Below are 57,671 nucleotides of genomic sequence, written 5' to 3'. Positions count from 1 at the left end.
GAATTTAGATGTATATGCGCCAAATAATGCAAAGGATTTGCCAGTGCTTGTATACATTCACGGTGGAAATAATCAGACCGGAAGTTCATCAGAAATTGAGGGATCACAGATTGTTGTAGATGAGAACTGCATTTATGTATCTTTAAATTACAGACTTGGAATATTAGGATTTAACGCACTTCCAGCATTCCAGACTGATGCAGATTCAACAGGAAATTACGCAATGCTTGATATTGCAAAAGCTCTAGATTGGGTTCGTGCAAACATCGAACAGTTTGGAGGAGACCCAAACAATATTACTGTTTCAGGATTTTCAGCTGGTGGACGTGATGTTATGGCAATGCTCATCAGTCCTGTCTTTGAAGGCAAATTTGATAAAGCAGTAGTATATTCAGGTGGTATGACAGTTGCGGACGAAGATGCAAGTGCTGATAGAATAGCAGAAGCAGTTGCTCCACTTGTTGTAGAAGATGGCTTAGCATCAAATGAGGAGCTGGCAAAGGCGTGGTTACTATCTAGTGACCCAGCGGTAGTTACATATATGAAGTCTGTTGATGCAGATCGTTTATGTCAGCTTATGTCAAATGCAGGAATAAGAATGAGTGTGTTCCCTCATCTTTATACGGATGATGTGGTAATTCCTTCAGAAGGCTTTGATACTACTAATTACAATAGTGTACCAATTCTAATGCTCACAGGCGAGACAGAGTTTAGTTTGTTCTCGGCATTTGATGGATATTTCTATAGTCCAGACATGATGGCATTAGATTCTCAAACACAGGATTTAGCAAAGTCATTTGCAATTGAATATGGCTCTGAGATGTACAGAATATTTAATGCACAGTGTTCAGCACAAAAGATGTATGCAAGTTATGATGACAATATTTATATTTGTCAGGTTAGATATGGTAGTGATGACAGTGCAACCCAAATCCCAATGATGGGATCATTCCATGGAATCTTTGTCCCAATGCTTACCGATAATCATTCATATGGAAGCTTTGCAAACTTTGAAAATCCAGGATATCAGAATATGGCAACAGTATTTGACAGCTATCTGAGCAACTTCCTGGTATCAGGAAATCCAAATGGTGATTCACTTGCTACATGGAATAATTGGACACCAGCAAATCCTGTATCATTAGTACTAGATGCTGATGATTCGAATGCTATTGTCACTGTAGAAAACACAACTTCATCTTACAAGCAGATAATTGGTCAGATGGAAGCAGACAACAGTATTTCAGATGATGTTAAGAATCTTATGATTGACCATGTAATGAATGGAAGATGGTTCTCAGATGTATTAGATGAGACATATAAAGATTAAGTAGAAAAAAGGAACTCTCCAATGAGAGTTCCTTTTTTAATCCAATTCCTGTTCAAAGTATGATATTAACGTATTTACGTTAGTGTCGGAGTGTTCAACTTCTCTAGAATATAGATATATGTTTTGGGCTAAGTCCATATTAAGATGTGCAGCTTGAATCATCATAATCCAATGAGTGCTCATTATGGCAATCATAGCTCTGGCATAAATCTGTCCATCATATACAGCGCCGCAGAAGTAATTAAATAGAAGAGAAATAAGTATCTTTTCAAAAACAAAGGTTGCATCCTCTGAAAATTGTTTTGCTGGATTGTTATTCCAATAGGATATTGTTTCTCTAATAGTTTCATGCCATGATTCTTCTAACACTTCTAATTCAAGAAGGGTGTCGAGTCCACTCATGGCATATTCTAATGAAATGGTGGACTTATCTTCATAGGAGATGTTATCCATCTCAAAGATTTCACCTTCATCGTAGAGATTCTGCAAGGCAAATGCAGAACTTCTAATGCGTTCCAACCGTTCTGAAAAAGGAAGAGAGCTATCTTTTGCAAGCTCAATCATTTTATCTCTAGCATATTCCAACTTGTCAAAGAGCAGAAAGTCAAAGTCTTCAAATTCTTCTGGGTCGTCGAAAATATCATCCTCAGTTTCCTCAAATGAAAAAGAATAGTCAGGGGCCATAAGCATTCTAACTGCCTCAGGACATGAAAGAGATAGTGAATATTCGCGGATGTCCTGAAATTCTTCTACATGACGAGGATACTTGCCACAGGTGTTACAAAGATAGCTTTCCCCTAAAGTAGATTGCAAATCACAAAGACCTGTTTCATTAAGCATGCTACAGCGTGTATTGTTTTGAAGAAAAGAGCCTTCTTCATAATTAATAGAAGATTTTAATCTATGTCCAAAGTCTCCAGATGTGGTAGCGTATTTATCAAGACTATCCTCATCAATCATGATTTGCCAACCGATACAGCAGCTTTTGGGACATTTATCGGCAATGCATTTGAAGTTATCAAAATCTTTTTGTTTTCTGTAAATCATAAAAATACCTCTAAAATAAATCTTTACCATGGTATCACGTATAGGAATGAGTTGCTAGTCATTGCATCAATCTGTAACATGGACTATTATGTCATGAGAATAAAATAGCAGATAAAAGAGGACAATATTTTGAGAATACTATTAGTACGACATGGACAGACAGATTTAAATGCACAAAAAAGATTGCAGGGAAGTTCTGAAATCCCCCTTAATGAAAGAGGGCGTCAGCAGGCGAGAGAGACACATGAGCTAGTGAAAAGTCTTGGCCTTATTCCAACAAAACTAATAACCAGTCCACTGGGAAGAGCAATTGAGACAGGCTGTGTAGTAGCTGGAATTGATATTAGTGACTATCAGGAAAATGAAATAACTAAGGACAATAAGCCTGATGATGTGGTAATTGAGCCAGATTTAATAGAAATGTCTTTTGGAATATATGAACAGAAAAATATGGAACAGGAAAATCCGGAATTTCTTGTTGAATGTTTCGATAAACCTGAAACTTATAATCCTCCTGAGGGTGGTGAAAGCTATGACGAGGTTATAGCAAGAGCAGGACGTGTGATAGAAAAAATCAGAAGTGCTATAAAAACAGGTCAGTTTAATGATGATGACATTGTTATGCTGGTAAGCCATGGGGCACTTAGTCATGCTATTTTTGAGACTATTAAAAATACTCCACGAAGCCAGTATTGGGATGTGGATTTCAACAACTGCGCCATAGCAGAATTGTTTATAAGTGAAGATGGCACAGAAGACAATTACCAGTTTATCTCAGATGGATTTGAGAAAAACTGGTAATTGATAATAGTATTACTCAGAGTAGACAACCTTGTTGCGGCCAGTTTCTTTGGCTTCATACAAGGCTTTGTCGACTTTGGCAAAGGATTCAATTTTATCCATATCCTTGCTTATTAGGCAAACACCGATACTTATAGTTACCTGATCAACAGGCGTAAAATCAGTTACAGATACTCTTATGCGGATACGTTCTGCCACATTAATAGCAGTTTCTTTATCGCAATTTGGAAGAAGACACATAAATTCTTCTCCACCCCAACGTGCAAAAATTGCATTGTCTGGAAGTCTTTCCTTTATTGTATTTACAACTCCTGTAATTACTTGATCTCCTACGTCATGACCATAGGTATCATTAACTCGCTTGAAGTGATCAATATCAAACATAATCATAGCGATGGTATCAAAGGCAGAAATATTGTGGACTAGCTCATCATAATAATAGTCAAGAGCTGCCCGATTATAGATTTTTGTAAGCTGATCATGACTAGCCATATTTGCAAGAAGGTTTATATTCTCATTTAAATCTTCTGTTGTTGATTCCAGGAATGAAATAAGTCGATCTCTTAAATCTATAACCTCAGGCTCAGCTTGTAATCGTGGGTCTGTAATAGGAGAGGTATCTGCGACTGGTTTGTTACCTTCCTTTATACCTACAGCAACAAGAGAACCATTTAATAGGCCATCGCCATGCTCGTCGTAAAGAAGCTCTCCGTATCCACATGACCAGGTTACATTAGGATTAACCTGTTTAAAGTATGAAAATTCTCTTTCAGCTAGTTCATCCCCCATAAGAGTTCTACGGCTCATGCATGCATAAATTAATATTGCATCAGGATTAAACTCCTTCATCTTATTAGCACAGGTCAGCGATTCATCCAAAAGATAATTTGCTTTAGCGTAAGCTAAACTGAATTTTGTACCTTCTGGTATTTCAATTCCAAACTGAAGAGAGGTTACTGTGTGCTTTAATGCAACACGGGCAACCAGCTTATTATTGTGCTTAAAAATAAAAGGAAATGCTGCTGTATTCTCGAAAAAGTATTCATTAATAGGAACCCCTAGATACTTATTATATACAGTGACAGCAGGCTTATCATTTATTTTGTAAACTTTTCCATCAGATGAGCTTTCTGTAACAGTAAAGGAGTTTCCTAAAGGTTTCCAGCCAAAACTATAGTGGGTGGTTATCTCCAGAGTAGGTCCGTGAAATACCACAATTACCATACCTCTTTCATATACGTTGTTGTTATGGAAAACCAAAGACTCGTCTGATTTTAAAGTTGAAGTGCCAGCCAAGGCTCCGAACAAAGGAATATTAGGATACTTCGCTGTTACTACATCTATAAAATCCTGAGGAGTCAGCGTAATATCGGAGCCCATTATTAGAATGCCTTTTACATCTTTGATGTTTTCAAGTTCTTTACATAATTCAAGACCTACATCCTTAGGTGTAAACATATTACAGTCATAAGAGAAGGCTGTATAATCGTTTTCTTCAAATAAAAGAACGGACACAACCGGAAATTTTGCGGCATGAGTATCATGGGTCATTGCGCAGTGAGAAGTCATACCGATGATTGTTATTTCTGGAAGTGCAATATGAGCATACTCCAATCCTTTTTTTATATAATCAATATCGCCACTAGGTTCCACAGCTTGAAAAAGCACTTTTTTATGTGGAGTTTCTTCAATAAAATTTAGAAGCTGAAGGGCAACAGTGTTCATTTCGTCAGCTTTGTCAAATACGATAGTTTTTTGCTTCATCTTGCCTCCTAAAACGATATGTCAATATTGTCACTATGGTACATAACGTGACACTATTAGTATATTGAAAAAAAAACAACATTTCATGGAAATTGTGTGAACTTGCTCGAAAACAGAAAATATTTGTGATACAGTTAGGTTGCTGGGGAATATATTGTCAGAAAGGGGTAATTATGCAAATATCAATTGGTACATCAATGAAGGCTGATGTCAATTCAGCCGTAGCCGAAGTTATTGGGAAGGCTAATAATCCTAAATTATTAATTTTATTATGCGCATATGAACACTTGAAAGACGCTTCGGAACAAATTGCTAATAAGTTCCCTGGTGTTGATTTAATCGGCACAAGTACAACGTCTTATTATGAATCAGAAGCATCAGATAAGCGAATGGTTTTGATTTCGTTTGGTGCAGATGCAGAGGTTGAAGTAGGAATCTTGCGAAATCTATCGAAGGCACCTCTTCAGGATATTGCATCAATGGAACAGAAGGTTTCTAAGATTGGGGCAGGAGATGGCAACACAGTTTGCATTGAGTTCTGTACTAATGATGAGGAACGTTTGGTTTCATCTATGAATGTGGCTTTAGAGAAAGCTAACATTCCTATTGTTGGTGGTACAATTTTTGGATACCCAGCAGATGCAACAGGATATGCAATGCTTAATGGTGTTCTTTATCCAGATGCATGTTGTTATGCTTTAATTAAAAATAAAACAGGAAAGATTAGAACATATTCTGAGCTGATTTTTAGACCTATAGAAGGGGCAAATACACATATTGCAACAAAGGTTAACCTGGCGAAGAAGGAACTTATTTCTTTGGATGGTAGACCGGCAGCTGATGTGTATTGTGAGGATGCTGGCGTTAGTAGAAGCGAGTTAGTAGACAATGTTTTGGTTAGTCCGCTTGGTCGTGTAATCGGTGATGAAATCTTCATCAGTAGCCCTTATGCGATTGGTGAGAACGGTTCATTGATTAATTACAAAAAAATCAATGAAAATGATACCATTCAGATAATGGAACTGATGGATTACGACGAGATTGGTGCAGAAACAAGACGTCAAATTAAAGAAGAGAATAAGAAGATATCATTTGTATTCTCTGTAAATTGTATCTATCGTCATCTACTCTACACTCAGAGGAATTATCTAACCGAATATTTGACAGCCATGAAGGGAGTTGGCCCACATGTTGGAATCATCGGCGGTGGTGAGCAGTACAAGAAACAACATGTTAATCAGACAATGGTATGTGCAGTATTTGAGTAGGGCAGATAGGAGGACGATATGGGACTTTTTGGTAAGAAGAAAGTAGTTGAGCAGGAAGTTGCAACAACTACGCCAGCAAGTGAGAAAGCTGTTAATTTAAAAGATAAAATGATTGCCTTAAAAGAGGTTGGTAGGTTCTCGATTGAGCAAAAGAATATGCTTCAGAGAGAAGAGGCAAATACTATTCAGGGTATTGAGACAATCAGAGATTCTTTCTCAGTTGTTGAGGAAAAGTATGGTAACATTTCAGATTCAGTTGCCAGATTCCAGGATCAATTCAAAACAATTGAGGAGATTACACAAGCCTTTGATGAAATCGTAAAGAAGCTTGAAATTACAGCTGACGATTCCCATGAAGGTATGGAAAATGTAGATAGAAGCTCTAGTGCAGTTTCAGATACAATCGCAGAGGTTGAGGAAGTGTTTGAAGCATTCCAGAAGAGCTTTGATGACATTCGTGAAAAGGTTGAACAGATTGGTGGCTTTGCAAAGCAGACAAACCTTTTGGCCCTTAACGCTTCAATCGAAGCTGCACGTGCAGGTGAGGCAGGCCGAGGATTTGCCGTTGTTGCTGATGAAGTAACAAATCTTTCTACTGAAATCCAAAGCGTTGTAACATCTATCTTTGATAGTATGAAAGAACTTGATGAGAATAATAACCGCTTGGTTGAATCAGTTGATCATACAAAGGATGCTATTAGTGCTTCTCATGAGAGAGTAGTTGAAACGCAGGAAGTTGTTGGAAAGATTAAGGACGTTGCAGATGAGGTAACAGGCCAGAGTGCTCAGATGGCAGATGTATTTAAGAACTGCGAATCATCAATCAATGAAATCTCTGACAACATTGACGACTCTCAGAGATACTTCGATACAGTTTCAGATGACATCGAAGATATCAAAGTTAAAATTACTAAGAAGGGTTTCATGTTTGAGGATATGAATAATGTTCTTGAGCAGATTGCTCCTCTTACTGAACTTTAATTGAAAAGATTTATCACGAGTGGGACCGGCTTTTTGCTGGTCCCTATTTAATGTGGTAGAATACTACAGAATAACAGTTTAGAGGAGACGCAAAATGAATTTTCCAAAAGATCCAGTGATGCTTCTTTCTGTAGTAAATACTGCATTAAGAGATTATTATTCAAGCTTTGATGCATTGGTGGAGGATAATGAAATTGATGGTGATGAAATAATTGCAAAGCTTGCAATGATTGATTATCACTACGACGCTGAAAAGAACAAATTCAGATAATAGAGAGAATAAGCTTATGAAAAAATTTTTTGCAGGATTAATTAAAACAGTACTAGTACTGGTAATAATCGGTGCTGGTATGTGGTATGCATTCGGTGAAAATGGGCCATTTAATGAGCAGGCAAAAGCCTTTGCCAAAGAGCAGGGAATGGAAGATGAGCTTCAGTGGCTAATAGGTGAGACGGAAACCACTGAGGATGAGCCTATTGCCACGGAGGCAGAAGATACTGAGGATACATCAGAGGCTGAACCTACAACAGAGGATTTAACAACATCAATTGTCTTTACTGGAGATGTTGAGCTTAGCGAATATGTTCAGTCAAATTATGATAGTCAGGGAATAGATGGTGTTGCATCAGCTGAGATACAGTCACTTTTAAATGACGCCACATTTACCATGATTAACAATGAATTTTGCTATTCGGAGCGAGGACAGCAGGCGCCAGATAAGCAATACACCTTTAGAGTAAATCCTACTTACGTGACAATTCTTAATGACTTAGGTGTAGATATAGCAGGGCTTGCAAATAATCATGTACTTGATTATGGTCAGGATGCATTGACAGACACCTTTACAACACTTTCGGATGCCGGTATTGAATATACAGGTGCTGGAAACAGTCTTGAAGAGGCTAGTAAACTTATTGTTAAAACAGATGCGAAGGGCAGAACTTACGGCTTTTTAGCAGCCAGCCATGTGATACCAGTAGGAAGCTGGAATGTTCTAAACTCACAGCCAGGGGAATTCTGCTTCTATGATGAGACAGATTTATTGAATGCTATTTCAGAGGCAGACAGTCAGGTGGATTATCTATTCGTAATGGTTCACTGGGGCGTGGAGCACACAACTGAGCTTGAGGATTACCAGACTAATGATGGCTACAAAATGATTGATGCTGGCGCAGATGCTGTAATAGGCATGCACAGCCACTGCTTGCAGCCAGTTGAATACTACAATGGCAAGCCTATTTTCTACAGCTTGGGCAACTTCATTTTTAACCAGACAATCAAGTCAGGTGGAGGTGGTGCAGTTCAATTTACAATTGATGAGAATGATGCTATTAGCTACAGAATAGTACCAATCAGCGCCTCAAATGCAGTGACTTCAATAGATGAATCAGGCTATTCATATGTTGAAAGTATTTCTAGCAATGTAGCCGTTGATGAGAATGGATTTATATCAGAAAAAATACAATAAAGTACAAAATCGAGAACAATAAAAAAAGCCATCCATTTTTCACAAAAAAGGTGTACACTAGCTATGGTTTGTAGTAACTAATTAAATTTTAAATAAATAGTTAAAGAAAGAAGAGGAATTAAAAATGGCAGGATTTGGAGCATTAATTGACATCCTTAAAAAGGATCCTAAGAAAATCGTATTTACAGAAGGTACAGACCCACGTATTATTGAGGCTTCTAGCCGTCTTCTTGGTTCAGATTTCCTTCAGCCAATTCTTATTGGTAAGGAAGCAGAGGTTGCAGCAGCTGCAGAAGATGCTGGTTTCAACATCCGTGGAGCAGTTATCATTGATCCAGATAACTATGACAGATTTGATGAGATGTGCGAGCTTTTCTGTGAGCTTAGAAAGAGCAAGGGCGTTACAATGGAGCAGGCAGCTGCTACATGTAAGCAGGCAAACTACTTCGGTACTATGCTTGTAAAGATGGGCGTTGCAGATGCACTTCTTGGTGGCGCTACATACTCAACAGCTGATACAGTACGTCCAGCACTTCAGGTTATTAAGACAAAGCCAGGTAACAGCATCGTATCATCATGCTTCATCATGGTACGTAACTCTGCTACAGGCGATAGAGAAGTTCTTGCTATGGGTGATTGCGCAATCAACATCAAGCCAAACGCTGATGAGCTTGCAGAAATCGCTGGCGAGACAGCAGCATGTGCAAAAATCTTCGGTATCGATCCAAAGATTGCTATGCTTTCATACTCAACACTTGGTTCTGGAAAGGGCGAGGATGTTGATAAGATGCGTGAAGCTACAGCAAAGGCTAAGGAGAAGTATCCTGAGCTTGACATCGAAGGCGAGCTTCAGTTTGATGCAGCAGTTTCACCACGTGTTGCAAAGACAAAGTGCCCAGGCTCTACAGTAGCTGGTCACGCAAACACATTTATCTTCCCAGATATCAATGCTGGTAACATCGGATACAAGATTGCACAGCGTCTTGGTGGTTTCGATGCTTATGGCCCAATCCTTCTTGGACTTAACGCACCAATCAACGACTTATCTCGTGGATGCAATGCTCAGGAAGTATATTCAATGGCTATTATTACTGCCGCTCTTGCTTAATATTTATAGAACGACTAAATTCCGCGACGGAAGTCGCGGAATTTTTTTAACGGAGAGAAATTGTTATGAGTAGATGGATTCTACAAAGAAAAGCTGCAGACTATGCAGGCTTAAGTTCGAAATTAAATGTGGACCCTGTTATTGTGCGCCTTATGGTAAATCGCGGTCTTAAAACATATGAGGAGATGAATGAGTATCTTCATCCTACTTTAAATAATTTTCCTGACCCTCATCTTTTGGCTGATATGGATAATGCTTGTGAACTACTTCTGGAAGCTATTGATGAAGGAGTAAAGATTCGCGTTGTAGGTGATTATGATGTAGATGGCATCATGTCTACATACATTCTTACCAGGGCTATCCAGGAGGCAGGGGGAGATGTAGACTATGCAGTACCTGACCGAATGATTGATGGATATGGCATAAATCCAGATATGGTTCAAAAAGCATATGATGAAGGTGTTAGATTCATTATTACTTGTGATAATGGTATTGCAGCAGCTCCAGCAGTCAATTTGGCGAAAGAACTAGGTATGACAGTTGTTGTAACGGATCATCATGAGGTGCCATTCGAATTGGCAGATGATGGAGTTACTAGAAAGCAAATTCTTCCTAATGCAGATGCTGTGGTCGATCCTAAGCGAGAGGATTGCCAATATCCATTTAAAGGAATCTGTGGAGCACAGGTAGCATGGAAGCTTGTGGAAGTTCTTTACGAGTTCATTGGAATTGAAAAAGAAGAATCTGATAAGTTCCTTCAGTTTGCCAGCATTGCTACGGTTTGCGATGTTATGGAATTAAAGGGTGAAAATCGCTCCACTGTATATCACGGAATCAAGGCAATTGAAACTACTGACAACATCGGCTTAAGCGCTCTTATTGCTAGAACGGAGCTTTCAGGAAAACCATTGAGCTGCTATCATCTTGGTTTTGTAATTGGACCATGCCTTAACGCCAGCGGCCGTTTGGATACTGCAGCTAAAGCAATAGAGCTTTTGATGGAAGAAAATCAGGCAAAAGCGCTTGCAATGGCAAATGAGTTGGTGGAACTTAATGCGGAACGAAAGGCAATGACACAAACCGGTATTGATAAAGCTAGAGAGCTTATCGAAACTACCGACATTGTAAATGATAGAGTTCTAGTAGTGTACATTCCTGAACTTCACGAAAGCTTGGCTGGTATCGTGGCAGGACGTATTAGAGAAAGCTACAGCAAGCCTGTACTTGTGATTACAGATGCTGAGGATGGAGCAAAGGGAAGTGGCCGTTCAATTCCGGCTTACAATATGTTTGAGGAGCTTACAGCAGTTAAGGATGTGTTTACAAAGTTCGGTGGACATCCAATGGCAGCAGGTGTCAGCCTTCCAACAGAAAAAATAGATGAGCTTCGCCAAAGACTTAATGCAAACTGTAAATTGACAGATGATGACATGCAGGAAATTATTAATATTGATTGCGATATGCCTCTAGGGTACATCACTGAGGAGCTTGTAGATTCAATAGACTTACTTGCTCCATTTGGTACAGGTAATACAAAGCCATTGTTTGCTTTGAAAAATATACCTATAACCAGGGCGGCTTATATTGGTAAGGAAGGTCAGTATTTACGCTTATCATTACTTACAGAAAAAGGCCAAAATATAACAGCTCTTATGTTTAGAAATGTTCCTGAATTCGAAAACGCTGTTATCCAAAAATATGGAGATTCCAGTTGGCAAGGACTCTTTTCAGGAAGAAATACAGGCGTTAAAATGGATATTGTATACGAGCCATCTATTAATGAATTTAGAGGCCAGCGCAGTGTACAAATTATGATTGAACAGTTTCAATAGATTGCGTGTGATTTATTGAATCTCGCTGTTAAATCATTTAGAATCAATATAAATGCAAATATAAGGGGGATATATTTATGGGAAACCAGGAGACTTACACATTTGTTTCAAAGGATGGACATTCTGTAATACATTGTAGAAAGTGGCTTCCAGACAGAGAGCCAGTAGCTGTTTTACAGCTTGTTCACGGCATGGTTGAATATATTGAAAGATATGACGAATTCGCTACATTCCTTGCATCAAAGGGATACGTCGTTGTAGGTCATGATCACATTGGTCATGGTCAGTCTGTTACAAAGGATGAAGAGCTTGGTATCATGACAGGCAAGCATCCTGCTGACGATATGGTAGAGGATATCTATACACACTATGCAAAGACTAAAAAGGAATATCCTAATCTTCCTTATTTCATTTTAGGACATTCTATGGGTTCATATATGCTTCGTAAGTTCTTATCTGATAAAACTGCTTATTTGGAAGAGCTTACTGGTGCTGTTATTATGGGTACAGGTCAGGAATCTGCAGGCACATGTAATGGCGGTCTTGCTGTTATTGCTGTTCTTTCACTTTTAAAAGGCAAAAATTACCGAAGCACATTTGTAAGAGATATGACATATTCTGCACCTTACAAGCAGTATGATTGCTACGGAAATGATTATGCTAATTCATGGCTTTCTAAAAACATTCAGAGCGTTGAAAAGTACTACCATGACAAATACTGTACATTCACATTCTCTTTGAATGCATATAAGGGCTTAGTAGAAGCTACAAAATATGTTGGAACAAAGGCTTGTGTAGAAAAAATGCGCAAGACTTTACCACTTTTAGTTGTATCCGGAGATGAGGATCCAGTTGGAAATATGGGCAAAGGTACAACAGCTGCAGCAGATGCTTTTAAAGCTGCAGGCATAAAGGATGTTACTCTGAAATTATACAGGGGTGACAGACACGAAATATTAAACGAGCTTGATAGAGAGCAGGTTTACGAAGATATCTATCAGTGGCTTGAAGCACACAAATAAAGGTAAAATGGAGTAGTTATGGATTCTTTGGAGCATTTAATAACAAGGTCAATAAAGACATATTATAAAAGTAAGCTATATGCTCCTATTGTCTTTTTGGTGATTCTTATTGCGGTAACATTTATTTTCCCAATAGGACATTTGCTTTTTCCTAAGACATACACTGAGGATTCAATCAGCTTATACGAAATGTATAACGATGGTGAAAACTACGCCAAATTTGATTTAAAGAACTTATATTTTACAGGATATACCAGCAAATGGCTGGATAGAACCAGAGGCTACTATTATTACACTATGATTAATTCTGAGTGTGTTATAGTGCTTCTGGATCCTGATACTTGTGAGCAGGGCTCACCTACTATTGAAGAACTTACCATAAAAGGTGAAATCCTTTATGATTCTGAGGCAGCCAGAAACCTTTTAGCAAATTTGGCCAGTGATTTGAATTGGAGCGAGGAGGGCATTCTTTCTACAGTTTCTACATACACTATTTCAGAGCCAGATGCTACAGGACCTTCGGCAGAGGCCTTCCAGTTTTTCTACACGATTTTTGGTCTATACAGTGTTGCATCAATCATAGTATACAGTTTGTATATTGCATTTCCGGTGTTGTCTTTGCCAGTTCAGAAAACAAGAGCTTACGGCAAGCCAGCAGAAATACTTGAGGAAGCTGAGGAAGAGCTTGCTACATTACCACAGCTTGCAACAGAGGATATGTTTATTACAGAGCATTATTTTATTGAAACAAGTAGCTATGGTGTTGCCATTGTTCCAATTGATGCTATAATTTGGATTTACAAGTATTCAACAATGCACAAGTTTTTATGGCATCATTTCTCTATTACTTATACATTGCACATTACTGCAGGAAAGAGACACTATATCAAGTGTCCAAAGAATATCAAAAGTGATATTGACGGTATTATGGACTATTTGGCAGAGGCCAACCATGATATACTTGTGGGATTTTCAGAGGAGAATCGTCTCAAGGTTGAAGAAATTCAAAATGATTTTGATGTTATCAGAAAGATAACAAGCTTTTTATCTAAGAGGGTATAGCAGGATGGAAGCTTATACTGGCTTTGCCACAGTCTACGATAGATATATGGACAATATTCCATATGATGATTGGGCACAAAATATAAAAGTACTATTTGAAAAATATAATATGCCAATGGAAATCGTATGCGATTTGGGTTGCGGTACAGGACAGATGACCAGACGCCTTAAGGAAATGGGCTACGATATGATTGGTATCGACGTCTCCTACGATATGCTTATGGAGGCTATGAGTCAGGAGGATTCCGATGGAATCCTTTATCTATGTCAGGATATGCGTTCCTTTGAATTATACGGAACGGTAGGAGCGGTAATCAGCCTTTGTGATAGCATGAATTATCTTGCGGACACAGATGAGCTGCTTCAGGTTTGCAAACTGGCAAATAATTATCTTGATCCTAAAGGTCTTTTCATATTTGATATGAAAACAGACAGCTACTATAAAAAGCTAGGAACTGGTACGATTGCGGAAAACCGCGAAGAAGGAAGCTTCATTTGGGAAAATGAATACAATCCTGACACCAGAGACAATTATTATTACCTGACCATTTATGAAGAAAATGAAGAGGGCACTTTTGACAGATTCGAGGAAGAACATATGCAGCATGCGTTTACCATCGATGAAGTGAAGGCTGCCATTAAAGAAAGTGGCTTAGAACTTCTTCAGGTGCTTGATGTTTCCACGATGGAAGCACCTACAGAAGATAGTGATAGATTGTATTTTATAGCAAGAGAGGTTACAAAATGAAAGACTATATAGTTAGAGCAACAGCAGCAAATGACGCAGTTAGAGCATTTGCAATTACAAGTAAGGATTTAGTTGAAGAGGCCAGAACTCGTCACAATACATCACCAATCGTTACGGCAGCCCTTGGAAGAATGCTTTCAGCAGGCTCTATGATGGGCGTTATGCTTAAAGGCGAGGATGATTTGGTTACACTTCAGATTCAAGGAAGTGGTCCAATGAAGGGAATCACAGTTACATCCAACAGCAAGGGTGAGGTTAAGGGATTTCCTAATGTATCAGTAGTTGATTTGCCACCAAAGAATGGAAAGCTTGATGTAGGCGGAGCAATTGACCTTGGTATTATGAGGGTTATCAAGGATATGGGCCTCAAGGAGCCATATGTTGGTACTGTTGAGCTTCAGACTGGTGAAATTGCAGAGGACCTTACATACTATTATGCAGTTTCAGAGCAGATTCCATCATCAGTAGGACTTGGCGTTCTTATGAATAAGGACAATACAGTAAATTGTGCAGGTGGATTTATTGTTCAGCTTATGCCTTTTACTCCAGAGGAAGTTATTACTCAGCTTGAGGAGAATTTAAAGACTCTTCCTTCAGTTACAGATATGCTTTCAAGTGGTAAGACACCAGAGGAAATGCTCCAGATTGTTCTTGCAGGATTAGATGTTGAGATTAAGGAAACATATCCAGCAGCATACAAGTGTGATTGCTCAAGAGATAGAGTTGTAAAAAGTCTAGCATCACTTGGCAAGGAGGATATGGACGAAATCATTGCAGATGGCAAGCCAGTAGAGGTTAAGTGTCAGTTCTGTAATGAGGCATATGAGTTTACAATTGACGAGCTCAAGAGCTTTAGGAGGAATTAGTCAAATAATTGCGCCCTATTAGATAAAAGTTTAGTTGTTTTTATTTGCTGATTTCCTGTAAACTAACACACGGAGATTTATTATCATTTTTAGAGGATTATGCACAATGAAAGCAAAAGGTCGCAAAAAGATTTATCCACCAAGTTATTACAGAGCAAAAAGAATCAGACTTGGAATAATTCTTGGTATTATTTTAATAATATATTTGGCAGGAAGCTTGTTCTTTAGAAATCACTTCTATATCAGGAGTAAGGTTAATGGCGTTGGTGCTTCATTTAGAACAGCTCAAAGCACATACGACAAAATCATCAACAGCGCTGATAAATACACTATTTCATTTATTGATGCTGATGGAAATGTTATCAACGAAGTCAGCTCAAGTGAATTAGGTGTAGGAGTTAACTACGACGAATCAGAGGTTCAGACACTTCTTGATTCTCAGTCAGGTTTCAACTGGGTACTTCGTTTGTTTGTTCCAGCTGAGTACTACACAGCTACAGGCAACTCATATGATGCTGCAAAGGTCACAGCAGTAGCCAGCAGCCTTGACTTCAGCAATCAATCATCTACAACAGAATCACAGGATGCCACTATCCAGTTCGATGGAGAAAAGTTTGTTATTGTAGATGAAGTATACGGAGATAAAATCACAGAAGAAGGCGTAGAGGAAGCAATCATCTATGCAGTTGAGAATCTTCAAACTGAGATTAATCTTGCAGATGGCACATGCTATGAAAAGCCAAGTGTTCTAGCATCTGATGCTAATATTCAAAAGGCAGTTGATGTTTTAAACAATTACATGGATACAGATATCCATTATGATTTAGGCGAGGGCATTACAGAAGAAATCCCTGTTGATACAAAGGCTACATGGTTCACATGGGATGACAGCTTTAATGTTTCCTTCGACAGAGATGCTATTGGTGAGTACGTTAACTCAATGGGAGATAAGTACAATACTTATGGCAAGAAAAAGGAATTCACAACCACTTCAGGTGAGACAATAGAAGTTCCAGCAGGTTCATTCGGTTGGAGAATAGCATATGATGGCGAAATCGATGCAATCATTGCTGATCTTGAAGGTGGCGAGGATGTTACTCGTGACTTCACTTATCTTTACTACGGAACAAGCCATGGCGAACACGATTATGGCAATTCCTATGTAGAAGTTAACCTTACAGAACAGCATGTGTATGTTTATAAGGATGGTGAAATGGTATTTGATACAGATTGTGTATCAGGTAAGATTTCAGCAAACCACGGTACACACACAGGTGTATACCCAATTGCTTACAAGCAGACAGATGCCACACTTAAAGGTGACAATTACGAATCACATGTAAATTACTGGATGCCATTCAACATGGGCGAGGGCCTTCACGACGCAACATGGCGCTCAAGCTTTGGTGGCACAATTTATAAAACTGGCGGAAGCCATGGATGTGTTAACCTTCCACTTTCCGCTGCAGAGCAAATCTACAATATAGTAGAAGCTGGTTGGCCTGTTATTGTTTTCTATACTGGTGATACAGAGGAAGAAAACTACCTTATCCAGAATCCACAGGTTAAGGTATCAGAGCTTATCGCAGAAATTGAGACAGTTACACTTGAGTCTGAACCTCAGATTGCTGAAGCTAGAGCACAGTACGAAGCTTTAACAGAAGAGCAGAAGGCACAGGTTTCAAATTATCAGGATCTTGTTAACGCAGAGCTTACACTTCAGACATTGAAGTTACAGGCTGCCGCAGAAGCGGCTGCAGCAGCTCAGGCTGGCGGTACAGATACAGGCGTTGTTCAATAGTGCACGATAGCGAGGCAAAATATGGCTAATTGGAAGAGTAATGTTAGAGAGGTAGTACCTTACACTCCAGGCGAGCAGCCTAAAACTAAGGTAATTAAGCTAAACACAAATGAAAATCCATACCCACCAAGTCCTTTGGTGGGTAAAGCTATTTCTAAAATAGAATTGGATTCTCTTAGAAAATACCCGGATCCAGGATGTCAGTCACTGATTTCGGCGTTGGCTAAATATCATGGGTTTGATGCGGAAAATGTTTTTGTCGGAGTTGGCTCAGACGATGTTCTTGCAATGAGCTTTCTTACATTTTTCAATTCAGATAAACCAATCTTTTTCCCAGACATTACCTATTCGTTTTATGATGTTTGGGCATCACTTTTTAGAATTCCATTTGAGACTAAAGCACTTGATGAGGATTTTAAAATTATAAAAACCGATTATGACATGCCATGTGGAGGAATAGTTATTCCTAATCCTAATGCACCTACAGGAATAGCAGAGCCTGTTTCATTTTTCGAGGACATTGTTAAGGCACATCCTGAGTGTGTAGTGATTATAGATGAGGCCTATGTGGATTTTGGTTCTGAGTCTGCTATAGATTTAGTTCGTAAATACGATAATGTTTTGGTAGTTCGTACATTTTCTAAATCAAGAGCTATGGCAGGAAACCGTATTGGTTACGCTATTGGTTCAAAGGAGCTTATTAAGTATCTATCTGATTGTAAGTTTTCGTTTAACTCATACACAATGGATACAATCACGCTACAAGCAGGTGTTGCTTCAATCGAGGATGACAGTTATTTCAAGGAAAAGCTTGATGCTGTTATTACCACCAGAGAATGGACAAAGGCTCAGCTAAAGAACCTTGGATTTACGTTCCCAGATTCAAAAAGCAATTTCATTTTTGCAAAGCATGAATCTATGGAGGCTTCATTCATTTTTGAAGAGCTGAAAAAGCGTGGCATTTATGTACGCTATTTTTCAAAACCACAGCGTATATCAAATTACTTGCGTATTTCTATTGGAACAGATGAGGAGATGCAAGTATTTATAGATGAATTAGAAAAGATATTAAAAGGAGTTTAGATTTAATGATCAAGTATTTAACAGTATTTTTTATTTCGATGGTTCCACTTATTGAGCTTAGAGGGGCTATTCCATTTGCCTATGGATTTAAGGCTGCAGATCCAAGCTTCAATTTACTTTTAGCTTATATTCTTATTGCCATTGGAAACATGATTCCGGTACCAATCATTTATTTCTTCGCAAGAAAGGTACTTGAGTGGGGCAAGGATAAGCCAGTTATCGGTGGTTTCTTTACATTCTGCCTTGAAAAAGGTGAAAAGGGTGGCAAGAAGCTTCAGGAAAAGGCTGGTAGAGGTCTTTTCGTAGCATTGTTATTGTTTGTTGGTATCCCACTTCCAGGAACAGGTGCATGGACAGGTACACTTGCAGCATCAATCCTTGATATGGACTTTAAGTCTTCAATCCTTGCAGTAATCTGCGGTGTGGCTTTAGCCGGAATCATTATCGGTGTTTTATGTACACTTGGTCTTGGTGCATTTATAGGAGTGACAGCTTAATGGAAACAGTTAATATGTTGATAAATGTTGTAGCTATTCTTGTTGGCCTTGGGCTTTATATGGCTGTTATGAATTCTGCCTGGGGCAAGAAACATCAGGAATACATGTATGCAATAATGCTAGGGACAATACTTGTAGCTGTTCTAGTAGGAGGTTTTATTAGATGGCTAGTAATAGTAAGGTAAAAAAATCTGGTAGTACTGCCTGCGAATATTGTAACAATTTCGTATGGGACGAAGAGGATGAGCAATATTATTGCGAAATGGATATGGACGAGGATGATTATGTTAGGTTGGTAACAGGTCATTACAGTGAATGCCCATATTTTGTTAATGGAGATGAGTACAAGGTAGTACGCCATCAGATGTAAAATATTTGTATTTATCAGTTAAATAATACAAATTATTATGATATTATATTTCTAGTTTTATTTAGGAGGTCAATGAAGTGAGAAAATTTAAAGCTTCAAAAGTGTTTAAGTCACTTGCAGCGTTGATGCTTGCTGTAGTGATGACAGTATCCACACCAATCACTGCAAATGCAGCTGGTGCACAGGGTATCGATGTATCAAAGTATCAGGGGGCAATTAACTGGGCAGCAGTAGCTCAGTCAGGAGTTACATATACATTTATTAAGGTAGGTAGCACAAAGAGTGGTGTTGATCCTTATTTTGCAGCTAATGTAGCAGGAGCACAGGCTGTAGGTATTCGTACAGGTGTATATATTTATTCATACGCAACAACAGTTGAGGCTGCTATCCAGGAAGCAAATCTTGTTCTTCAGTGGATTGAGCCATACAACATCAACTTCCCAGTAGCATTCGATTTCGAAGATGCAACTCAGAAGGGTATTGATGCTAATACATGTACAGCAATGGCAAATGCATTCTGTAGTGTAATCGCTCAGGCTGGTTACACACCAATGCTTTACACATACACAAACTTCTACAAGGCACACTTTACATCAGCACTTGCTTATGATAAGTGGATTGCTCAGTATTCAGATCACAATGATATTGCTGGCTGGGCTATTTGGCAGTATTCATCAAGCGGAGCAGTTGCAGGTATCAGCGGCCGTGTAGATATGAACGTAGCACAGAAGGACTACACAGCATTCATTCCAGCAGCAGGTCTTCTTGATTTAGGCGCAGGAAATGTTTACTTCTTCAACAACTACCGTAAGCAGTTTGGTTGGGTAGATATTGCAGGAGTTAAGTATCATACAGATGAGACAACAGGTATTGTTACAACAGGTTGGTATGTAGATCCAGCAGGTACAGGTACATACTACTTCACACCTGGTACAGCTAATGCAGCAGTTGGTCTTACAACAATTGACAAGGCAATTTATTACTTCAATGAGGCTTCACAGCTTCAGACAGGTTGGTTAGAGCTTGGTGGAAGCACATTCTTCTTTGATCCACTTGCAAACGGTGCACTTTACACAGGATGGTGGACAGATCCTACAGTTGGTACACGTTACTTAGATACAACAGACGGACACATGCTTGTTGGTCTTGCTGTAATCGGTAAGGATATGTACTACTTTAACGAGCAGGGCTTACAGCAGGTAGGCTGGGTAACAGTTAATGGTCTTACATACATGTTCAATCCTAACGACAACGGAAAGATGTACAAGGGATGGTGGACAGATGCAACAGGCACATACTACTGCGATCCTTCAGATGCTCACAGAGTATCAGGTCTTGTAGCAGTTGATGGTTCTATGTACTACTTCAACGAAGCAGGACAGATGCAGGTAGGTCTCATCACAATCGGTGGTGCAACATACTACTTCGGAGCAGACGGAAAGATGCTTACAGGCTTACAGACAATCGGAACAGCAGCTTACTACTTTGGAGCTGATGGAAAGATGGCAACAGGCCTTATAAACGCAGCCGATGGTAGTGTTTACTATGCAGGTTCAGATGGAATGCTTATCGCTGGTCAGACAGTAAAGATTGGTGGAAGTGATTACCTCTTTGGACTTGATGGAAAGCTTGTAATCAATCAGACAATCCAGATTGGAACAACTTTGTATCAGACAGATGCAAATGGTGTAGTAGTAGCTTCAGCTCCAGCTGCAGCTGCTGCACCTACTAAATAACGGTAAAGAGAAATTTAGGCTAGCCTAAACAGTAAGAAAGCCCATAGTAGGCATCAAGCTCTGATAATTCTAAAGCGAGGCATGTCGCCGAGCGTAGAATTCATCAGGCTTGTAGCCGTAACTATGGGCTTTCGTAAATTTTACACAGCGTATATTATTTTAATCCTACATATTTCTCTTCGCAGTATTTGCAGCGATAGATTTCACGTTCCTCATCAGTGAGGATGAAGATTTGGTCTAGCTCTTGCTCAACGGTGCTGATGCAACGAGGGTTTTTGCAAGAGATTACATTTTTTATTTCGTGAGGTAGCTTAAGCTGTCTCTTTTCTACAATAACGTCATCTTTAATAATGTTGCAGGTGATGTTGTGATCAATGAATCCAAGAATGTCTAAATCGACACGTTCGATTGGACATTCTATTTTTATAATGTCTTTGCGGCCCATTTTGTTGGACTTAGCATTCATAATCATGGCGATAGTGCAATCGCTGCCAAGGTTATCCAAATGAAGGTCGCGGTAAATTGTCATGGATTCGCCGGCCTTGATATGATCAAGCACGAATCCCTGGTGAATTCCACTTATATTTAGCATATTATCCTCCTATACTAATTCCAAAAGAGTAAGTATCAAAGCCATTCGGATGAATACTCCGTATTTAGCTTGAGTGAAATACATAGCTCGTGGATCATCGTCAACGTCTACAGAGATTTCATTAACTCGTGGAAGTGGATGAAGAACCATCATATTTTCTTTTGCAAGCTTCATCTTTTCTGGTGTAAGGATGAAGAAATCCTTCAAGCGGATGTAGTCTTCTTCGTTGAAGAAACGTTCTTTCTGTACACGTGTCATGTAGAGAATATCCAGCTCTCCCATAACATCGTCTAAAGAATCAACTTCTTTGTACTCATATCCATTTTTTTCTAAAACATCTTCGCGAATATACTCAGGAACTTTGAGTTCTTCAGGTGAAATTAGTACGAATTTGATTCCAGGATAACGTACTAACGCATTGATAAGAGAATGAACAGTACGGCCGAATTTTAAATCACCGCAAAGTCCGATAGTAAGATCTTTGATTTCTCCACGTAAAGAGCGGATAGTAAATAAATCTGTAAGTGTTTGAGTGGGATGCTGATGACCGCCGTCTCCTGCGTTAATAACTGGAATAAGTGATCGCTGAGAAGCAACGAGTGGAGCGCCTTCTTTAGGATGACGCATAGCGCAGATATCTGCGTAAGAAGAAATGACGCGAATGGTGTCGGAAACACTTTCGCCTTTGGCTGCTGAAGAAGAATCAGCTGAAGAGAAACCAAGGACTGAACCACCAAGATTAAGCATGGCAGCCTCAAAAGATAGTCGTGTACGTGTGCTTGGTTCGTAGAAACATGTAGCAAGCTTTTTGCCGTGGCATTTCTCGGAATACGAGTCTGGATGATTTTTAATATCCTCCGCCAGGTCCATTAGCTGCTCTAGTTCCTCTCTAGAAAAATCTAGAGGGCTCATTAGATGACGCATTGGAAATCCTCCCTATTTAAATTAATTTCCTGATAACTAAATCGTCTAATTATATCACACTCGTTTCAAAAATAAACTAGTTATGTTAAAATTGTTTCCATGAAATATGCGGATATAATTATTGATATCTCTCACGAGAGATTGGATAAGACATTTGAATATATTGTGCCTACAGAGCTTGAAAATCAAGTAACTGAGGGTGTTCAGGTAGTAATTCCATTTGGACAGGGCAATCGCGCCATCACAGGATATGTGGTGGGATTGCACAACAAGCCGGAGTTTGATGTTACAAAGCTGAAGCCTATTGCAAGAGTGCTAAAAGATAGCATTGCCATAGAGTCTCAGCTTATTTCTTTGGCTGCATTTCTTAAAAAGAATTATGGTTCTACTATGAATCAGGCGTTAAAGACAGTTATTCCTATTAAGAAAAAGGAAAACGAAAAGCTAAAGAAAGAAATTAGCCTGAATATTTCACTTGAACAGGCCCAGATTGAGTTGACACAGATTCTTACTAAAAAGAATCATGCAGTGGGAAAAGAACGCCTTTTGAGAGAGCTTCTTGAGGTGGATGTTCTTGACTGGGAGCTTGCTACAAAAAAGCTTCAGATTCCATCGTCAAATATCAGGGATTTAGAATCTAAGGGAATTGTTAAGGTTGAGTCCGTTAGAACATTCAGAAACCCTCATATCAACAAGGACGCAAATCAAAAGCACATCGTTTTAAATGAGGAGCAGGAAGCCGCTGCAGAAACAATCAAAGCAGATATAGATACAGGTCGAAGAAAGACATATCTTATCCATGGTGTTACAGGCTCAGGCAAAACAGAAGTATACATGGATGTTATGGAGCATGTGATTTCCATGGGACAGCAGGTAATTGTCCTCATTCCGGAAATCGCCCTTACATACCAGACGGTTATGCGATTTTATACCAGGTTTGGTGATAAAGTAAGTATCCTAAATAGTAGGATGTCTCCTGGAGAGCGTTTCGATCAGTTCGAGAGAGCTAAATCAGGGGAAATCAGCATTATGGTAGGACCTCGTTCTGCACTGTTCACACCATTTGCAAATCTTGGATTGATTATAATTGACGAGGAGCACGAGCCAAGCTACAAATCCGAAGTCATCCCTAGATATCACGCTAGAGAAACTGCAGTGTACCGTGCAAAGCTTGCAGGTGCTACTGTAATCCTAGGCTCGGCTACCCCTAGTCTTGAGGCATACAGTCGCACACAGACTGGAGAATATCAGCTTATTACTCTTCATTCCAGAGCGATGGGGCAGGATATGGCCTCTTGCGAGATAGTAGACCTTAGGGCAGAGCTTCAGTCTGGCAATCGTTCTATGCTTAGTCGCAGATTGCAGGAATTGATGGCAGATAGATTAAACAAGCATCAGCAGATTATGCTGTTCTTAAATAGACGTGGGCTTATGGGCTTTGTTTCTTGTAGGGCCTGCGGCCATGTGTTAAAATGTCCACATTGCGATGTTGCTCTTCATTTACATGCAGGTGGCAAGATGAAATGTCATTATTGCGGTTACACAACAGTGGCAGCAAAGACATGTCCAAGCTGCGGTAGCAAGTATATCGGCAGCTTCAAGGCCGGTACTCAGCGCCTGGAGGAAATAGTAAAGGAACTATTTCCAACAGCAAGGGTCCTTAGAATGGACGCTGATACCACAAAGGGCAAGGATGGTCACGAGGAAATCCTATCAGCATTTGCAGCACACGAGGCAGATGTTTTGATAGGTACTCAGATGATTGTCAAAGGTCACGATTTTGCAAACGTCACTTTAGTTGGTATAATAGCAGCAGATATATCACTAAACGAAAGCGATTATCATAGTGGGGAGCGTACATTCCAGCTTCTTACTCAGGCAGTAGGACGAGCTGGTAGAGGCTCGGAGCCAGGCATTGCAGTTATTCAGACATATCAGCCTGATAACTATTCAGTAGTTGCCTCTGCAAACCAGGATTATGACAGCTTCTATAGTCAGGAGTATGCATACAGACGCTTGCTTTCATACCCACCATGCTCACATATTTTGGGCATACAAGTTAGCTGCGACAAGCAGCAGGATGCTATCAAACAGGCAGATATTCTAGCAGATATCATCAGACAGGCGGATTCAAACATCATTATCATGGGTCCGGAGGACGCCTATATTGGAAAGCTAAAGGACGTTTACCGTAGGGTAATCTACGTAAAGGCCGACGAATACGATAGGCTTGTTAATGTAAAAGATACTATCGAGGCATTCTTATTGCAGCAAAAGCAATACAGAAATACCTCTACATGGTTTGATTTTGATCCGATATCTACAATATAACAGGATTTTAGAAAGGAATTATTATGGCACTTTTAGAAATTAGAGAATATGGTAAAGACGATGTTTTACTTAAGAAGTGTAAGCCAGTAAAGGAGCTTACACCACGTCTTAAGACACTTATCGAGGACATGCTTGATACAATGTATGATGCAGACGGTGTAGGTCTTGCTGCACCACAGGTTGGCGTTCTTCGTCGTATCTGCGTTATCGATATAGGTGAGGGCCCAGTTGTTCTTATCAACCCAGAGGTTATTGAAACATCTGGCGAGCAGACAGGCAGCGAGGGATGCCTTTCAGTACCAGGAAAGACAGGTATCGTAACTCGCCCAAATTATGCAAAGGTAAAGGCATTAAACGAAGATATGGAAGAGATTATCGTGGAAGGTGAGGAGCTTATGGCAAGAGCACTTCTTCATGAAATCGATCACTTAGACGGTAATATCTACGTAGATAAGGTAGAGGGAGAGCTCTACAATGTAGAAGATTTCCTTGAGGAAATTGAAGACGAAAATTAATAGTATCCTTTTTGATAAAGGCCATCAACTGTATGTTGATGGCCTTTGTTGCATTTAATGGTTAAAATATAGACATAGATGATAAATATTTAACAATGTGCCGGCAAATTAATTGTTAAATGTAAAAGGAGGAAATAAATTGAAGTATCAAGGACTTTTCGAGCCTATTAAAATTGGCAAGCTCGAAATTAAGAACCGTTACGCAATGGCTCCAATGGGACCACTTGGTCTTGGAGATTGCGAAGGTGGATGGAATGACAGAGGTATTGATTACTACACAAGACGTGCTCAGGGTGGCATTGGTCTTATCATTACAGGTGTTACTTTCTCTGATACAGAGGTAGAGAAGCCTTCATTCCCTAACACACCAAACTCAACATACAACCCAGTTCAGTTCGTAAGAACTAGCCGCGAGATGACCGAGCGTGTACATGCTTATGGCTCAAAGATTTTCTTACAGATGTCAGGTGGATTCGGACGTGTTACTATCCCAACAAACTTAGGTGAGTTCCCACCTGTTTCTGCATCAGCAGTACCTCACAGATGGTTAGACAAAACATGTCGTCCACTTACTGTAGAGGAGATTCATGGTATTGTAGAAAGCTTTGGTAAAGGCGCATACAATGCAAAGCGCGCTGGTTTCGATGGTGTTGAAATCCATGCTGTTCACGAAGGATACCTTATTGACCAGTTTGCTATTTCATTCTTCAACCAGAGAAATGATGAGTACGGCGGAAGCTTAGAGAACAGACTTCGTTTTGCTAAGGAAATCCGTGAGGAAATCGCAAAGACATGTGGATGGGACTTCCCAGTTGCAATGAGATTCTCACTTAAGTCTATGATTAAGGACTTCAGAGAAGGTGCTCTTCCAGGCGAGGAATTCGAAGAGAAGGGACGCGACATCGAGGAAGGTATCGAGGCTGCAAAGCTTCTTGAGAAGTATGGTTATGATGCCCTTGATGTAGATGCAGGAACATACGATGCATGGTGGTGGAATCACCCACCAATGTATATGGAGAAGGCTCCTTACAAGGAATTTGCAAAGATTACAAAGGAGCATGTAAACATCCCTGTTATTATGGCAGGCCGTGTTGACAATCCAGATACAGCACTTGATTGCTTAAACAATGATATCTGCGACATGATTTCACTTGGTCGTCCAACACTTGCAGATCCAGATATCGTAAACAAGATTCGTACAAACAAGCTTAGCCAGATTCGTCCATGTATCAGCTGTCAGGAAGGCTGTATGGGACGTATCCAGACATACTCACTTATCAACTGTGCTGTTAACCCACAGGCTGGTAAGGAAAGACTTAACACATACAACCCAATCGTAAAGAAGAAGAGAGTTCTTGTTGTAGGTGGTGGTGTAGCAGGTTGCGAGGCTGCACGTGTACTTGCAGAAAGAGGACATGAGCCAGTTCTTTACGAGGCAGCAGGACGCCTTGGTGGAAACCTTATCCCTGGTGGTGCTCCAGCATTCAAGGAGGACGATATCGCCCTTGCAAAATGGTACGAGGATGAAATGACTCGTCTTGGTGTGGAGGTTCACCTTAACACAAAGGCTACAGAGAAGGAAATTCTCGATAAGAGCTTTGATGCAGTTATCATGGCTACAGGTTCTCGTCCAAAGATGTTCTCACTTGGCGATGATGAGAAGGTTTACTCAGCAGAGCAGGTACTTCTTGGACAGAAGGAAGCTGGCAACAATGTTATCGTTGTTGGTGGTGGACTTGTAGGTTGCGAGCTTGCACTTGATCTTGCTCAGAAGGGCAAGAAGGTAACTATCGTTGAGGCACTTGATAAGCTTATGGCAGTGAACGGACCACTTTGTTCAGCAAACAAAGAAATGCTTGAAAAGCTTATTCCTTTCAACGGCATCGATGTTGTTACAGGTGCTCGCGTTACAGGCTTCAACAATGGCGTTCTTTCAGCTACTGTTGGAGAAGAGACAAAGGAACTTAATGCTGATAGCGTAGTTCTTTGTGTTGGTTATGCTAGCGAGAACACTCTTTACAACCAGTACAAGAACGAGCTTGATGAGGTTTATCTCCTTGGTGATGCTAGACAGGTTTCAAATATCATGTATGGTATTTGGGATGCCTTTGAAGTAGCAAACCACATTTAATATAAATTAGTTTAATAACCACTTTTTTCGTATAATTTTTTTACTCCCCCGTGAATGGCCTTGATGGACATATTGTCTATCAAGGTCATTTATTCTATAATTAATTTTATGAATACAAGAAATTTTAAATGTTTTCAAGCTGTATATGAGGAAAGAAATCTACAGGCGGCAGCCAACAAACTGTTTCTATCACCACAGGGCCTTAGTAAAATTATTAAGAGCATTGAGGATGAATTTGGAACCAGTTTGTTCATTAGGTCCAAGGAAGGTTTCATTCCAACTGAAAGTGGAAGATTATTCTACGAAAGATCTAAAACAATAAGTCGAGATTTAAATGATTTGTTTTCATCAATTGAGGCGTTAAATGATAAAGAAAAACGTTTCAAGGTGGGATTTGCAGCAGGAACAATTAGAGCAATCGACGTTCCTAGTGTTGCATCTTTTATGGCGGATAATCCTGAGATTCTCGCCAGCTGGTATGAGTATGAAAATGAAAATGTAATCCAGCAGGTGGTAAATGATGAAATAAGCTTTGGATTTGTAGTAGGAAAGCAATCTTTAACAGGCGTAGTCTGCGAACACGTAAAAGCGGTTGATTTGGTGGTTTATGTCTATAAAGGACATAGATTTTGGAATGAAAGTCAAATTGAGTTAAAAGATCTGAGGGATGAGAAAATCATTTCCATGAATGAGAAATATCGTGTATATCATGATATTGTGAATGCATGCCATCTCAATGGTTTTGCACCAAATATTATTGCTAAGGTAGATGAAGGTGAATCATTATATCTTTTGGTAAAGAATAGGGCAGGCCTTGGTATTTCACCAAGATTCTTTCCAGAAACAGATGAAATAAAACCACTAGTCATTAAAGACTCATATACATGGAATGTGTATGGAATCTACAGAGAAGACTCTGCGGACAAAGATTTAGCCAAGAAGTTTTTAGCGGCTATTAAATAATTGGGAGAATAAAAATGAATAACGGACATCGTGGAAGTAGCAGACGTCGCAGAAGATTGAGACGTAGAAGGCAGTTGATGATGGCTGCTTGCTGTCTAGGACTTGTAGTATTGGTATTGGGTACAGTTCTCATCGTCAAAAAGGTAAAAGGTACGGATGATGAGCCTGTTGAGGTTGCGGCAGAAGTAGATGTTGCAAATGAAGAGCCTGAGGATGGAACTACAGTTGAAGTGGTAGAGCCTGAGGAGACAGAAGAGACAACAGATGAGACTGATGCGGAAGACCCAGGGGCTTCAACTCAGTCAGAGCAGGGAGCTTCGGTAAATGTGGAGGATATTGTTAATGCCAGCAATGTTGGAGAAAACAGCACCACCACATACGGAATCGACGTATCAAAATTCCAGGGCACTATTGATTGGGCTCAGGTTGCCAGCTCAGGGATTAATTTTGCAATGATTCGTGTCGGCTATAGAGACTCCACAACAGGAGAAATTAAGCCAGATACAAATGCAAAATACAACATGCAGGAAGCAGAGAAAAATGGCATAAAAATCGGAGCCTATTTCTTCTCTACTGCAGTTACAAAGGATGAAGCCATAGAAGAGGCTGATTGGGTTGCAAGCTATGTAGCTCAGTATCCAATTACATATCCAGTAGGATACAACTGCGAGGGCTTCGAAAACAGCACTAGCCGCCAGTACAATCTTACAAAGGATGACAGAAGCAATATTGCTATAGCATTTCTTGGAGAAGTTTATAACAAAGGATATACTCCAATCTTTTATGCTTCTAAGAATGAAATGGCATCAGATGCAAAATGGAACACATCCACAATTGGTGCCAAGTACAAAATCTGGATGGCCTGGTACAATCAGGATTCTTCAAATCTTGCTACAGGACCATCGGCTGGATTCAAATACGATATGTGGCAGTACACCAATCAGGGAACAATCCCTGGTATTACTAAAAAGGTGGATGTGGATGTAGCATACTTTGGGTACAACGGCACAGAAACTGCCAAGGATACTTCAGAACGAGCTACAGCATCAGCTGATGTGGAAGCATTGATGAAGTTTACAGAGGTTAATGAGACTGTCACAGCAAAGAGCAAGACAAACCTCCGTGATAAGCCTAGCCAGGGCTCAGATAGTAAGGTAATGGTTACCCTTGAAAATGGCCAGACAGCTACAAGAACTGGCACAAGCACAAGCGGTTGGTCTAGAGTTGTTTATAACGGCGCCACATACTACGCTGTATCAAGTTATTTGACCACAGATTTAAGTGCACCTGCACAATCTGCAGCGCCAGCTGAGCAAGCTCCGGCAGCAGAGGAAGCACCAGCTCAGGCACCTGGCTTTAAAACTAAGTTTACAGATGTAAATGAAACAGTTACTGCAAAGGAAGTTGTAAACCTTCGTTCAAAGCCAAGTGTTACAGATGCTGATTCTCAAGTAGTAGCCACACTTAGCGCAGGTCAGACAGCCATTCGAACAGGTATCAACAACGAATATGGCTGGTCACGTGTAGAATACAATGGACAAGTTCTTTACTGTGTAAGCAGTTATATAAAGGTTGTGGAATAAGAAAAAGCTGGCATTGCTGCCAGCTTTTTTATTCATGCTTCAAGTAGAATATAGCAAGTTGAGTACGATCTCTCAGATTTAACTTTTCTAGGATGGTGGACAGATAGTTTCTAACTGTACCCTCTGAAAGGAAAAGCTTCTGGGAGATTTCTTTGTTTGAAAAGCCTTCAGCAACAAGCTGGATGACTTCAAATTCTTTTTCTGATATATCGTATTTACGATAATCAAAGCCCTCATCATCGGTGTTGGCCTGATTCATGAGAGTAGGAAGTTTGTCGATGACAGCTCCTCCAAATACGCTTTGACCGTTGATTGCAGCGTGAAGCGCAGCAGGAAGAGATTTGTAATCTTGCTTAAGTAAGTAGCCTTTTACCCCTAGCTTTAACGCTTTTACGATATATTCATCATCTGAAAATGTAGTTAGGAAGAGAATAGTGGCATCACGATGCTTTTCGAGAATCTCTTCAGCCGCCTCAAGTCCATTCATATCAGCCATACGGATGTCCATAAGAAGCAAATCTGGCTCAAGCTCATCATAGAGAGCTACAGCTTCACGACCGCTTCCACCTTTTCCAACTATTTCAAAATCAGCCTCAGCAGAGATAATCATCTCTAGCGACATTGTGATAAGTTCATCATCATCTACAAGTAAAATTCTTTTCTTTTCCATAATCTATCCTCGCTTGTTTTCAAAAGGTAATCTGGCAAACACTGTAAAGCCATCGTTTAAATAAAAGTAAGCTTCTCCACCAAGGGAGCTGGCTCTGTTTTTAATGTTGGTAAGTCCAATTCCATCATAGCCTTCTGTGGAAATCCGAGCTTTCTGCTCTGGAGTTAGGGTTCCGTTGTCAGTAATGGAAATAGTGCAGAAGCTGTTGTTTTGATGAAGGATGACAGCTACCGAATCGCCATTGGAATGCTTAAGGATGTTTGTAATAGATTCCTTGAGAATACCAATAATTGAAAGCTTAACCTCTGTTGGAAGTGCTTCGTCTAAATCCAATTCCGTATTTACGGTAAAGCTTTTTAGTTCTCCAAGTATTTCATCTATATTTTTCTTTAAGTCGATTGAATCATCATGTAAATCATGTACGGAGCTTCGCATCTTTTCCATCGACTCATCCAGGGTGTCCGAAAGCATCTTTAACTGAGGAGCGATAGTTTCATCTTTGTTTACTGTGATGATGGCACCAAGCAATAGGATTCCACGAGAGAGAAGATGGCCAACATTATCGTGAATCTCCCTGGCAATACGGTTACGTTCCGCAAGGGTAGCAAGATGTACCTGCTGATCCTGCTCCATAAGCAAAGCTTTATTTTTGCTTTTTAGCATTTCTTCCAGCTCGATACTGTCATCTCTGGTGCGATGCAAATCATGCTTATAAAAAGTCATTTTGTTGTAAAGCAGGATAGATATGACGGTGAAGCTTGCCAATATTAGAATCAGTGCGAAGTTGATTAAAAGATTGTCAGCACCGACGGACACTAGATAGCCTCCAGTCAAAATAAATGGAATAGCTGTAAGGATTGAATATATAATCTTCGTATTTACGATAACGCTAATTTCCATTAATAAAAAAACACAAACAGACATTACCACTGAAATAGTGGTAATGCCATTTGTGTTTATTAGTAATGTTAAACCAATGGCTCCTAAAAGCCTGATGATTATATCATACAGCATATTGCTCCTTTTTCTTAGAGATGATTAGGCCGGCTGCAAAGAAGAGACAAGCGAAAAGCACCTCTATAAGCAAGTATTCAAAGAATGTTTTTCCTAAAATTTTATCTATAGGAGTGTCATTAATGAGTCTTATTGTAGCAGTGTACCAATAAAGTGGCAGGAAGTGCGCAAACTTTACAATGGATGGTGATAAAAACTGTAGGTCGATAAATACACCGCATAAGAAACTCATTGAAAGTACAAACATGTTTGTAATCATGTTAATGATGTTTTCATTTGTAGTGATTGCGCTAATCATGTAGGCCATGCCCATTCCAATCAACATCAATGCTAAGACATTTATGCAGTAGAATAAAAGCTTTTCGTTTGTATCAGCCATACCCATTAGTGCAACAAATAAAACTACGGCTGCTGTGATGATAAAGCCTATGCAGAACACTGCAGCGATGGTTGCAAAATTTCTTGATTTGAAATGCATTCCACTAACGCTTATACGGTTTTTAACATCCTTATCCTTTGTAAAACCAAGCACTGAGCTAATAGAGATACAAAGAATCATAAGTAACGTATATCCGTTAAATGTAAACATTCCAGTGTAGAACGAGCGGTGATTTTCATCAGAGGTATCCATGACAGTGGCCTTTGTATCAGAAAGCTTAATCATGTTTTCTTTGGTGAGGGCAATAGCCTCTTCCTCTGAATATCCACTATTTAAATATACCATAACATCCTGCATATAGGTACGAATTTTCTCGGTTAACAAAAACTGTGGAGCTGTAGCGCCAGGTGCAACGAATTCAAGTAAATCTTCTGTCTCTCCAGCTTTTGCACGCTCTGAGAAATCCTGTGGGATAATCAGTGCATAGTCGTAGATAAGGAATCGAACATTATCATTCATCTCAACCAAGGATGTGGTCTGTGGGTCAACTACGTTCTGAGTTTCCTTAAGGTAGTCTACTAAACCTTGGCTCAATGCAGAATTATCATTATCTGTAATAGCAACCTTTACCACTGAATCCTCAAACAAGGTGTCTTTTGTGGTGGCAGTTGCCTTTGCAGAAATGTTTCCAAATAATGCGAAGACCGAAAAATATACGATTATGGTAACAAGGCAAGCCTTGGTTGATTTTAGTATTGCATTAAAGACTGACATATTTTCTCCTCCTTAGGAATATGGATGCGACGATGATACAACCTACAATCATTCCGCACATGATAAGGACATCCTGGTGGAATTCGGCTGTGGCGCCGTAGGTTGAGCGAACGTACATAGCGTTTGTAAGTAGTGCAGCAGGATTGATTTTGTTGATGATAGGACAGTTATACTGGATAATCTGTTTAATCTGTCCCCACATTAATCCACTGAAGAATGAACATATCATTGTGAAAAACAGTGGGACGGTCACAAGTAATCGTGGATTTCTGATAACAGAGCCCATCAGTGTTCCTGTTGAAATACCAAGAGCACTGCCGATAGTGCAAAGGAGAATCATAGTTCCCATTGGCACGCCCAGGTTGATTCCTAAAATATATTGGATATAAATCACAACTATGATATTTGAAATAATTTGTAAAAGAACTCCAGCAAGTAAGCTTGCAGTAATGCTCATAAACTTTGATGTAGGTGCACATTCAACTCGCTTGCCCATCTCAGACATATTTGCACACATTCCTTCTAGGATTGCTGTGCTAATCCAAGAGCTGAAAAGTGATGTCATTGCAAGCAAAGCGTAGAAGTACTGGATGTACTGACTGGTTTCATTTCCAAAGTTGTATTCACTGATGATGCTGTTTTCAGAAGTGATTGCCTCAATGGCATCAGCTACTTTTTCAGGATGGTCCTTAGCAATCTGCGTGATTACATCAGTGTAATTATCGTATTCACGAACTATCTCGTTCATGATTGTGGAATCATAGCCATTTGAAATAATGATAGTTTCGACACCATCTTCTGATTCCAGATAGAAGCCTTTGATATCTCCATTATTCATAGCTTTTACAGCATCATCCTTTGAAGAGTATGTGTGAAGATTAAGCACTGTAGTTCCTTCATCATTTTCCTCGGAAAGCTCTTCTAGAACCTGGTCAAAGCCAGCTGACTCATCAAGTTCATTTACATATCCTACTTCCAAAGTCTTGAAGGTATCAGGATCTTCCTTTATGAGATTTCCAAATCCAAGAAAGAAAGCGGTGGCAAGAACCAGCGGGAAAAGAAAGTTCCAGCCTACCAGCCAGTATTTTCTGGATAAATTTTTTAATGAGTATGTAAAGATTCTAATAAACATTAGTCTCTAAGCTCCTTTCCTGTAATCTCCAAGAACACATCGTTAAGAGTAGGAAGTTCGGTAGTTACGCGGCCAAATGGAACATTGTTGTCTGTAAGGTAACTGAGTACGTGAACCAGATTGTGCTCACCGCCATCGCATTTGATTACTACATCATCTCCATCTTCCTTAACCTTGTACACGTGGTTGATTTCCTTGAGTCCTGCAAGAATCTCAGGTGATTTGTCAGGCAGGCCGATGCGGATTTTTTCACGGCTGATAAGAGAAGATTTAAGCTCGTTTGTAGTTCCATTAGCAATGTTTTTACCGTGATCCATAATTACAACTCTTGAACAAAGCTCCTCAACTTCCTCCATATAGTGTGAAGTGTAGATGACCGTTGCACCGGCCTTGTTCATTTTTTTGATACCCTCGAGAATTGCATTTCTACTTTGTGGATCAACAGCAACTGTTGGCTCATCAAAGATGACTAGCTTTGGCTTGTGAGCAATTCCGCAGGCTATGTTAAGTCTTCGAAGAAGTCCCCCTGAAAGCTTTTTAGGCTTCTGCTTTTTGAATTCTGTAAGGCCTGTAAACTCAAGTGCTTCTTCAACGTACTGTTTTCTTGTTGCCTTATCCTTTATATAAAGTCCACAGAAGAAATCTACGTTTTCGTACACATTCAAGGTATCGATAACTGCCACATTCTGCATTACCACACCAATCTGTGATTTAATATCGTAGGCATCTGGACTCATTTCTTTGCCCCAGATTTTGATATCCCCTTTATCAAAAGTAAGAAGAGAAAGGAGACAGTTGATTGTGGTAGTCTTTCCTGAACCATTTGGACCAAGTAGTCCAAGGATTTCCCCTTCTTCAATGCTTAATGAGAAGTGATCTACAGCTACATTCTCACCATATCGTTTTACTAAATTGTCGATTGATACTACTGTGTTACTCATTTCATTTCTCCTTTTTATTTGTGTTACAGCCGTTGGCTGTGTTTCTTTTGTTTTGTTCTGAGATTATAATACCGAAACTTTTGTCACATCTGTAGTGAACTGCGTCATAAAGGCACATGACAATTGTCATGTTGTTGAAGTGAGTGGGATATGCTATATTCAACGTAATGTTGAATATGTGGGGGATATATGATGTATGATAAAGCTTTAGTATATATACATGGAAAAGGGGGAACAGCTGACTCTGCTAACGAGTTTAAATCATTATTTACGGAATATGATATATATGGTTTTGACTATAAATCGGAAAATCCATGGGAAGCAGAAATAGAGTTTAAAGAGTATTTTACTGACTTAGCCAAGAAATATTCAATTATTACTGTTATTGCTACAAGTCTAGGTGCTTACTTTTTAATGATATCAGGTGTTCAAGCACATATTCATAGAGCATATTTTGTTTCTCCAATTGTAAACATGGAAAGATTAATTCAAGACATGATGAAACGGGGACATGTGTCCAATGAGGAGCTGGAGAATAAAAAGATAATCCAATTATCTACATATGAAAATTTATCATGGGAATATTATACTTGGGTAAAACAACATCCAATTGTTTGGAGCGTACCTACTTTCATTTTATATGGTGAAAATGATAACTTCCAAACAATAGATACAATTAATGGATTTGCGGAATTGGTAGGTGCAGAAGTTACAGTCATGCTTAATGGGGAGCATTGGTTTCACACACCTGAGCAGAATGAATTTAGAAGAAATTGGCTGAGAAGGATAATTGAAGAAGATAATAATGGCAATAAATCATTATGTGGGGAGCGATTTACCACTGGGATATAAATATGCATAGATTTAGTGGTAAAAATAGGGCCTGATTACCACTGTATAGCGATAAATATGACTCCATGGGGTAAATCTAAAGAATGATTACCACTTTTGATTTGGATTTTTGTTATGCAGAGGTAAATAATTGAAATGATTACCACTTTTGATGATGGTTATGTAGAATTCAGGGGTAAACTTGCAAAATATTTACCACTGGGATGGAAAGAATAATTACTAGAGAGGTAGAGAAAAAACAATGTGTATTATTTGCGACAGAATACAGCTGATGCTAGTGGTAAAAGTCTAATATCTAAGCATATAGGGAGGTTTTACAATGAACAACATCGAACGAAGAGACAAGGAACTAGTATATATTTCCGATGATGAGGTATTTGAGGAACAAAAGATAGCCAGAAGGCTTACACAGGAGCTGAATACTGTAGATAGGGCTGATTTCGATGCTATCAAGAAGATAGTTAATAAGCTTCTAGGAAAATCAGATAGTGATACATTTATAAATCCTCCTTTTTATTGCGACTATGGCAGTCATATAGAGGTGGGAAAGAATTTTTTTGCAAACTATAATTGCACCATGCTAGATGTAGGGCGTATTAGAATAGGTGATAATGTGCAGATAGCTCCTAATGTAGCTATATATACAGCGGGGCATCCAGTTCATCCTGCAACAAGAAACACTTTATATGAATACGGAATAGACGTCACCATAGGCAACAATGTGTGGATTGGAGGAAATGTGGTAATTTGCCCTGGTGTAAGAATAGGAGATAACACAGTAATTGGTGCTGGTTCTGTAGTGACTAAGGATATCCCGGCCTGGTCTATTGCAGCAGGAAATCCTTGTCGCGTAATAAGAAAAATAACAGAAGATGACCGCAACAAGCATTTTGCTGGTAGGGAAATTGATGAAGAAGCATGGCAGGATATTTTGCGAATCCAAAGTGAAGCAAATGATGAGCGGAAATATCCGAAGGCATAAACTATATCATTCTATAGTAGAGATATTCTATGAAATATGGTAATATACTTTAGATTTAGACTTATTTTTTAATACGCAAGAATATTTATATATAGAAGGAGATAAATTACCATGAAATTGGGAATCGTAGGTTTACCAAACGTTGGCAAATCAACTTTATTTAATTCACTTACAAAGGCAGGAGCACTTGCAGCAAACTATCCATTCGCTACAATCGACCCTAATGTTGGTGTCGTATCAGTTCCTGATAAGCGTCTTGACGAGCTTACAAAGATGTACAACTCTAAGAAAACAGTTCCAGCTACAATCGAATTCGTTGATATCGCTGGTCTTGTAAAGGGTGCATCAAAGGGTGAGGGACTTGGAAACCAGTTCCTTGCAAACATCCGTGAGGTAGATGCAATCGTTCACGTTGTTCGTTGCTTCGAGGATGCAAATGTTGTTCACGTTGATGGCAGCATCGATTCTCTTCGTGATATCGAGACAATCAACCTTGAGCTTCTTTTCTCAGATATGGAAGTTATGGAGCGTCGTTATTCAAAGACTGAGCGCAGCGCTCGTATGGACAAGACACTTCAGAAGGAAGCGGCTATGCAGAAGCGTCTTCTAGATCATATGGAAGCTGGCAACATGGCAAAGACATTCGAGCTTAATGATGAGGACGAGGAAGCTTACTTCAAGGAGTACAACCTTCTTACAGCAAAGCCAGTTATTTACGCTGCAAACGTAGAGGATGAGGATCTTGCGGATGACGGTGCAAACAATAAAAACGTTCAGGCTGTTCGTGAGTACGCTTCGAAAGAAGGTTCAGAGGTATTCGTTATCTCAGCTCAGATTGAGCAGGAGATTTCTGAGCTTGAGTCAGAGGAAGAAAAGCAGGAGTTCCTTGAGGCTATGGGACTTGAAGAGTCAGGTCTTGATAAGCTTATCACTGCTTCTTACAGACTTCTTGGTCTTATCTCTTACCTTACATCAGGTGAGGACGAGACACGTGCTTGGACAATCAAGAAGGGCACAAAGGCTCCACAGGCTGCTGGAAAGATTCACACAGATTTCGAGCGTGGATTCATCAAGGCAGAGGTTGTTAGCTATGACGATCTTATGGCAAACGGCTCTATGACAGCTGCAAAGGAAAAGGGCCTTGTACGTATGGAAGGTAAGGAATACGTAGTTGCCGATGGTGATGTAATCACATTTAGATTTAATGTATAACAAATTGTGAATTATGTGGGAAAAATCCCTGATTTATCGGTATATCTGTTGATAAATAGATTTTGTTTGATATTATATTGATAAAGATAGTTAACAGTTTGTTTTTACCCATAAGGAGGTATTTATGAAACTTACTAATATTAAGGACACAGAAGCATTTTTTAAGGTTATCGATAGCTGCCAGGGAAAGGTAGAGCTTGTTACAGGTGAAGGTGACAGACTTAATCTTAAGTCAAAGCTTTCTCAGTTTGTTTCACTTGCAAATATCTTCCAGGCTGATGAGAGCATTCCTGAGCTTGAGCTTATTGCATACGAGCCAGACGATGCAAAGAAATTATTGGAGTTTATGATTAACCAATAATCACATTGAAAAGAGGAATAATCATTCCGAATTAGAAAGAAAAAGGTTCTCAGTGTACGCTGAGAACCTTTCTTAAAGTTTATAAATAATATTGGAGATTAGTTATGCGAGCTTATGAAAGACTACTAAATTATGTAAAGGTTTACACAACCAGTGATGAAGAGAGCACTACAGTTCCTTCAACTGCCAGACAGTTTGATTTGGCAAAGATTCTTGTTGAGGAATTGAAGGGCCTTGGCATCGAGGATGCAAAGGTAGACGACAAGTGCTATGTTTATGCAAGCATCCCAGCAACAAAGGGATACGAGGACAAAAAAGCAATTGGCTTTATTGCACACATGGATACTGCGCCAGATTTCTGTGGTGAAAACGTAAATCCGATAATCGAGGAAAACTACAACGGTGAAGATATCGTTCTTGGCACATCTGGTAGAACAATTAAAGTATCAGATTTCCCACACCTTAAGGAATTAAAGGGACGTACTTTGATTCACACAGATGGAACAACACTTTTAGGCGCTGATGATAAATCAGGTATTGCTGAAATCATGACATTTGCAGAGGAGCTTCTTGCAAGCGATGAGCCACACGGCAAGATTTGCATCGCTTTCACACCTGATGAGGAGATTGGTGCTGGTGCAGATCATTTTGATGTTGAATACTTTGGAGCTGACTTCGCATATACGGTAGACGGTGGCGAAGAAAACGCAGTAGAGTACGAGAACTTTAATGCAGCTGAAGCAAAGATTAAATTCAACGGTGTAAACATTCACCCAGGTGATGCAAAGGATATTATGGTTAATGCAGCACTTGTTGCTATGGAGTTTAATTCTATGCTTCCACCAACGCAGACACCTAGTCAGACAGAAGGATACGAAGGATTCTTCCATCTTCTTGATATGTCTGGAGATGTTGCAGAGGCAAAGCTTTGGTACATTATTCGTGACCACGATGCAGATAAATTCGAAGAGAAGAAAAAGGTTATGGAGCATGCTGCTAACATCATCAATCAGAAATATGGTGAGGGCACATGCGAGCTTAACATCAGAGACCAGTATCAGAACATGCTCGAGATGATCAAGCCTCACATGTTCCTTATCGACTACGCTTTCGAGGCATTAAAGGATGCTGGCGAGAATCCAAAGGCTGTTGCTATCCGTGGAGGTACAGATGGTGCTCGTCTTTCATTTATGGGATTACCTTGTCCAAACCTTGGAACAGGTGGCTACAACTTCCACGGTCCAATGGAGCATATTACAGCGGAGGGCATGGATACAGTAGTCAAGGTACTACACGGTATTACAAGCAAATTTGCTACAGAATAAGTTAGCCGATGAGCTGGTGAGAGCGTAACCAGCGGACTGGGGGAATTATGTCATCAGAAAAGAGAAAAGAATTACTTGTAGATATTTTGATGGATGCCTTGTCAGGCTTGTGTATTGGTATCGCAATTTATAACTTTGCTGCAGATGCCAAGTTTCCATTGACCGGGCTTACCGGTATTGCAATGATTTTCTATCAGTACTGGGGATGGAAAATCGGTCTTATGACAATCATAATGAACATTCCACTGATAGTGGTTTCATACAAGGTTTTGGGACGAAAGTTTCTTCTTAAAACTTTCAAGACTATGGCTATAGGCACGGTTATGATGGATTTTGTGGCACCCCTTGTACCTAAGATAGAGATTTCAAATATCCTTTTGAATGCTCTAGTGGTAGGTGTGTTTACGGGATTGGGTTATGCTCTTGTTTATATGCGTAACTCATCTACGGGCGGTGCTGATTTTATCATGATGCTTATCAAGGCAAAGAATCCACACATGTCACTTGGTCGAATCTTTTTCATAGTCGATGTGGTTATTATTGTGATAGATACTATTGCATATGCTCATTCATTTGAAGCATTGTGCTATGGTTTTGTAATCAGCTATGTAGGTTCACTTGTTGTTGATAAGGTAATGATTAATGCTGATTCAGGTATGATGTGTATGATTGTTACCAACAAAGCAGAAGCAATTGCAGATGCTATTGATAAAGCAGTTGAAAGAGGTACAACAATCTTCACTGCAAAGGGCGGATACAAAGGCGATGAGCGCCAGGTTTTGATGTGCGCCTGCTCAGACAAGCAGATGTACCAGGTCAATCGTGTTGCAAAAAAGATTGACGTGGACGCATTTATTGTCATAATGGAATCAAAGGCAGTATATGGTGAGGGGTTCAAGAGATTTAAACCTTAAGGAGTATAGAAATGTCAGAAAAGATTTGCGTTCTTGGCGTAGCAGGAGGATCTGCTTCAGGCAAGACTACAATTATTAAAAAGCTTCAGGATTATTTTGGAGAGGACATTGCGGTTATCAGCCATGATGCATACTACAAGGCACATCCTGATATGTCATTTGAGGAGCGTAGCAAATTAAACTACGACCATCCAGATTCATTTGAATCAGATAGAATGGCAGAGGATGTTAGAAAGCTCATCAAAGGATATGCTATCGATATGCCAGTTTACGATTACGTAAATCACAATCGTTCAGAGGAGACTATCCGAATTGAGCCAAAGACAGTTATTGTCATGGAAGGTATCCTTATTCTTGAGAACAAAGAGCTTAGAGATTTGATGGACATCAAAATCTTTGTTGATACAGATGCTGATGAGCGTCTCATGCGTCGTATCCAGCGTGATATGATTGAGCGTGGTCGTAGTATCGAATCAATTATTGGCCAGTACAGCGATACTGTAAAGCCAATGCATGAAGAGTTTGTTGAACCTTCAAAGAAGCATGCAGACATCATCATTCCACGTGGTGGAGAGAATGCTGCAGGTCTTGATATGCTCATCACATACATGAACAAAAAGCTTCATGAAGAAGAAAACTAAATAGACATTTATGCAATGTGCGACTTGTGCCACAGTGGTTTTTGTTGATAAGGACGAAAATCGCTGTGGCTCTTTTAATTCCTTTAATTTGGAATACCCCTATGCTAAAATTGACTTGTAATTGATAAAAAATTATCAATAATGGAGTGTTAAAAGGGAGAAATAATTAATAATGGGAAACAAACCAATCGTGTTGGCTGTTGCCGGTAAGGGCGGAGTGGGCAAAACTTCGTTAGCTTCGGTGATGGTCAAGTTGTTAGTGGAAGCTTATCCAGACAAACGCATTCTAGCAATCGACGCTGACCCAGCGGTGGGACTTTCGACAGCACTTGGTGTTGAACCAACTCTTACTCTTGATGATATCAGAAAAGAGGCAGTGGAAGCTGCGGAAAATGGTGATACCAAGGCCACTGTAGAAGTGCTTGGGGAGGCGAGGTATCGTATTTTCGATGCTATGGTAGAACTGGAGGGCTTTTCTTTTATTGCAATAGGAAGACCGGAGGCTGCTGGTTGCTATTGCAAGATCAATACTTATCTCAAGGAAGTAATCGCTTCAGTTTCAGACAATTTTGATTACATAGTAATAGACGGAGAGGCCGGAATCGAGCAGATTAACCGTCGCGTTATGGAGAAGGTCACACATCTCATCCTTATTACAGATTCAAGTAAGAAGGGCTGCGATGTAGTTAAGACTATCAAAAATGTAGCAGATGATTTAGTCATGTATGAAAAGGTGGGCGTTGTAGTAAACCGCGTTCCATCTGAGGAGGTTCTGCAGTTTATGGATTTGGGAGACATCCCTATTCTTGGCTGGATACCTGCAGACGCCAACCTCACCGAATGCGACCTTAAGGGTAAATCGGTGCTAGGCATCCCAAACGACACCGCTATTGTAACCGGACTAAGCACAGCGTTGAATAAGCTAGGAATATTATAAAAAGTAAATATTTTAAGTGAGTCTGTAGCTCTCAAGCTCTTAGAATTCTCAAGCGAATCATGTTAGATGAGCGGAGAATTACTAAGGCTTGAGAGCGTAACAGACGGACTAAAGGGAGAAAATATATGAAGGATTTAAAGCATCTTATATATTTTGAGAATCTCTTAATGGATGCTGATAATGACCTGGTGAGAGCGGCTCAGGCTGAGGGCCGCATTTGCGTAGGCAGTGTATGTTATCAGATTCCAGAGGTTCTCATGAATTTAGGCAATTGCTTTACCGTAAGACTTCGCGCACCAAGAACCGGCTCCATGGAGATGGGAACATATTATTTGACCAGTTTCTTGTGTGAGTATTCACGAGCATTGCTTGAACGTGCAATTGAAGGGGGATATCAGTTTTTAGATTGTCTTATTGCACCAGATGGTTGCACCATGATCAACAGATGTGTTGAGAATATGGAGCTTCTTAAAATGAACGACAAGGAGCACTTTTTCTACAAGTATTTAGAGGTTCCAATGAAGGCTGATGATAATGGATTAAACCTCTATGTAGGTCAGTGCCGTTCAAAGATTTTGGAGCCACTTCATGAAAAGTTTGGAGTGGATATCAGTGATGAGGCACTTCGTAAATCTGTTGAGAATCACAATAAAATTTGTCGAATCATCACTGAACTTGGAAACTTTAGAAAAGAGGAAAAGCCACGTATCACAGGATACGAATTCCATATCATCACAATGTGCACCTATGTGTGCCCACAGGATTTACTTCTTGAAAAGCTTGAAGAGACACTTGAAGAAGTAAAGAATCGTGTGCCAGATGAAAAGTGGCCATATCGAGCTAGAGTTGCTGTTGTCGGCTCAGAGGTAGACGATATCGATATGATAAAGCTTATTGAAGAATCAGGAGCTTATGTATGTGCCGATAGATTCTGCTTTGGCTCGTTGCCTGGTCGTGAGGAAATAATTCTCAATGATGAGGAGGATGTGCTTACTCAGATTTGTCGTCACTACATGATGAGCTGCATGTGCCCTCGCCACATGGATACTCCAAAGATGAATCGACGTCGTGAATATGTTGATGAAATTGCAAAGGAGTACAAGGCTGACGGAATCATCTACGAGCAGATGAAGTTCTGTGATCCATGGGCTTATGAAAGAATGGTAGGAAGCCATGTTCTTCGTGATGAATATGGTTATCCAGTGCTTACAATCGATAGACCATATGCGGTGGGTTCATCGGGACAGATTCGTACCCGTGTCCAGGCCTTCGTGGAAAGTATCGAAATCAAAAAGATACAAGGAGGTAAACGCTAATGGGAAAAGCAGTAGGCAGCTCAAAATTAGGTGAGCTTTATAGCGGTGATAAAAAGGTTTTTAAGCACCGCGAGTGGAGAGGCATCAGAGACACCTGGTACGACTACACCAGATGGCTTGGAATAATAGCAATGCTTGGAAAGTTCATGCTCCACCCAAAGAATGTAAAGGGATTTTTCAGATATCGTTGGATGCTTAACTATTTGGCAGTTCCAATGATGATTGATAAACATTCCATGGGACTTCGTGGAACTCAGCTTCGTATTTGCCGTGAGGAATACGATTTAGTTGCATCGGACGTTGCAAAGCTTTTGACAAAGATTTTTTCAATGGATAGAAACCTTGGGGCAAGCCCAGAAAAGTCAAAGCATGTAGTTCTCATGGATGAAAACGAAATGACCAACATCATGTGTGGTTTCCCAAATCTTGAGGGACTTAGCTGGGAGACAGCAAGCTGTTATGTATGCGTTCTTCTACAGGGAGATGCCATGACACATTATTTGGATGTTGTTCAGGAATGCGGTATGCCAGGTGATGTTTGTCCTATGCCTGCATCTGAGGCTGGTATTTGCATCGATGGAGATATGCCTGTTTTTGGTAAGTGTGCAGTTCAGTGCAACACCACCTGTGATGGTTCACTTATGGGAAATGGTGTTATTTCAAGAGCACTGGAGCGAAATGGCATTCCAGTTCATCAGCTTGCTACACCACTTCGTCACACAGAGCCTGGTGTTCAGGAGTATGCAGCTCAGGAGGTTAGAAATGCCATCGCCTTCATCGAAGAGCAGACAGGTGAAAAGTTCGATTGGGGTTATTACTTTGAATGCGCTAAGCGAATCAACATAGGTGCCCGCGAATGTACTGAGTGGCTTGAAATCACAAAGACAGATTATCCGCAGGTTATCGGAAACAACATCCTGCTTTATCGCGAGACAGAATATATGGCCATCGCAGGAAAGGTTCCAGCTTTTGCCAAGCTTGATAAGAAGATTACCAAGATGGCAACAGAGGCTTATCAGAAAAAGACAATGCTTGCAAAAGAGTATCGTCATCGTGCTGTTATATGGGGCGTTCAGTCTCAGTTCTATACAGACTTTGTTGCATGGCTTTTGAATTGTTGGGGAATTCTTCCAATGTTCGACATGCTCACCATGGTATCCCTTGATCCTATTTCAGAGGATGACAAGGAGCAAGCCATCTATGATATGGCTCACCAGTACGAAAACATGATTATGAGAAATCGTACTCATGGTGGATACGAAGTTCTTCTTGATGATCTTTGGAGATACTGTGAGGAATTCCGTGCAGACATGGTTATTCTTTGGGAGCACATCGCCTGCAAGGCACTTGATGGTATGCATGGCATGTTCGAAGAACAGGCGCGAGAACACGGCATCAAATTGGTTTGGGTAAATCATGACCTTTATGATCCACGTGTAATCCCTCGCAAGAATCTTCGCCAGGACGTAAACCGCTACATGCGCTCAGTCCTTCGCGAAGAGCCCCTGGACCCATCGTTGGAGGACTATGACGACACAAATTTGTGGTAAAACTTTTGTTTATTAATTTGAGGAGCACTAATTCAGACTATGTGTCTTGTAAATGAACCCTTGATGAGCCATCCCTACTTAGATGGTGCGTAAGCAGCATCTTATGTAGGGCAATGAGCGAATAAGAGCGAAAGCGTGGTGAATTGCAAGATATATAGGCTGAATTGAAGTGCGGACTAGGAGAATAGAAAGATGAAATATTTTGGTGGATGTGATTCTGGTTCTACATACACAAAGTGTGTGATTATAGATGAGAATGGAAAGATGGTGGCGGACGTCACTCTTAAGAGTCGTATAAATGCAGTGCTATCTTGTCAGGATGCCCTTAATCAGGCAGTGGCACAGGTGCCAGATTTAAATAGTGCAGAGGATTTGACTTATCTTGTAGGTACAGGATATGGCCGTAACAAGGTTCCTTTTGCTGATGAGAATATCTCAGAGATTAGCTGCCATGCCATGGGTGTTCATGTGGCTGACCCAACAGTAAAGGCTATTATTGATATTGGTGGTCAGGACGTAAAGGGAATTGCAGTTGATACTGATGGTACAGTTCTTAATTTTGCAATGAATGACAAGTGTGCAGCAGGAACAGGTCGTTTCTTTGAGGCTATGGCTAGAGCATTTGAGATGGATTTGGATGAGTTTTCAAATCTTTCCCTCAAGGCAAAAAATGTCATTCCAATTACAGCACAGTGTACCGTATTTGCGGAGTCAGAGGTTATCTCACTTGTTGGTGAAGGAAAGCCAATGGACGAGATTGCAGCAGGTATTGAGCTTTCAGTTGCAAAGCGATGCTTTGTAATGTCTAAGAAGGCTGGTGCTACAGATAAGATTACACTTACAGGTGGATGCGCAAAGAATGCAGGACTTAAGGCTGCCATCGAGCAGGTTCTTAAGCTCAAGGTTATCGACCTTCCAATTGATCCACAGCTTATGGGTGCACTTGGTGCAGCAGAGTTTGCTAGACAGAAAGGAAATAGATAATGTTGAAAATATTAGGAATTATCGCAATAGTGTTGATATGCCTTTGGATTTTATCTATGATTGTTTATTTCTTCAACCTAGATATGAAGCTCACAAGCGCATTACAACCGCTGCTTGCAAAGCATTACGATAAGATTAAGAAAGATAGAAAGATTTAATGAAGCTATATGATGAAAGCATTAAAGAGCTGCTTGCCGGATTAGATTTTTCTAAGGCCAAGAGTCTTGATATCGCAAATGCGAATTGGACTGATGTGGGAGACCATAATCTCATTCTTAGAGCCGATATGGCTTATGAGTTAGGAGGCGGCACTCATCCTGCAGTATCAGCCATGGCTGTGACCTGTAACAACGAATTCGTAAATGGGGATGAGGTCTTACTTATTGGACCAGATTTAAACGAAATCAAAAATGACACGCCATATGCAAGAATAGCCATTGTGAAGGTGGCTGAGGAAAGTCTTGGGGATGGCAATGCACTTTATAATGCAATTAGAAAAATAGAATACGTTAGGTATCACATTAATCCAAAGGGATACATGACCCGCATCTCTGCATCAAACAACAGAGAGCCGGTACGAGTTGGCAAGGAAGCTCTTAATGAGAGTTTAGATTTCGCCAAGGTTGGAAAGCTATTCTTGGATACCTATCATGAAAACAAAAATATTGAAGCTGTAAAGCTCATATTTATAACTGACCCAGCCTTCGACTACAAGTCATTAGCTGGGCAGGCAAAACATCTTGAAGATATCACTGGCGCAATAGATCATATCTTCAAGAATGTAATGATGGACTGCGGAAGCTGCTCATTGCAGAAGGTCTGCGATGAAGTCGAAGGCCTTCGTGAGCTCCATTTCTCAGTTCATTAAACATTTAAGTGAGGCAGTAGATAACAAGCTCTTAGGTTTCTGAATGAGACATGTAGTCGAATGAAGAAACACTAAGGCTTGTAATCGTAACTGCCGGATTATAGTTAAGAAAGGGAGTATAGGATATGCCAGAAATGAGCAAAGTAATCATGCCACCACACATGCATGATAAGGAGCCAAGCAAGAAGATTATCGAGCTTGGAAGAAAAATAACAGATGTTATGCCACACAAGATGTTTGGCGTTAAGGTAGAGGACCCAGAGTACTGGGGTCTTGCAGAAATCGTAACAGAGGAGATGGCTGAGGTTGGCCTTACAATGAAGGTTCGTCATCACTACACATTTGAGGATCTCTGCAAAATGAATCCTGAGAAGGCAAAGGATAAAGAAGCTTTCCAGAAGTTACTTGATGATATGTCATACATCGGACTTTTAGAGTACGATTATGGAAATCACTATGATCATAATGGACGTACAGCTCCACAGTCTGAGAGAAGATATGTGCTTCCTATCTTCGTTCCAGGTTCTGCAGAGCTTTTCAACATGGAAGAGTCAGTTCCAGGTGAGCGTTCAAACAATAGAATTAAGCAGCATCCAGCTGTTGCATCATTCTTCGAGAGAATGACATACATTCCACTTGATGGTTTGACACACCTCATCCCACCAGGAGGCGCTGGTGTAGGTATGCACGTAATTCCTGTTGAGAAGGCCATTGAGTTCGAAAACGAAAAGGTAGACCTTGAGCAGATTTCATATTGGCTCAAAAAATATGAAGGACATATTGGTGTAGGCCAGTGCTCATGCCGTGTATCACGTGCTTGCCTTGAAGAAGGTTGCGGTGATGACGAGATGAACTGGTGTATCGGTCTTGGTGATTTCGCTGACTACTGCCGTGAGACAGGCAAGGGCCACGATATCACATACGAAGAGGCTATGCGCATCGTTGAGCGTGCTGAGACACTTGGCTTCGTTCATCAGATTACAAATATCGATGGTGAGAACAAGATTTTTGGTCTTTGCAATTGTAATGTAAATATCTGTAATGCTCTTCGTACATCACAGCTTTTCAACACACCTAATATGTCACGTTCAGCATACACAGCTCACGTTGAAGCTGAGAAGTGTGTGGCTTGTGGTAAGTGTGTTGAGTATTGCCCAGCAGGTGCTGTTAAGCTTGGCCAGAAGCTCTGCAAGAAGGATGGTAGCGAGGTTGAATATCCAAAGGTAGTTCTTCCAGACAGAGTTCACTGGGGCAAGGATAAATACAACGAAAACTATCGCGATGACAATAGAAAGAACTGCTATGACACAGGTACAGCTCCATGTAAGGTTGCTTGTCCTGCCCACGTATCTGTTCAGGGTTATGTAAACATGGCAAAGAATGGTCGTTATGATGACGCTCTTGCACTCATCAAAAAGGACAACCCATTCCCAGCTATCTGCGGCCGTGTATGTAACAAGAGATGTGAGGCTGCTTGTACACGTGGCACTATCGATGCACCAGTTGCTATCGATGATATCAAGAAGTTTATTGCTGAGCGCGATCTTCACGCTGAGACAAGATATATTCCACCAATCGACATCCCTTCAAACCGTTTAACACAGTGGGATGACAAGATTGCAATCATCGGTTCAGGCCCTGCAGGTCTTTCATGTGCTTACTATCTTGCAACAAAGGGTTACAAGCCAACAGTATTTGAAAAGAACAGCCGTCCAGGTGGTATGCTCACATGGGGTATTCCAACATGGAAGCTTGAGAAGGATGTAGTTGAAGCTGAAATCGATGTTATTCGTCAGCTCGGCGTTGAGATTAAGTGTAATGTAGAAGTTGGTAAGGACATCACTCTTGATGAGTTGCGTGCTCAAGGCTACAAGGCATTCTACGTAGCAATCGGATGCCAGGGAGGAAAGATTCCACCAATCCCAGGAACAGATGCTAAGGATGGTATTGATATTGCTGTTACATTCCTTCACAAGGCACTTGAAGACCAGAGCCAGAAGATGGATGGTAACGTAGTAGTTGTCGGTGGTGGTAACGTAGCTATCGACTGCGTACGTACAGCTGCTAGATTTGGCGCTGGCAACCCACAGATGTTCTGCTTAGAGCAGCGTGATGAGATGCCTGCAAACAACTCAGAAATAACAGAGACACTTGAAGAAGATATCGTAATCAACAATGGTTGGGGTCCAAAGGAAGTTCTCAAGGATGCTGAGGGCAATGTATCTGGCATCGTATTCAAGAAGTGTACATCTGTATTTGATGCAGAGCACAAGTTCAATCCACAGTACGATGAGAATGACACAATGACAGTAGAGTGCAAGCACATCATCTTTGCTATTGGTCAGGGCATCGAGTGGGGCGGACTCCTTGGTGATGGAAAAGAAAAGGTAGAATTCTGGCACGGTAATTATCCAGTAGCGGACAAACTTACATACCAGACAGCACAGCCAGACATCTTTGTTGGTGGTGATGTATATTCTGGTCCTAAGTTTGCTATCGACGCTATCGAAGCTGGTAAGTGTGCAGCAGATTCTCTTCACAGATTCGTACAGCCAGGATGCTCTATGACAATCGGTAAGAATCGTCGTGACTTTATTGAGCTTGACAAAGACAACATTCTTGTGGAAGAATATGACACAGCGGGCAGAAATGAGCCAGCTATAGATACAAGCATTGATATGAAGCATTCATTCCGTGATGCTCACCTTACACTTACAGAAGAGCAGGTAAAGGCTGAGGCTAGCCGCTGCTTAAAGTGTGGTGCATCAGTTGTTGATGAGAATAAGTGTATCGGATGTGGTGTCTGCACAACAAAGTGTGCATTCGACGCTATCACCCTTCACAGAACTCATCCAGAGTGCACACACATGGTTAAGTCTGAGGATAAGTTCAAGCATATCGGTGCTTATGCAGTAAAACGTGCCGCTAAAATTGCATTCTCTCGCAAGAGTGAAGCAGAAAAGCAAGCGGAGCGTGATCACAAGGCTTATAAGAAGGCAAATAAGTAGTCTTTAAGCTTTATATGAGGCAGTAGGCATCAAGCTCTGAGGTCACTCAAGTGAAGCTTTTTATGCTGAACGGAGTGACTCTCAGGCTTGTAGCTGTAACTGCCGGGGTATATTAGAGAGGAAGTATAAGTAATGCATGAATTAGGTATTGTGTTTCATGTGGCGAAACAGGTAGAAGAGGTAGCTCAGGAGAATAATGCAGATCACATCAGCGAAGTAGTTCTTTCGATTGGTGAGGTATCTACAGTTATTCCAGACTATCTTATTGATTGCTGGGCTTGGAATGCTAAAAAGTATCCAAGACTTGATGGCAGCAAGCTTACTTGCGAAACTATTAAGGCAGTGACATTCTGCGAGGATTGTAAACAGGAGTACGAGACAGTTGCTTATGGCAAAACATGTCCACATTGTGGTAGCGGCAACACTTATCTTGTTACAGGAAACGAGGTTATATTAAAAGAAGTTATAGCTGACTAAGAAAAAAGAACCTTTGGGTGGCTGATGCCCAAGGTTCTTTTCTTTTGCACATCAACCGACATGCATTTGAAGGGAGAAAATATATGAACGGTCCGAATGACCAAGTAATTAACTAATTAAAAGAAGCAACATAGGTTGCATAATAAGTTTAGAAATGCCATGCTGATGCACCATCTGGCTACACCGGAATATGGTCTGTAGTAGCCGTAGTTGGCACTTCTGTTTTCGTACCAATTTCTACTGAAATTGATGCTCTGTTCAAACTGTCTATATCTAAAGTTGCTTGGCTCTAGAGCGATAGCTCTGGAAATGTATTCCCTGGCGTCGTTTAAATTGCCAAGACCCTGAGATGCAACTGATGCGAAGAAATACCACTGCCCATTTCGGTCACTGTCAGGAATGCTGTAAAGCACATTCATTGCGGCGGCAAACTGTCTGGCGTTGATATAGTTGGCAGCTGCCTGCATTTCTACTGAGCCAGCGCCCTGATTACCGTAGGAGTTATATCCGTAAGAGTAGTTGTCACTGTAGCTGTTAGAGTAGCTGCCGTTTTGGCGCTCATCCATTATCTGGTTGTATGCTGCCTGAATCTCTTTGAACTTTTCTTCTGCCTGAGCCTTGTTAGGATTGTTAATGTTGGCATCAGGATGATATTTTCTGCTGAGATTTCTATATGCTTTTTTTATTTCCTCATCTGAGGCGCCTCTTTCGACACCTAAAACGCTGTAAGGATTGAGCATTTATGGTTTCTCCTTTGGAGTGTTTTTCTTTATCTGCAGGTATTCGTATTTGGTCCATACCCCTGTGTAGATAATGTTTCTAAGAATATCTGCATTCTCCACTATTGGCAATCGTTCAAAGGATTTTGCACATTCTGCCATGAGGGATGTGAGATTGATTCTCACGAAGGTTTCGAATTCCTTTGGCGACTCCTTTTTCATAAATGAAAGAGGGTTGTAGTTGCCATTTTTTTCATCCTTCTTTAAATCCTCGTAGGCATCAATGATATAGATGAACTTGCCCATATGAAAGCCCATACAGTGAAGGGTACAACTCCAGTCGTCATCCTTCCAATTCATAAGTGTACCAAGCATTTCGCCTGTGTAGCTGGAAACCTTATCAATATTGGTTTCGCGGGCTTTTTCTGCAGCTGAAAGCTGCGCTATATATTTTTCAACAGCAGCAGTTTGCTTTGGATAATTATCCTTTATGCGGTTGTAGTCTTTTTTTAGACTATCAGCTGCTAGCTTTGAAATCTTGGAATTGTCATCTTTATAATTATCCATAAGACTGTGATATGAAAGAATAATATCCATATCAGCAGCATACTGAATGGCTTCGCTATTATAGAAGTCTTTGACCTTGAATGGATGTATTAAACAACGATGAGTGTCTTTATTAAGATCAGGCTCATACAGGCTTTGCAGAAGTATTGCTAGAAAGCAAAGGTCGTAGTTGAGCAAGAGTTGTCCCTTGAACCCGGCCTCCTTGCCAAGCTGATGACACAATCCACAGTAGAATTGTTGATATATTTTTTTGTCATCCTCTGAAAGCTGCTTTATATCAGCATTTATATATCCAAACAAAATCGATACCTTATCTATACCCTTTTAATAAATTGAGCGTGACACTTACTACATGTTACTTGTATTTTGCCTCTACCTCTTGGTGCACGAAGCTTTTGCTTGCAGCTTGGACATTTGAAAATTGCATATACCTTACGCTGCTCATAGTTTGCCTTTGTGCGAGAGAAGAATGTTTTTGCTTTATAAGGAAAACCGGAAAACTTTCTTCTTATGCCTGCTGTCTTTTCAAGGAACTTTTGATTCTCGTAATAACGCTTCTGATAGTTCTTTGAAAGCATGCGCCAAATACTATATACGAGACAAGCCATAGCTATCAGATATAAAATATTTGAACCCGTAATCATGGTGAGAAACATAAGAATGAGAGCAATCCATGTGACTGTTCTGCCAAGTGCATCTACGCCTGTTCTGCCTGAAAAAAACTGTGCCATTTTATATCTGAAATCGTTCATTTTGGCCTCCTCGTGTCGGATATAAATCCGTTGTTGTTTAGTTGCACTTTAACTGTTAAAATAGGGTTCGTCAACACTTTGGAATAGTATTTAATAAAAGTTTAAGATTTGATTTAGAATGCTTGAAATAATATAATAGTTAGTGTAAACTAACTTTAGTTTAATGAGTTGCACTGAGGTAAGTTTTATGATAAGGTTTATGTGAAGTGGATTGTGTGCAACTGAAATTTTATTTCAAAATCCATTTAGTTTAGGAGGAGTTGTTTTGAGAACTTTTGTAAACGAATCAGCAGAAAATTATCTTGAGACTATACTTATGCTCAGCAAGAAATTACCAGTTGTTCGCTCGGTAGATGTTGCTAATGAATTGAACTTCAAAAAGTCATCAGTCAGCATCGCTATGAAGAACCTTCGTGAAAAGAATCACATCACTGTTACAGATGCAGGCTACATATACCTTACAGATGAAGGCAAGGCCATTGCAGAGATGATTCTTGAGCGTCACGAGTTTTTTACAGATGTTCTTGTAAAGCTTGGTGTAGATGAGGAAATCGCATCAGAGGATGCATGCAGAATTGAGCATGTACTCAGCAAAGAGAGCTTCAAGGCAATCAAGGATTACGCAGAAAAAAATATTTTAAAATAATACTCCAGCCCTAAAATGGGGCTGGGTTTTTCTTAGTTTTAGCAAGGGGTATTGAAGTATGGATATTATGGAAACAGAACAGCGTGAGCTTATTATTCAGCAGCTGAGAGAATCAGGCTGCCGAATCACGAAACAGAGATTAACAATCTTGGACATCATATTAAATGGTGATCCATCATGTGTTAAGGAAATCTACAGAGAAGCAGTAAAAAAAGATAAAAATATTGGTAGCGCCACTGTTTATCGTATGGTAAATACCCTTGAGGAAATTGGTGTAATCAATCGCAAAAACATGTATCAGGTTGATTGTAGCAACTGCGGACATCTTTGCGAGGATGCAGATTGTGATGACTCATGTCCAGGTGGTAGTTGTCCTGTATGTGAAACCAATGTGGTTGTCACATTAGACGATGATTCTAAAATCGTTATTGGAAGAGAAGAACTTAAGGATTTACTCTACGAAGGGCTCAAGGCTAAAGGCCGTATCAGTGGCCAGAAAATTTCTCGTTTGGCCATGTAGTTGATGCCCTCAGATAGTTGAATTTATAGTTATTCTGATGTATTATTAAAAGGCTGTCAGTGTACTGACGGCCTTTAGTTATGTCAAATTTAGAAGAGGAGATACACAATGACTCAGTCACGTACACACAACTGTAACGAGCTTCGTCTTGCTGATGCAGGAAAAGAAGTTACTCTAGTTGGTTGGTTTGAAAACATTAGAAAGGTTTCGAAGAATCTTGGTTTCCTTATTCTTCGTGATTTTTACGGCACTACACAGGTAGTAATAGAGACAGAAGACATGATGGCTATCATCGATTCTGTAAATAAGGAGTCTACAATCTCTGTAACAGGTACTGTTCGTGAGCGTTCTTCAAAGAACACAGAGCTCCCTACTGGCGAGATTGAGGTTGTTCCTACAGATATAAAAATCCTTGGTAAGTGTGAACACAATGAGCTTCCATTCGAGATTAACCGTTCAAAGGAAGCTGATGAAAACACACGTCTTAAGTATCGTTATCTTGATCTTCGTAACCCAGAGGTTAAGAGCAAGATTATCCTTCGTAGCAAAATTGTTGCAGAGCTTCGTAGCGCAATGATTGCTCACGATTTCATGGAGATTACAACTCCAATCCTTACATGCTCATCACCTGAGGGAGCACGTGATTACCTTGTTCCAGCACGTAATCACCCTGGCAAGTTCTATGCTCTTCCACAGGCACCACAGCAGTTTAAGCAGATTCTTATGGCATCTGGTTTCGATAGATATTTCCAGATTGCACCTTGCTTCCGTGACGAGGATGCTCGTGCAGACCGTTCTCCAGGAGAGTTCTACCAGCTTGATATGGAGATGGCATTTGCTTCTCAGGAAGACGTATTTGCAGTAATCGAGGATGTACTTCCTCCAATCTTTGCAAAGTACGGTGTATACAAGAGTGCTTCAACAGCACCATTCGTTCGTATCCCATACCTTGAGGCTATGGACAAATACGGTTCAGATAAGCCAGATCTTCGTATCGACCTTGTTCTTCAGGATGCTACAGATGTTATGGCAGATTGTGGATTTGGTCCATTCGAGGGCAATGTTGTTAAAGCTATCGTTGTTGACAATCTTTCAGCTACACGTAAGCAGATTGATGCTATGATAGCAGAGGTAGAGGTTGCTACAGCTCAGAAGACATACTGGTTCAAGCTTGATGAAAATGGAGAGCTTGTTGGTGGTATCGCAAAGTTCCTTCAGGAGAGAAAGCAGGCTGTTATTGATAAGCTTGGTCTTAAGCCAGGTGATTTCGTTGGTCTTGCTGCAGGAAATCTTCTTACAGCTCAGAAGACAGCTGGTGTATTCAGAAAGCTTCTTGGCGCAGCTGCTGAGGGCCATATGAAGAAGGATACATACGAGTTCTGTTGGATCGTTGATTTCCCAATGTACGAAATCGGCGAGGAGTCAGGTGAGCTTGAGTTCTGCCACAACCCATTCTCAATGCCACAGGGCGGAAAAGAAGCTCTTCAGACACAGGAGCCACTTGATATCCTTGCATACCAGTACGACTTAGTATGTAACGGTGTAGAGCTTTCTTCAGGTGCTATCAGAAACCATGATCCAGAAATCATGATTGAAGCATTCAAGCTTGTTGGTCTTGGTGAGGACGATGTTAAGGCTAAGTTCCCTGCTATGTACAACGCATTTACTTATGGTGCACCACCACACGGAGGAATTGCTCCTGGTGTTGATCGTATGATTATGCTTATCGCTGGTGAGGAATCTATCCGTGAAATCATTCCATTCCCAATGAATAAGAATGCACAGGATATTATGATGGATGCACCTGCTACTGTAGATCAGAAACAGCTTGACGATGTACACATCGCAATCGTAATGCCTAAAGAAGATTAATATTTAGATAAAAAATTGGCTGCCTAATTGGCAGCCAATTTTTTTATGAATGGATATAGCACAGTGGCGATTATCACACCAAATAGAGCTTGGATAAGGTTTGGTATGATGCCAGCCAGTGAGGCGATTACACCAGCTTGCAAATCCGTTCCGTTTGCTATTGCAAGCATAAAAATTTCAAATATAAAATAACCAAATACCATAACAAGTTCCCCGATTATTCCACTTACAATTAATTGGGGCAATTCTGTTTTTGTGCTAAGCACCTTCTTGAGCAATTTAAAAACCAGATAGGCAGTCAAGGCTGTTAAAGCTTTTATAATAAAGGTGGCTGGTACATAAACAAAATAGCCTCCAATTAAATCTGATAATGCAGAGCCGATTCCGGCTGCAAGAGTTCCCCATATTGGTCCCAACAGAAGACCTGATAGCAATACGAATCCATCGCCTGGATGAATGTATCCCATGGTAGGCGTTGGGATTTTTATAATCATTGTACCCACGCATGTAAGAGCGGCAAATAATGCGGCTGTTATCAAGGTGCGTGTATGATCTGAAGTGTTTACAGTTGATTTTGTTGCTGTGTTACTCATGTTTGTCCTCCCATTAAATAAATTCTGCGAAAAAGTACTTCCTCATTTGTTATGTTGGAGCTATAATATCACCAAACTGACATCACAAAAATACGCAAAACTAACTATTTTTTAGGGGACAGATATGAAGGTATACGAAAAGGTATGTGAATATTACATTAATCAAATGAAAGAGGGGGCCTTAAAACCTGGCGATAAAATGCCGTCTATAAGGACTTCAGAAAAGATTCTTGGGGTTAGTCGTACTTCTATTGAGACTGGGTTTTTACAGCTGGCCGCCGACGGATATATTTATTCTGTTGAAAAGGTGGGCTATTTTGTTTCTGATATGTTGGAAAACAATAATGCATCAGAGAAGCAAGATGAGCAGGTTGTAAAACCTGATGCTAAGCTTTATGAATATGATTTAGCCACTATAGGAGAGGACAAAACAGTATCCTGCTTGAATCTATGGAGGAGATATATGAAATCTGCTCTAAGGCAGGAGGATAGACTTCTGTCCTATGCGGATAATCAAGGTGAGTACGATTTACGTCAGGAGATTGCTGCATATGTTAGAAAGAATAGAAATATTATATGTAGCGCAGATGATGTTGTGATTGGAGCTGGCTTCCAAAATCTTTTGCAGATTTTAATTCCTTTGATCCCTGGGGAAAAAACTATATCTTTTCCTACGAAGGATTTTATGGATGGAGCTATTCTGTTTAAAAGCGCAGGTTTCGCTGTCAATTTTAGAGATAAAGATAGTCATGTTATTTATGTTACCCCATCCTATATGACAAAATGGGGTGATGTAATGCCTATGAAACGACGTAGAGAGCTGGCGGAGCATGTGACAAAAAACAACCACCTTCTTATAGAGGATGATTATCAAAATGAATTCGTTTATTCTAGCAAACCTACGCCTAGTCTTTATGCTATGACTGGTGGCGAGAATGTTGCTTTCTTAGGATCTTTTTCAAGAGTATTACTGCCTAGCGTAAGAATAAGTTTTTTGATTCTTCCTAAAAAAGCCAGAAAGGAATATCTACAGCTTAGAGGCTTGTATAACCAGACAGCCTCTAAAGCTGAACAGATTGCATTGACTCAGTTTTTAAGAGACGGGCATCTGGATAGACATATTAAAAAGATAAAACGTCTATACGATGATAAAAGAAATCTAATGTATGAAGCACTCCAAAGACACTTCTCTGATAATGCAGAAATTATTATGGGGGAAAGTGGAATGGAAATGGCAGTGAAACTTAAAGGAGACAATATTCTTGCCCAAATAGAAGATTCACAAGTTGCAGTTAATATACTGGAAGCCTCTGAAAACGCAGCAACTATGCTGATTTCCTGCAGTAAAATTGAGTCTGAAAATATTTATAACGCTATCCAGAAATTAAATGATAGTTTACAAAAATAGTTTAGTATGATAATGTACTAAAGTATAAGATAGTTTAGTGATTTATCACACTAAAGTGCGTTGAACATAATTTTAGGAGGCGGATTATATGAAGAAGAGATTATTGGCTACTATTATGACATTAACAATGGCTATGGGGTTTGTTGCATGTGGAGCGGACCAGACAAGCCAAACAGAGAATACATCTGATACAGCAGAAGCAACTGAATCAACTGAGTCAGCTGAAAGCGATGTAGCTTACATTCAGGAGAAGGGTAAGCTTATCGTTGGTATCACAGATTTTGCTCCTATGGATTACAAGGACGATAATGGTGATTGGATTGGCTTTGACGCTGATATGGCAAAGGCAGTAGCCGATAGCCTTGGCGTAGATGTAGAGTTTGTTGAAATCGATTGGGATAACAAAATCCTTGAGCTTGAGAACAAATCAATT

56 protein-coding genes (2 of these 56 running past the window's edge) are annotated in these 57,671 nt (G+C 40.2%); 43 read left to right on the top strand and 13 right to left on the bottom strand.

Features of this window, described 5'->3' with window-relative positions:
• Positions 1-1,330: the 3' portion of a carboxylesterase family protein gene (locus E7274_RS04800; protein WP_304174158.1), read on the top strand. 359 nt of this gene lie to the left of the window's left edge; the window shows 1,330 of its 1,689 coding nt (coding positions 360-1,689); the start codon falls outside the window, past its left edge; its stop codon occupies positions 1,328-1,330.
• Between the two features lie 36 nt (positions 1,331-1,366).
• Here E7274_RS04800 and fliB read toward each other — a convergent pair whose 3' ends face one another.
• Positions 1,367-2,377: a flagellin lysine-N-methylase gene (gene fliB, locus E7274_RS04795; RefSeq protein WP_304174156.1), complete on the bottom strand. Its 1,011-nt coding sequence runs from the start codon at positions 2,375-2,377 to the stop codon at positions 1,367-1,369.
• 129 nt (positions 2,378-2,506) lie between these two features.
• On the opposite strand from fliB, the gene E7274_RS04790 reads away from it, so the two are divergent.
• A complete protein-coding gene (locus tag E7274_RS04790; protein ID WP_304174154.1) occupies positions 2,507-3,178 on the top strand; it encodes a histidine phosphatase family protein in 672 nt (223 codons plus the stop codon).
• A 12-nt stretch (positions 3,179-3,190) separates the two neighbouring features.
• Here the strand turns inward: E7274_RS04790 and E7274_RS04785 are convergent, their stop codons facing one another.
• Positions 3,191-4,942, bottom strand: coding sequence for a sensor domain-containing diguanylate cyclase (locus E7274_RS04785; RefSeq protein ID WP_304174152.1), 1,752 nt, complete (start codon positions 4,940-4,942; stop codon positions 3,191-3,193).
• 173 nt (positions 4,943-5,115) lie between these two features.
• Here E7274_RS04785 and E7274_RS04780 point away from each other — a divergent pair, with 173 nt between their 5' ends.
• From E7274_RS04780 to E7274_RS04705, 16 genes are all read left to right on the top strand, one after another.
• On the top strand, positions 5,116-6,210 hold the full coding sequence (locus E7274_RS04780; protein WP_304174150.1) for an FIST signal transduction protein: 1,095 nt from the start codon (positions 5,116-5,118) through the stop codon (positions 6,208-6,210).
• A gap of 18 nt (positions 6,211-6,228) precedes the next feature.
• Positions 6,229-7,191, top strand: coding sequence for a methyl-accepting chemotaxis protein (locus tag E7274_RS04775; RefSeq protein WP_090482884.1), 963 nt, complete (start codon positions 6,229-6,231; stop codon positions 7,189-7,191).
• Positions 7,192-7,285: 94 nt separating this feature from the next.
• On the top strand, positions 7,286-7,462 hold the full coding sequence (locus tag E7274_RS04770; protein ID WP_033151501.1) for a DUF4250 domain-containing protein: 177 nt from the start codon (positions 7,286-7,288) through the stop codon (positions 7,460-7,462).
• A gap of 16 nt (positions 7,463-7,478) precedes the next feature.
• Positions 7,479-8,660 (top strand): CapA family protein, encoded by a 1,182-nt coding sequence (locus E7274_RS04765; RefSeq protein ID WP_304174148.1) that lies wholly within the window; start codon positions 7,479-7,481, stop codon positions 8,658-8,660.
• A gap of 124 nt (positions 8,661-8,784) precedes the next feature.
• Positions 8,785-9,768, top strand: coding sequence for a phosphate acetyltransferase (pta, locus tag E7274_RS04760; protein WP_090482878.1), 984 nt, complete (start codon positions 8,785-8,787; stop codon positions 9,766-9,768).
• Between the two features lie 65 nt (positions 9,769-9,833).
• Positions 9,834-11,600 carry a single-stranded-DNA-specific exonuclease RecJ gene (gene recJ / locus E7274_RS04755; RefSeq protein WP_304174146.1) on the top strand — a complete coding sequence of 589 codons (1,767 nt, stop codon included), beginning with the start codon at positions 9,834-9,836 and terminating at the stop codon, positions 11,598-11,600.
• Positions 11,601-11,677: 77 nt separating this feature from the next.
• On the top strand, positions 11,678-12,622 hold the full coding sequence (locus tag E7274_RS04750) for an alpha/beta fold hydrolase (protein ID WP_044938414.1): 945 nt from the start codon (positions 11,678-11,680) through the stop codon (positions 12,620-12,622).
• An 18-nt stretch (positions 12,623-12,640) separates the two neighbouring features.
• Positions 12,641-13,684: a DUF6709 family protein gene (locus E7274_RS04745; protein ID WP_304174144.1), complete on the top strand. Its 1,044-nt coding sequence runs from the start codon at positions 12,641-12,643 to the stop codon at positions 13,682-13,684.
• Between the two features lie 4 nt (positions 13,685-13,688).
• Positions 13,689-14,432: a class I SAM-dependent DNA methyltransferase gene (locus E7274_RS04740; RefSeq protein ID WP_304174142.1), complete on the top strand. Its 744-nt coding sequence runs from the start codon at positions 13,689-13,691 to the stop codon at positions 14,430-14,432.
• Positions 14,429-15,298 carry an Hsp33 family molecular chaperone HslO gene (hslO, locus tag E7274_RS04735; protein ID WP_074792194.1) on the top strand — a complete coding sequence of 290 codons (870 nt, stop codon included), beginning with the start codon at positions 14,429-14,431 and terminating at the stop codon, positions 15,296-15,298. Before E7274_RS04740 ends, hslO begins: the two co-directional genes overlap by 4 nt.
• A gap of 106 nt (positions 15,299-15,404) precedes the next feature.
• Entirely contained in the window at positions 15,405-17,099 is a 1,695-nt protein-coding gene (locus E7274_RS04730; RefSeq protein WP_304174141.1) for a L,D-transpeptidase family protein, read from the top strand.
• A 21-nt stretch (positions 17,100-17,120) separates the two neighbouring features.
• A complete protein-coding gene (gene hisC / locus E7274_RS04725) occupies positions 17,121-18,182 on the top strand; it encodes a histidinol-phosphate transaminase (RefSeq protein WP_304174139.1) in 1,062 nt (353 codons plus the stop codon).
• A 5-nt stretch (positions 18,183-18,187) separates the two neighbouring features.
• Positions 18,188-18,679, top strand: a complete 492-nt coding sequence (locus E7274_RS04720) for a COG2426 family protein (RefSeq protein WP_304174138.1) — start codon at positions 18,188-18,190, stop codon at positions 18,677-18,679.
• On the top strand, positions 18,679-18,864 hold the full coding sequence (locus E7274_RS04715; protein WP_033151491.1) for a hypothetical protein: 186 nt from the start codon (positions 18,679-18,681) through the stop codon (positions 18,862-18,864). Before E7274_RS04720 ends, E7274_RS04715 begins: the two co-directional genes overlap by 1 nt.
• A complete protein-coding gene (locus tag E7274_RS04710; RefSeq protein WP_044938395.1) occupies positions 18,843-19,049 on the top strand; it encodes a DUF6472 family protein in 207 nt (68 codons plus the stop codon). The genes E7274_RS04715 and E7274_RS04710 overlap by 22 nt, the downstream gene beginning before the upstream one ends.
• A 77-nt stretch (positions 19,050-19,126) precedes the next feature.
• Entirely contained in the window at positions 19,127-20,785 is a 1,659-nt protein-coding gene (locus tag E7274_RS04705) for a GH25 family lysozyme (RefSeq protein WP_044938391.1), read from the top strand.
• Between the two features lie 154 nt (positions 20,786-20,939).
• On the opposite strand, the gene E7274_RS04700 is transcribed toward E7274_RS04705, so the two are convergent.
• A complete protein-coding gene (locus E7274_RS04700) occupies positions 20,940-21,377 on the bottom strand; it encodes an aspartate carbamoyltransferase regulatory subunit (protein WP_090394612.1) in 438 nt (145 codons plus the stop codon).
• Positions 21,378-21,386: 9 nt separating this feature from the next.
• The gene (gene pyrB, locus E7274_RS04695; protein WP_044938387.1) at positions 21,387-22,301 is read right to left on the bottom strand and encodes an aspartate carbamoyltransferase; all 915 of its coding nucleotides are present in this window, start codon (positions 22,299-22,301) and stop codon (positions 21,387-21,389) included.
• Between the two features lie 99 nt (positions 22,302-22,400).
• On the opposite strand from pyrB, the gene priA reads away from it, so the two are divergent.
• From priA to E7274_RS04670, 5 genes are all read left to right on the top strand, one after another.
• A complete protein-coding gene (gene priA, locus E7274_RS04690) occupies positions 22,401-24,632 on the top strand; it encodes a replication restart helicase PriA (protein WP_074792183.1) in 2,232 nt (743 codons plus the stop codon).
• Between the two features lie 23 nt (positions 24,633-24,655).
• Positions 24,656-25,147, top strand: coding sequence for a peptide deformylase (gene def, locus E7274_RS04685; protein WP_090480201.1), 492 nt, complete (start codon positions 24,656-24,658; stop codon positions 25,145-25,147).
• Positions 25,148-25,286: 139 nt separating this feature from the next.
• A complete protein-coding gene (locus E7274_RS04680) occupies positions 25,287-27,278 on the top strand; it encodes an oxidoreductase (protein ID WP_304174136.1) in 1,992 nt (663 codons plus the stop codon).
• Positions 27,279-27,386: 108 nt separating this feature from the next.
• Positions 27,387-28,241, top strand: a complete 855-nt coding sequence (locus E7274_RS04675) for a LysR family transcriptional regulator (protein ID WP_304174134.1) — start codon at positions 27,387-27,389, stop codon at positions 28,239-28,241.
• Positions 28,242-28,255: 14 nt separating this feature from the next.
• Positions 28,256-29,824 (top strand): GH25 family lysozyme, encoded by a 1,569-nt coding sequence (locus tag E7274_RS04670; protein WP_304174132.1) that lies wholly within the window; start codon positions 28,256-28,258, stop codon positions 29,822-29,824.
• A gap of 28 nt (positions 29,825-29,852) precedes the next feature.
• On the opposite strand, the gene E7274_RS04665 is transcribed toward E7274_RS04670, so the two are convergent.
• From E7274_RS04665 to E7274_RS04645, 5 genes are read right to left on the bottom strand one after another with little or no spacing between them, the layout of a single operon-like run.
• Positions 29,853-30,494 carry a response regulator gene (locus tag E7274_RS04665; RefSeq protein WP_304174131.1) on the bottom strand — a complete coding sequence of 214 codons (642 nt, stop codon included), beginning with the start codon at positions 30,492-30,494 and terminating at the stop codon, positions 29,853-29,855.
• A 3-nt stretch (positions 30,495-30,497) separates the two neighbouring features.
• Complete coding sequence (locus E7274_RS04660; RefSeq protein ID WP_304174129.1) at positions 30,498-31,508, bottom strand: sensor histidine kinase; 1,011 nt, start codon at positions 31,506-31,508, stop codon at positions 30,498-30,500.
• Complete coding sequence (locus E7274_RS04655) at positions 31,498-32,661, bottom strand: ABC transporter permease (RefSeq protein ID WP_304174127.1); 1,164 nt, start codon at positions 32,659-32,661, stop codon at positions 31,498-31,500. The genes E7274_RS04660 and E7274_RS04655 overlap by 11 nt, the downstream gene beginning before the upstream one ends.
• Positions 32,648-33,793, bottom strand: coding sequence for an ABC transporter permease (locus E7274_RS04650; RefSeq protein ID WP_304174125.1), 1,146 nt, complete (start codon positions 33,791-33,793; stop codon positions 32,648-32,650). Before E7274_RS04650 ends, E7274_RS04655 begins: the two co-directional genes overlap by 14 nt.
• Positions 33,793-34,734 (bottom strand): ABC transporter ATP-binding protein, encoded by a 942-nt coding sequence (locus E7274_RS04645; RefSeq protein ID WP_304174123.1) that lies wholly within the window; start codon positions 34,732-34,734, stop codon positions 33,793-33,795. The genes E7274_RS04650 and E7274_RS04645 overlap by 1 nt, the downstream gene beginning before the upstream one ends.
• Positions 34,735-34,923: 189 nt before the next feature.
• On the opposite strand from E7274_RS04645, the gene E7274_RS04640 reads away from it, so the two are divergent.
• From E7274_RS04640 to E7274_RS04570, 15 genes are all read left to right on the top strand, one after another.
• Positions 34,924-35,586, top strand: a complete 663-nt coding sequence (locus E7274_RS04640) for an alpha/beta hydrolase (protein WP_304174121.1) — start codon at positions 34,924-34,926, stop codon at positions 35,584-35,586.
• A gap of 319 nt (positions 35,587-35,905) precedes the next feature.
• Positions 35,906-36,568, top strand: a complete 663-nt coding sequence (locus tag E7274_RS04635; protein WP_304174118.1) for a sugar O-acetyltransferase — start codon at positions 35,906-35,908, stop codon at positions 36,566-36,568.
• 111 nt (positions 36,569-36,679) lie between these two features.
• A complete protein-coding gene (gene ychF, locus E7274_RS04630) occupies positions 36,680-37,780 on the top strand; it encodes a redox-regulated ATPase YchF (protein WP_304174117.1) in 1,101 nt (366 codons plus the stop codon).
• A gap of 124 nt (positions 37,781-37,904) precedes the next feature.
• Positions 37,905-38,141, top strand: a complete 237-nt coding sequence (locus E7274_RS04625) for a hypothetical protein (RefSeq protein ID WP_033154554.1) — start codon at positions 37,905-37,907, stop codon at positions 38,139-38,141.
• Between the two features lie 104 nt (positions 38,142-38,245).
• The gene (gene pepT, locus E7274_RS04620) at positions 38,246-39,466 is read left to right on the top strand and encodes a peptidase T (protein ID WP_304174114.1); all 1,221 of its coding nucleotides are present in this window, start codon (positions 38,246-38,248) and stop codon (positions 39,464-39,466) included.
• 47 nt (positions 39,467-39,513) lie between these two features.
• On the top strand, positions 39,514-40,380 hold the full coding sequence (locus tag E7274_RS04615) for a YitT family protein (RefSeq protein WP_304174112.1): 867 nt from the start codon (positions 39,514-39,516) through the stop codon (positions 40,378-40,380).
• 11 nt (positions 40,381-40,391) lie between these two features.
• Complete coding sequence (gene udk, locus E7274_RS04610; protein ID WP_033154551.1) at positions 40,392-41,021, top strand: uridine kinase; 630 nt, start codon at positions 40,392-40,394, stop codon at positions 41,019-41,021.
• A 172-nt stretch (positions 41,022-41,193) separates the two neighbouring features.
• Positions 41,194-41,958, top strand: a complete 765-nt coding sequence (locus E7274_RS04605; RefSeq protein ID WP_304174110.1) for an ATP-binding protein — start codon at positions 41,194-41,196, stop codon at positions 41,956-41,958.
• 125 nt (positions 41,959-42,083) lie between these two features.
• Positions 42,084-43,274, top strand: a complete 1,191-nt coding sequence (locus E7274_RS04600) for a 2-hydroxyacyl-CoA dehydratase family protein (RefSeq protein WP_304174109.1) — start codon at positions 42,084-42,086, stop codon at positions 43,272-43,274.
• Positions 43,274-44,824 (top strand): 2-hydroxyacyl-CoA dehydratase family protein, encoded by a 1,551-nt coding sequence (locus E7274_RS04595; RefSeq protein WP_304174107.1) that lies wholly within the window; start codon positions 43,274-43,276, stop codon positions 44,822-44,824. The genes E7274_RS04600 and E7274_RS04595 overlap by 1 nt, the downstream gene beginning before the upstream one ends.
• Positions 44,825-45,016: 192 nt before the next feature.
• Positions 45,017-45,808, top strand: coding sequence for an acyl-CoA dehydratase activase (locus tag E7274_RS04590; RefSeq protein WP_304174105.1), 792 nt, complete (start codon positions 45,017-45,019; stop codon positions 45,806-45,808).
• Entirely contained in the window at positions 45,808-45,966 is a 159-nt protein-coding gene (locus tag E7274_RS04585; protein WP_177175724.1) for a hypothetical protein, read from the top strand. The genes E7274_RS04590 and E7274_RS04585 overlap by 1 nt, the downstream gene beginning before the upstream one ends.
• Entirely contained in the window at positions 45,966-46,676 is a 711-nt protein-coding gene (locus E7274_RS04580) for a carbon monoxide dehydrogenase (protein ID WP_304174103.1), read from the top strand. The genes E7274_RS04585 and E7274_RS04580 overlap by 1 nt, the downstream gene beginning before the upstream one ends.
• Positions 46,677-46,810: 134 nt before the next feature.
• Positions 46,811-49,684, top strand: a complete 2,874-nt coding sequence (locus E7274_RS04575) for an FAD-dependent oxidoreductase (RefSeq protein ID WP_442960412.1) — start codon at positions 46,811-46,813, stop codon at positions 49,682-49,684.
• A gap of 132 nt (positions 49,685-49,816) precedes the next feature.
• Positions 49,817-50,161: a hydrogenase maturation nickel metallochaperone HypA gene (locus tag E7274_RS04570; protein ID WP_033154545.1), complete on the top strand. Its 345-nt coding sequence runs from the start codon at positions 49,817-49,819 to the stop codon at positions 50,159-50,161.
• Between the two features lie 116 nt (positions 50,162-50,277).
• Here the strand turns inward: E7274_RS04570 and E7274_RS04565 are convergent, their stop codons facing one another.
• The 3 genes from E7274_RS04565 to E7274_RS04555 are packed head-to-tail and all read right to left on the bottom strand — an operon-like array spanning position 50,278 to position 52,199.
• Positions 50,278-50,901 carry a DnaJ domain-containing protein gene (locus E7274_RS04565; RefSeq protein ID WP_304174100.1) on the bottom strand — a complete coding sequence of 208 codons (624 nt, stop codon included), beginning with the start codon at positions 50,899-50,901 and terminating at the stop codon, positions 50,278-50,280.
• Positions 50,902-51,747 carry a DUF5685 family protein gene (locus E7274_RS04560; protein WP_304174098.1) on the bottom strand — a complete coding sequence of 282 codons (846 nt, stop codon included), beginning with the start codon at positions 51,745-51,747 and terminating at the stop codon, positions 50,902-50,904.
• A gap of 14 nt (positions 51,748-51,761) precedes the next feature.
• On the bottom strand, positions 51,762-52,199 hold the full coding sequence (locus E7274_RS04555; RefSeq protein ID WP_304174096.1) for a hypothetical protein: 438 nt from the start codon (positions 52,197-52,199) through the stop codon (positions 51,762-51,764).
• A gap of 265 nt (positions 52,200-52,464) precedes the next feature.
• Here E7274_RS04555 and E7274_RS04550 point away from each other — a divergent pair, with 265 nt between their 5' ends.
• The 3 genes from E7274_RS04550 (at position 52,465) to aspS (ending at position 55,237) form a co-directional block, all read left to right on the top strand.
• Positions 52,465-52,845, top strand: a complete 381-nt coding sequence (locus E7274_RS04550; RefSeq protein WP_033154541.1) for a metal-dependent transcriptional regulator — start codon at positions 52,465-52,467, stop codon at positions 52,843-52,845.
• Between the two features lie 58 nt (positions 52,846-52,903).
• Positions 52,904-53,365: a Fur family transcriptional regulator gene (locus E7274_RS04545; RefSeq protein ID WP_033154540.1), complete on the top strand. Its 462-nt coding sequence runs from the start codon at positions 52,904-52,906 to the stop codon at positions 53,363-53,365.
• A gap of 108 nt (positions 53,366-53,473) precedes the next feature.
• Positions 53,474-55,237 carry an aspartate--tRNA ligase gene (gene aspS / locus E7274_RS04540; protein WP_304174094.1) on the top strand — a complete coding sequence of 588 codons (1,764 nt, stop codon included), beginning with the start codon at positions 53,474-53,476 and terminating at the stop codon, positions 55,235-55,237.
• 23 nt (positions 55,238-55,260) lie between these two features.
• Here aspS and E7274_RS04535 read toward each other — a convergent pair whose 3' ends face one another.
• Positions 55,261-55,830, bottom strand: a complete 570-nt coding sequence (locus E7274_RS04535; protein ID WP_304174092.1) for an ECF transporter S component — start codon at positions 55,828-55,830, stop codon at positions 55,261-55,263.
• A gap of 124 nt (positions 55,831-55,954) precedes the next feature.
• On the opposite strand from E7274_RS04535, the gene E7274_RS04530 reads away from it, so the two are divergent.
• Positions 55,955-57,238, top strand: a complete 1,284-nt coding sequence (locus E7274_RS04530; protein WP_304174090.1) for an aminotransferase-like domain-containing protein — start codon at positions 55,955-55,957, stop codon at positions 57,236-57,238.
• Positions 57,239-57,326: 88 nt separating this feature from the next.
• A protein-coding gene (locus E7274_RS04525; RefSeq protein WP_304174089.1) for a transporter substrate-binding domain-containing protein crosses the window boundary here: on the top strand, positions 57,327-57,671 show its 5' end (the start). It continues 498 nt past the right edge of the window; 345 of the gene's 843 nt are visible here — the first part of the coding sequence; the start codon lies at positions 57,327-57,329; the stop codon falls past the right edge of the window.

The sequence above is a fragment of the Pseudobutyrivibrio ruminis genome (genome assembly GCF_015057245.1).
In the GTDB taxonomy this organism is placed as follows: Bacteria; Bacillota; Clostridia; order Lachnospirales; family Lachnospiraceae; genus Pseudobutyrivibrio; species Pseudobutyrivibrio ruminis_E.
Note: the sequence above shows the minus strand (reverse complement) of the source record. Positions and strands in the feature narration are given on the sequence as shown.

What these genes read in the sequence shown, in the direction of transcription:
- E7274_RS04675 (WP_304174134.1), top strand. Translation starts at nt 27,387, where the DNA reads ATGAATACAAGAAATTTTAAATGTTTTCAAGCTGTATATGAGGAAAGA.
- E7274_RS04740 (WP_304174142.1), top strand. Translation starts at nt 13,689, where the DNA reads ATGGAAGCTTATACTGGCTTTGCCACAGTCTACGATAGATATATGGAC.
- E7274_RS04530 (WP_304174090.1), top strand. Translation starts at nt 55,955, where the DNA reads ATGAAGGTATACGAAAAGGTATGTGAATATTACATTAATCAAATGAAA.
- E7274_RS04625 (WP_033154554.1), top strand. Translation starts at nt 37,905, where the DNA reads ATGAAACTTACTAATATTAAGGACACAGAAGCATTTTTTAAGGTTATC.
- E7274_RS04710 (WP_044938395.1), top strand. Translation starts at nt 18,843, where the DNA reads ATGGCTAGTAATAGTAAGGTAAAAAAATCTGGTAGTACTGCCTGCGAA.
- E7274_RS04580 (WP_304174103.1), top strand. Translation starts at nt 45,966, where the DNA reads ATGAAGCTATATGATGAAAGCATTAAAGAGCTGCTTGCCGGATTAGAT.
- def (WP_090480201.1), top strand. Translation starts at nt 24,656, where the DNA reads ATGGCACTTTTAGAAATTAGAGAATATGGTAAAGACGATGTTTTACTT.
- E7274_RS04615 (WP_304174112.1), top strand. Translation starts at nt 39,514, where the DNA reads ATGTCATCAGAAAAGAGAAAAGAATTACTTGTAGATATTTTGATGGAT.
- priA (WP_074792183.1), top strand. Translation starts at nt 22,401, where the DNA reads ATGAAATATGCGGATATAATTATTGATATCTCTCACGAGAGATTGGAT.
- E7274_RS04770 (WP_033151501.1), top strand. Translation starts at nt 7,286, where the DNA reads ATGAATTTTCCAAAAGATCCAGTGATGCTTCTTTCTGTAGTAAATACT.
- E7274_RS04660 (WP_304174129.1), bottom strand. Translation starts at nt 31,508, where the DNA reads ATGCTGTATGATATAATCATCAGGCTTTTAGGAGCCATTGGTTTAACA.
- pta (WP_090482878.1), top strand. Translation starts at nt 8,785, where the DNA reads ATGGCAGGATTTGGAGCATTAATTGACATCCTTAAAAAGGATCCTAAG.
- udk (WP_033154551.1), top strand. Translation starts at nt 40,392, where the DNA reads ATGTCAGAAAAGATTTGCGTTCTTGGCGTAGCAGGAGGATCTGCTTCA.
- E7274_RS04750 (WP_044938414.1), top strand. Translation starts at nt 11,678, where the DNA reads ATGGGAAACCAGGAGACTTACACATTTGTTTCAAAGGATGGACATTCT.
- E7274_RS04780 (WP_304174150.1), top strand. Translation starts at nt 5,116, where the DNA reads ATGCAAATATCAATTGGTACATCAATGAAGGCTGATGTCAATTCAGCC.
- E7274_RS04715 (WP_033151491.1), top strand. Translation starts at nt 18,679, where the DNA reads ATGGAAACAGTTAATATGTTGATAAATGTTGTAGCTATTCTTGTTGGC.
- E7274_RS04595 (WP_304174107.1), top strand. Translation starts at nt 43,274, where the DNA reads ATGGGAAAAGCAGTAGGCAGCTCAAAATTAGGTGAGCTTTATAGCGGT.
- aspS (WP_304174094.1), top strand. Translation starts at nt 53,474, where the DNA reads ATGACTCAGTCACGTACACACAACTGTAACGAGCTTCGTCTTGCTGAT.
- E7274_RS04665 (WP_304174131.1), bottom strand. Translation starts at nt 30,494, where the DNA reads ATGGAAAAGAAAAGAATTTTACTTGTAGATGATGATGAACTTATCACA.
- E7274_RS04555 (WP_304174096.1), bottom strand. Translation starts at nt 52,199, where the DNA reads ATGAACGATTTCAGATATAAAATGGCACAGTTTTTTTCAGGCAGAACA.
- E7274_RS04700 (WP_090394612.1), bottom strand. Translation starts at nt 21,377, where the DNA reads ATGCTAAATATAAGTGGAATTCACCAGGGATTCGTGCTTGATCATATC.
- E7274_RS04590 (WP_304174105.1), top strand. Translation starts at nt 45,017, where the DNA reads ATGAAATATTTTGGTGGATGTGATTCTGGTTCTACATACACAAAGTGT.
- E7274_RS04585 (WP_177175724.1), top strand. Translation starts at nt 45,808, where the DNA reads ATGTTGAAAATATTAGGAATTATCGCAATAGTGTTGATATGCCTTTGG.
- E7274_RS04635 (WP_304174118.1), top strand. Translation starts at nt 35,906, where the DNA reads ATGAACAACATCGAACGAAGAGACAAGGAACTAGTATATATTTCCGAT.
- E7274_RS04745 (WP_304174144.1), top strand. Translation starts at nt 12,641, where the DNA reads ATGGATTCTTTGGAGCATTTAATAACAAGGTCAATAAAGACATATTAT.
- E7274_RS04650 (WP_304174125.1), bottom strand. Translation starts at nt 33,793, where the DNA reads ATGTTTATTAGAATCTTTACATACTCATTAAAAAATTTATCCAGAAAA.
- E7274_RS04570 (WP_033154545.1), top strand. Translation starts at nt 49,817, where the DNA reads ATGCATGAATTAGGTATTGTGTTTCATGTGGCGAAACAGGTAGAAGAG.
- hslO (WP_074792194.1), top strand. Translation starts at nt 14,429, where the DNA reads ATGAAAGACTATATAGTTAGAGCAACAGCAGCAAATGACGCAGTTAGA.
- E7274_RS04670 (WP_304174132.1), top strand. Translation starts at nt 28,256, where the DNA reads ATGAATAACGGACATCGTGGAAGTAGCAGACGTCGCAGAAGATTGAGA.
- E7274_RS04785 (WP_304174152.1), bottom strand. Translation starts at nt 4,942, where the DNA reads ATGAAGCAAAAAACTATCGTATTTGACAAAGCTGACGAAATGAACACT.
- E7274_RS04545 (WP_033154540.1), top strand. Translation starts at nt 52,904, where the DNA reads ATGGATATTATGGAAACAGAACAGCGTGAGCTTATTATTCAGCAGCTG.
- E7274_RS04645 (WP_304174123.1), bottom strand. Translation starts at nt 34,734, where the DNA reads ATGAGTAACACAGTAGTATCAATCGACAATTTAGTAAAACGATATGGT.
- E7274_RS04575 (WP_442960412.1), top strand. Translation starts at nt 46,811, where the DNA reads ATGAGCAAAGTAATCATGCCACCACACATGCATGATAAGGAGCCAAGC.
- recJ (WP_304174146.1), top strand. Translation starts at nt 9,834, where the DNA reads ATGAGTAGATGGATTCTACAAAGAAAAGCTGCAGACTATGCAGGCTTA.
- E7274_RS04640 (WP_304174121.1), top strand. Translation starts at nt 34,924, where the DNA reads ATGATGTATGATAAAGCTTTAGTATATATACATGGAAAAGGGGGAACA.
- pyrB (WP_044938387.1), bottom strand. Translation starts at nt 22,301, where the DNA reads ATGCGTCATCTAATGAGCCCTCTAGATTTTTCTAGAGAGGAACTAGAG.
- E7274_RS04535 (WP_304174092.1), bottom strand. Translation starts at nt 55,830, where the DNA reads ATGAGTAACACAGCAACAAAATCAACTGTAAACACTTCAGATCATACA.
- ychF (WP_304174117.1), top strand. Translation starts at nt 36,680, where the DNA reads ATGAAATTGGGAATCGTAGGTTTACCAAACGTTGGCAAATCAACTTTA.
- fliB (WP_304174156.1), bottom strand. Translation starts at nt 2,377, where the DNA reads ATGATTTACAGAAAACAAAAAGATTTTGATAACTTCAAATGCATTGCC.
- pepT (WP_304174114.1), top strand. Translation starts at nt 38,246, where the DNA reads ATGCGAGCTTATGAAAGACTACTAAATTATGTAAAGGTTTACACAACC.
- E7274_RS04605 (WP_304174110.1), top strand. Translation starts at nt 41,194, where the DNA reads ATGGGAAACAAACCAATCGTGTTGGCTGTTGCCGGTAAGGGCGGAGTG.
- E7274_RS04600 (WP_304174109.1), top strand. Translation starts at nt 42,084, where the DNA reads ATGAAGGATTTAAAGCATCTTATATATTTTGAGAATCTCTTAATGGAT.
- E7274_RS04655 (WP_304174127.1), bottom strand. Translation starts at nt 32,661, where the DNA reads ATGTCAGTCTTTAATGCAATACTAAAATCAACCAAGGCTTGCCTTGTT.
- E7274_RS04720 (WP_304174138.1), top strand. Translation starts at nt 18,188, where the DNA reads ATGATCAAGTATTTAACAGTATTTTTTATTTCGATGGTTCCACTTATT.
- E7274_RS04775 (WP_090482884.1), top strand. Translation starts at nt 6,229, where the DNA reads ATGGGACTTTTTGGTAAGAAGAAAGTAGTTGAGCAGGAAGTTGCAACA.
- E7274_RS04765 (WP_304174148.1), top strand. Translation starts at nt 7,479, where the DNA reads ATGAAAAAATTTTTTGCAGGATTAATTAAAACAGTACTAGTACTGGTA.
- E7274_RS04730 (WP_304174141.1), top strand. Translation starts at nt 15,405, where the DNA reads ATGAAAGCAAAAGGTCGCAAAAAGATTTATCCACCAAGTTATTACAGA.
- hisC (WP_304174139.1), top strand. Translation starts at nt 17,121, where the DNA reads ATGGCTAATTGGAAGAGTAATGTTAGAGAGGTAGTACCTTACACTCCA.
- E7274_RS04565 (WP_304174100.1), bottom strand. Translation starts at nt 50,901, where the DNA reads ATGCTCAATCCTTACAGCGTTTTAGGTGTCGAAAGAGGCGCCTCAGAT.